At 71.6% G+C, this 54,571-nt stretch carries 56 protein-coding genes and 1 pseudogene (2 of these 57 cut by a window edge); 25 read left to right on the forward strand and 32 right to left on the reverse strand.

What is annotated here, in order from left to right:
- On the forward strand, positions 1 to 328 hold the 3' end of the coding sequence (locus ABTX60_RS31070) for an EamA family transporter (RefSeq protein ID WP_352100335.1). The gene continues 530 nt to the left of window position 1, outside the view; the window shows 328 of its 858 coding nt (coding positions 531-858); the start codon falls outside the window, past its left edge; it ends in the stop codon at positions 326 to 328.
- 10 nt (positions 329 to 338) lie between these two features.
- On the opposite strand, the gene ABTX60_RS31075 is transcribed toward ABTX60_RS31070, so the two are convergent.
- Entirely contained in the window at positions 339 to 1,136 is a 798-nt protein-coding gene (locus ABTX60_RS31075) for an acyltransferase (protein ID WP_352100336.1), read from the reverse strand.
- A 112-nt stretch (positions 1,137 to 1,248) separates the two neighbouring features.
- Between ABTX60_RS31075 and ABTX60_RS31080 the strand changes: the two genes are divergently transcribed.
- Positions 1,249 to 1,776, forward strand: a complete 528-nt coding sequence (locus ABTX60_RS31080) for a gamma carbonic anhydrase family protein (protein WP_352100399.1) — start codon at positions 1,249 to 1,251, stop codon at positions 1,774 to 1,776.
- An 89-nt stretch (positions 1,777 to 1,865) separates the two neighbouring features.
- Here the strand turns inward: ABTX60_RS31080 and ABTX60_RS31085 are convergent, their stop codons facing one another.
- From ABTX60_RS31085 to ABTX60_RS31095, 3 genes are all read right to left on the reverse strand, one after another.
- Positions 1,866 to 2,489: a DedA family protein gene (locus ABTX60_RS31085; RefSeq protein WP_352100337.1), complete on the reverse strand. Its 624-nt coding sequence runs from the start codon at positions 2,487 to 2,489 to the stop codon at positions 1,866 to 1,868.
- A gap of 72 nt (positions 2,490 to 2,561) precedes the next feature.
- A complete protein-coding gene (locus ABTX60_RS31090) occupies positions 2,562 to 4,946 on the reverse strand; it encodes a phosphoketolase family protein (protein WP_352100338.1) in 2,385 nt (794 codons plus the stop codon).
- Between the two features lie 468 nt (positions 4,947 to 5,414).
- On the reverse strand, positions 5,415 to 7,280 hold the full coding sequence (locus ABTX60_RS31095) for an RICIN domain-containing protein (RefSeq protein WP_352100339.1): 1,866 nt from the start codon (positions 7,278 to 7,280) through the stop codon (positions 5,415 to 5,417).
- A gap of 456 nt (positions 7,281 to 7,736) precedes the next feature.
- Here ABTX60_RS31095 and ABTX60_RS31100 point away from each other — a divergent pair.
- Positions 7,737 to 8,453 (forward strand): annotated as a pseudogene (locus tag ABTX60_RS31100) (UTP--glucose-1-phosphate uridylyltransferase).
- A gap of 46 nt (positions 8,454 to 8,499) precedes the next feature.
- On the opposite strand, the gene ABTX60_RS31105 reads toward ABTX60_RS31100, so the two are convergent.
- Positions 8,500 to 8,952, reverse strand: coding sequence for a DUF4442 domain-containing protein (locus ABTX60_RS31105; RefSeq protein ID WP_352100340.1), 453 nt, complete (start codon positions 8,950 to 8,952; stop codon positions 8,500 to 8,502).
- Positions 8,953 to 9,112: 160 nt separating this feature from the next.
- Here ABTX60_RS31105 and ABTX60_RS31110 point away from each other — a divergent pair, with 160 nt between their 5' ends.
- Entirely contained in the window at positions 9,113 to 10,135 is a 1,023-nt protein-coding gene (locus tag ABTX60_RS31110; protein ID WP_352100341.1) for a DUF8017 domain-containing protein, read from the forward strand.
- Positions 10,136 to 10,204: 69 nt separating this feature from the next.
- On the opposite strand, the gene ABTX60_RS31115 is transcribed toward ABTX60_RS31110, so the two are convergent.
- Complete coding sequence (locus tag ABTX60_RS31115; RefSeq protein WP_352100342.1) at positions 10,205 to 10,537, reverse strand: hypothetical protein; 333 nt, start codon at positions 10,535 to 10,537, stop codon at positions 10,205 to 10,207.
- Between the two features lie 107 nt (positions 10,538 to 10,644).
- On the opposite strand from ABTX60_RS31115, the gene ABTX60_RS31120 reads away from it, so the two are divergent.
- Complete coding sequence (locus ABTX60_RS31120) at positions 10,645 to 11,949, forward strand: MFS transporter (protein ID WP_352100343.1); 1,305 nt, start codon at positions 10,645 to 10,647, stop codon at positions 11,947 to 11,949.
- Here the strand turns inward: ABTX60_RS31120 and ABTX60_RS31125 are convergent.
- Together ABTX60_RS31125 and tuf are read right to left on the reverse strand one after the other, a co-directional pair.
- Positions 11,911 to 12,756, reverse strand: a complete 846-nt coding sequence (locus ABTX60_RS31125) for a spermidine synthase (RefSeq protein ID WP_352100344.1) — start codon at positions 12,754 to 12,756, stop codon at positions 11,911 to 11,913. The genes ABTX60_RS31120 and ABTX60_RS31125 overlap by 39 nt on opposite strands.
- Before the next feature lie 89 nt (positions 12,757 to 12,845).
- Positions 12,846 to 14,015, reverse strand: a complete 1,170-nt coding sequence (gene tuf / locus ABTX60_RS31130) for an elongation factor Tu (RefSeq protein WP_352100345.1) — start codon at positions 14,013 to 14,015, stop codon at positions 12,846 to 12,848.
- A 340-nt stretch (positions 14,016 to 14,355) separates the two neighbouring features.
- Between tuf and ABTX60_RS31135 the strand changes: the two genes are divergently transcribed.
- Positions 14,356 to 15,147 carry a TVP38/TMEM64 family protein gene (locus ABTX60_RS31135; RefSeq protein ID WP_352100346.1) on the forward strand — a complete coding sequence of 264 codons (792 nt, stop codon included), beginning with the start codon at positions 14,356 to 14,358 and terminating at the stop codon, positions 15,145 to 15,147.
- A gap of 18 nt (positions 15,148 to 15,165) precedes the next feature.
- On the opposite strand, the gene ABTX60_RS31140 is transcribed toward ABTX60_RS31135, so the two are convergent.
- A complete protein-coding gene (locus ABTX60_RS31140) occupies positions 15,166 to 16,335 on the reverse strand; it encodes a thiolase family protein (RefSeq protein WP_352100347.1) in 1,170 nt (389 codons plus the stop codon).
- 93 nt (positions 16,336 to 16,428) lie between these two features.
- On the opposite strand from ABTX60_RS31140, the gene ABTX60_RS31145 reads away from it, so the two are divergent.
- The 3 genes from ABTX60_RS31145 to ABTX60_RS31155 all read left to right on the forward strand — a co-directional run bounded on the left by ABTX60_RS31145 (position 16,429) and on the right by ABTX60_RS31155 (position 18,209).
- On the forward strand, positions 16,429 to 16,899 hold the full coding sequence (locus tag ABTX60_RS31145) for a winged helix-turn-helix transcriptional regulator (RefSeq protein WP_352100348.1): 471 nt from the start codon (positions 16,429 to 16,431) through the stop codon (positions 16,897 to 16,899).
- A 158-nt stretch (positions 16,900 to 17,057) separates the two neighbouring features.
- Positions 17,058 to 17,933, forward strand: coding sequence for an undecaprenyl-diphosphate phosphatase (locus ABTX60_RS31150; RefSeq protein ID WP_352100349.1), 876 nt, complete (start codon positions 17,058 to 17,060; stop codon positions 17,931 to 17,933).
- Positions 17,934 to 18,029: 96 nt separating this feature from the next.
- Positions 18,030 to 18,209 (forward strand): hypothetical protein, encoded by a 180-nt coding sequence (locus ABTX60_RS31155; protein ID WP_104781900.1) that lies wholly within the window; start codon positions 18,030 to 18,032, stop codon positions 18,207 to 18,209.
- 40 nt (positions 18,210 to 18,249) lie between these two features.
- On the opposite strand, the gene ABTX60_RS31160 is transcribed toward ABTX60_RS31155, so the two are convergent.
- Entirely contained in the window at positions 18,250 to 18,852 is a 603-nt protein-coding gene (locus ABTX60_RS31160; RefSeq protein WP_352100350.1) for a DUF4291 domain-containing protein, read from the reverse strand.
- Between the two features lie 96 nt (positions 18,853 to 18,948).
- On the opposite strand from ABTX60_RS31160, the gene ABTX60_RS31165 reads away from it, so the two are divergent.
- Both ABTX60_RS31165 and lnt read left to right on the forward strand, forming a co-directional pair.
- A complete protein-coding gene (locus ABTX60_RS31165; protein WP_352100351.1) occupies positions 18,949 to 19,419 on the forward strand; it encodes a nuclear transport factor 2 family protein in 471 nt (156 codons plus the stop codon).
- Between the two features lie 67 nt (positions 19,420 to 19,486).
- Positions 19,487 to 21,052, forward strand: a complete 1,566-nt coding sequence (gene lnt / locus ABTX60_RS31170) for an apolipoprotein N-acyltransferase (RefSeq protein ID WP_352100352.1) — start codon at positions 19,487 to 19,489, stop codon at positions 21,050 to 21,052.
- Here lnt and ABTX60_RS31175 read toward each other — a convergent pair.
- Together ABTX60_RS31175 and ABTX60_RS31180 are read right to left on the reverse strand one after the other, a co-directional pair.
- Positions 20,976 to 21,881 (reverse strand): Gfo/Idh/MocA family protein, encoded by a 906-nt coding sequence (locus ABTX60_RS31175; protein WP_352100353.1) that lies wholly within the window; start codon positions 21,879 to 21,881, stop codon positions 20,976 to 20,978. The two genes, lnt and ABTX60_RS31175, sit on opposite strands and share 77 nt — an antisense overlap.
- A gap of 13 nt (positions 21,882 to 21,894) precedes the next feature.
- Entirely contained in the window at positions 21,895 to 23,082 is a 1,188-nt protein-coding gene (locus ABTX60_RS31180; protein WP_352100354.1) for an FAD-dependent monooxygenase, read from the reverse strand.
- Positions 23,083 to 23,161: 79 nt separating this feature from the next.
- Between ABTX60_RS31180 and ABTX60_RS31185 the strand changes: the two genes are divergently transcribed.
- From ABTX60_RS31185 to ABTX60_RS31195, 3 genes are all read left to right on the forward strand, one after another.
- Positions 23,162 to 23,752 carry a TetR/AcrR family transcriptional regulator gene (locus ABTX60_RS31185; RefSeq protein WP_352100355.1) on the forward strand — a complete coding sequence of 197 codons (591 nt, stop codon included), beginning with the start codon at positions 23,162 to 23,164 and terminating at the stop codon, positions 23,750 to 23,752.
- 44 nt (positions 23,753 to 23,796) lie between these two features.
- Entirely contained in the window at positions 23,797 to 24,309 is a 513-nt protein-coding gene (locus ABTX60_RS31190) for a DinB family protein (RefSeq protein WP_352100356.1), read from the forward strand.
- A 139-nt stretch (positions 24,310 to 24,448) separates the two neighbouring features.
- The gene (locus tag ABTX60_RS31195) at positions 24,449 to 24,970 is read left to right on the forward strand and encodes a hypothetical protein (protein ID WP_352100357.1); all 522 of its coding nucleotides are present in this window, start codon (positions 24,449 to 24,451) and stop codon (positions 24,968 to 24,970) included.
- Positions 24,971 to 24,979: 9 nt separating this feature from the next.
- On the opposite strand, the gene ABTX60_RS31200 is transcribed toward ABTX60_RS31195, so the two are convergent.
- From ABTX60_RS31200 to fabG, 5 genes are all read right to left on the reverse strand, one after another.
- On the reverse strand, positions 24,980 to 25,480 hold the full coding sequence (locus ABTX60_RS31200; RefSeq protein WP_352100358.1) for a hypothetical protein: 501 nt from the start codon (positions 25,478 to 25,480) through the stop codon (positions 24,980 to 24,982).
- A gap of 121 nt (positions 25,481 to 25,601) precedes the next feature.
- Positions 25,602 to 26,285, reverse strand: a complete 684-nt coding sequence (locus ABTX60_RS31205) for a uracil-DNA glycosylase (RefSeq protein ID WP_352100359.1) — start codon at positions 26,283 to 26,285, stop codon at positions 25,602 to 25,604.
- 93 nt (positions 26,286 to 26,378) lie between these two features.
- A complete protein-coding gene (locus ABTX60_RS31210) occupies positions 26,379 to 27,965 on the reverse strand; it encodes an ABC transporter substrate-binding protein (RefSeq protein ID WP_352100360.1) in 1,587 nt (528 codons plus the stop codon).
- 199 nt (positions 27,966 to 28,164) lie between these two features.
- Entirely contained in the window at positions 28,165 to 28,923 is a 759-nt protein-coding gene (locus ABTX60_RS31215) for an SDR family oxidoreductase (RefSeq protein WP_352100361.1), read from the reverse strand.
- Between the two features lie 12 nt (positions 28,924 to 28,935).
- The gene (fabG, locus tag ABTX60_RS31220; RefSeq protein WP_020270157.1) at positions 28,936 to 29,697 is read right to left on the reverse strand and encodes a 3-oxoacyl-ACP reductase FabG; all 762 of its coding nucleotides are present in this window, start codon (positions 29,695 to 29,697) and stop codon (positions 28,936 to 28,938) included.
- A 231-nt stretch (positions 29,698 to 29,928) separates the two neighbouring features.
- Between fabG and ABTX60_RS31225 the strand changes: the two genes are divergently transcribed.
- Positions 29,929 to 30,396, forward strand: coding sequence for an excalibur calcium-binding protein (locus tag ABTX60_RS31225; RefSeq protein ID WP_352100362.1), 468 nt, complete (start codon positions 29,929 to 29,931; stop codon positions 30,394 to 30,396).
- 14 nt (positions 30,397 to 30,410) lie between these two features.
- On the opposite strand, the gene ABTX60_RS31230 is transcribed toward ABTX60_RS31225, so the two are convergent.
- On the reverse strand, positions 30,411 to 30,824 hold the full coding sequence (locus ABTX60_RS31230; RefSeq protein ID WP_352100363.1) for a DUF3037 domain-containing protein: 414 nt from the start codon (positions 30,822 to 30,824) through the stop codon (positions 30,411 to 30,413).
- Positions 30,821 to 31,576: a HipA family kinase gene (locus ABTX60_RS31235; RefSeq protein ID WP_352100364.1), complete on the reverse strand. Its 756-nt coding sequence runs from the start codon at positions 31,574 to 31,576 to the stop codon at positions 30,821 to 30,823. Before ABTX60_RS31235 ends, ABTX60_RS31230 begins: the two co-directional genes overlap by 4 nt.
- A 198-nt stretch (positions 31,577 to 31,774) precedes the next feature.
- Here ABTX60_RS31235 and ABTX60_RS31240 point away from each other — a divergent pair, with 198 nt between their 5' ends.
- The gene (locus tag ABTX60_RS31240) at positions 31,775 to 32,263 is read left to right on the forward strand and encodes a Rieske (2Fe-2S) protein (RefSeq protein ID WP_352100365.1); all 489 of its coding nucleotides are present in this window, start codon (positions 31,775 to 31,777) and stop codon (positions 32,261 to 32,263) included.
- On the opposite strand, the gene ABTX60_RS31245 is transcribed toward ABTX60_RS31240, so the two are convergent.
- Positions 32,250 to 32,900, reverse strand: coding sequence for a cysteine hydrolase family protein (locus tag ABTX60_RS31245; protein ID WP_352100366.1), 651 nt, complete (start codon positions 32,898 to 32,900; stop codon positions 32,250 to 32,252). The two genes, ABTX60_RS31240 and ABTX60_RS31245, sit on opposite strands and share 14 nt — an antisense overlap.
- 134 nt (positions 32,901 to 33,034) lie before the next feature.
- Between ABTX60_RS31245 and ABTX60_RS31250 the strand changes: the two genes are divergently transcribed.
- Positions 33,035 to 33,505 carry a pyridoxamine 5'-phosphate oxidase family protein gene (locus ABTX60_RS31250; protein WP_352100367.1) on the forward strand — a complete coding sequence of 157 codons (471 nt, stop codon included), beginning with the start codon at positions 33,035 to 33,037 and terminating at the stop codon, positions 33,503 to 33,505.
- Positions 33,506 to 33,521: 16 nt separating this feature from the next.
- Here the strand turns inward: ABTX60_RS31250 and ABTX60_RS31255 are convergent, their stop codons facing one another.
- Entirely contained in the window at positions 33,522 to 34,424 is a 903-nt protein-coding gene (locus ABTX60_RS31255) for a LysR family transcriptional regulator (protein ID WP_352100368.1), read from the reverse strand.
- A gap of 75 nt (positions 34,425 to 34,499) precedes the next feature.
- Between ABTX60_RS31255 and ABTX60_RS31260 the strand changes: the two genes are divergently transcribed.
- Complete coding sequence (locus ABTX60_RS31260) at positions 34,500 to 35,453, forward strand: DMT family transporter (RefSeq protein WP_352100369.1); 954 nt, start codon at positions 34,500 to 34,502, stop codon at positions 35,451 to 35,453.
- Positions 35,454 to 35,703: 250 nt separating this feature from the next.
- Here ABTX60_RS31260 and ABTX60_RS31265 read toward each other — a convergent pair whose 3' ends face one another.
- A complete protein-coding gene (locus ABTX60_RS31265) occupies positions 35,704 to 37,035 on the reverse strand; it encodes an aminotransferase class I/II-fold pyridoxal phosphate-dependent enzyme (RefSeq protein ID WP_352100370.1) in 1,332 nt (443 codons plus the stop codon).
- A gap of 35 nt (positions 37,036 to 37,070) precedes the next feature.
- Between ABTX60_RS31265 and ABTX60_RS31270 the strand changes: the two genes are divergently transcribed.
- Positions 37,071 to 37,757: a pyridoxamine 5'-phosphate oxidase family protein gene (locus ABTX60_RS31270; protein WP_352100371.1), complete on the forward strand. Its 687-nt coding sequence runs from the start codon at positions 37,071 to 37,073 to the stop codon at positions 37,755 to 37,757.
- A complete protein-coding gene (locus ABTX60_RS31275; RefSeq protein WP_352100372.1) occupies positions 37,757 to 38,389 on the forward strand; it encodes an FMN-binding negative transcriptional regulator in 633 nt (210 codons plus the stop codon). The genes ABTX60_RS31270 and ABTX60_RS31275 overlap by 1 nt, the downstream gene beginning before the upstream one ends.
- Positions 38,390 to 38,404: 15 nt before the next feature.
- Here ABTX60_RS31275 and ABTX60_RS31280 read toward each other — a convergent pair whose 3' ends face one another.
- The 3 genes from ABTX60_RS31280 to ABTX60_RS31290 form a co-directional block, all read right to left on the reverse strand.
- Entirely contained in the window at positions 38,405 to 39,355 is a 951-nt protein-coding gene (locus ABTX60_RS31280; protein ID WP_352100373.1) for a DMT family transporter, read from the reverse strand.
- A 231-nt stretch (positions 39,356 to 39,586) separates the two neighbouring features.
- Positions 39,587 to 40,591 carry an EamA family transporter gene (locus ABTX60_RS31285; RefSeq protein WP_352100374.1) on the reverse strand — a complete coding sequence of 335 codons (1,005 nt, stop codon included), beginning with the start codon at positions 40,589 to 40,591 and terminating at the stop codon, positions 39,587 to 39,589.
- An 87-nt stretch (positions 40,592 to 40,678) separates the two neighbouring features.
- Positions 40,679 to 41,227 (reverse strand): Clp protease N-terminal domain-containing protein, encoded by a 549-nt coding sequence (locus ABTX60_RS31290; RefSeq protein WP_502992434.1) that lies wholly within the window; start codon positions 41,225 to 41,227, stop codon positions 40,679 to 40,681.
- Between the two features lie 224 nt (positions 41,228 to 41,451).
- Between ABTX60_RS31290 and ABTX60_RS31295 the strand changes: the two genes are divergently transcribed.
- The gene (locus ABTX60_RS31295) at positions 41,452 to 41,880 is read left to right on the forward strand and encodes a type II toxin-antitoxin system Rv0910 family toxin (protein ID WP_352100375.1); all 429 of its coding nucleotides are present in this window, start codon (positions 41,452 to 41,454) and stop codon (positions 41,878 to 41,880) included.
- A gap of 78 nt (positions 41,881 to 41,958) precedes the next feature.
- Here the strand turns inward: ABTX60_RS31295 and ABTX60_RS31300 are convergent, their stop codons facing one another.
- Positions 41,959 to 42,597, reverse strand: coding sequence for a PadR family transcriptional regulator (locus ABTX60_RS31300; RefSeq protein WP_352100376.1), 639 nt, complete (start codon positions 42,595 to 42,597; stop codon positions 41,959 to 41,961).
- Positions 42,598 to 42,763: 166 nt separating this feature from the next.
- Here ABTX60_RS31300 and ABTX60_RS31305 point away from each other — a divergent pair, with 166 nt between their 5' ends.
- Positions 42,764 to 43,582, forward strand: a complete 819-nt coding sequence (locus ABTX60_RS31305) for a PhzF family phenazine biosynthesis protein (protein ID WP_352100377.1) — start codon at positions 42,764 to 42,766, stop codon at positions 43,580 to 43,582.
- A 50-nt stretch (positions 43,583 to 43,632) separates the two neighbouring features.
- Here ABTX60_RS31305 and ABTX60_RS31310 read toward each other — a convergent pair whose 3' ends face one another.
- Positions 43,633 to 44,433, reverse strand: a complete 801-nt coding sequence (locus ABTX60_RS31310) for a CPBP family intramembrane glutamic endopeptidase (protein WP_352100378.1) — start codon at positions 44,431 to 44,433, stop codon at positions 43,633 to 43,635.
- Between the two features lie 290 nt (positions 44,434 to 44,723).
- Positions 44,724 to 46,241: a glutamate-cysteine ligase family protein gene (locus tag ABTX60_RS31315; protein ID WP_352100379.1), complete on the reverse strand. Its 1,518-nt coding sequence runs from the start codon at positions 46,239 to 46,241 to the stop codon at positions 44,724 to 44,726.
- Positions 46,242 to 46,786: 545 nt separating this feature from the next.
- Here ABTX60_RS31315 and ABTX60_RS31320 point away from each other — a divergent pair.
- Both ABTX60_RS31320 and ABTX60_RS31325 read left to right on the forward strand, forming a co-directional pair.
- A complete protein-coding gene (locus ABTX60_RS31320; protein WP_352100380.1) occupies positions 46,787 to 47,371 on the forward strand; it encodes a hypothetical protein in 585 nt (194 codons plus the stop codon).
- 433 nt (positions 47,372 to 47,804) lie between these two features.
- Complete coding sequence (locus ABTX60_RS31325; RefSeq protein WP_033307435.1) at positions 47,805 to 48,008, forward strand: DUF5999 family protein; 204 nt, start codon at positions 47,805 to 47,807, stop codon at positions 48,006 to 48,008.
- Between the two features lie 244 nt (positions 48,009 to 48,252).
- Here the strand turns inward: ABTX60_RS31325 and ABTX60_RS31330 are convergent, their stop codons facing one another.
- The 4 genes from ABTX60_RS31330 to ABTX60_RS31345 form a co-directional block, all read right to left on the reverse strand.
- A complete protein-coding gene (locus ABTX60_RS31330) occupies positions 48,253 to 49,302 on the reverse strand; it encodes an endo-1,4-beta-xylanase (protein ID WP_352100381.1) in 1,050 nt (349 codons plus the stop codon).
- Positions 49,303 to 49,356: 54 nt separating this feature from the next.
- Positions 49,357 to 50,121: a carbohydrate ABC transporter permease gene (locus ABTX60_RS31335; protein ID WP_352100401.1), complete on the reverse strand. Its 765-nt coding sequence runs from the start codon at positions 50,119 to 50,121 to the stop codon at positions 49,357 to 49,359.
- A 74-nt stretch (positions 50,122 to 50,195) separates the two neighbouring features.
- On the reverse strand, positions 50,196 to 51,194 hold the full coding sequence (locus ABTX60_RS31340; RefSeq protein WP_352100382.1) for a carbohydrate ABC transporter permease: 999 nt from the start codon (positions 51,192 to 51,194) through the stop codon (positions 50,196 to 50,198).
- Between the two features lie 6 nt (positions 51,195 to 51,200).
- The gene (locus tag ABTX60_RS31345; RefSeq protein ID WP_352100383.1) at positions 51,201 to 52,493 is read right to left on the reverse strand and encodes an extracellular solute-binding protein; all 1,293 of its coding nucleotides are present in this window, start codon (positions 52,491 to 52,493) and stop codon (positions 51,201 to 51,203) included.
- Between the two features lie 433 nt (positions 52,494 to 52,926).
- On the opposite strand from ABTX60_RS31345, the gene ABTX60_RS31350 reads away from it, so the two are divergent.
- A protein-coding gene (locus tag ABTX60_RS31350; RefSeq protein WP_352100402.1) for an APC family permease crosses the window boundary here: on the forward strand, positions 52,927 to 54,571 show its 5' portion. Its footprint extends 335 nt past the window's final position; only the first 1,645 of its 1,980 coding nucleotides appear in the window; it begins with the start codon at positions 52,927 to 52,929; its stop codon lies beyond the right edge, outside the window.

The following is a 54,571-nucleotide window of genomic DNA, read 5'->3' on the forward strand; positions in this document are numbered from 1 at the left end:
CGTCCAGCGGGTGACGAACGTCGCCGCCGGCGGACTGGCCCTCTACGTCTCGGTGCGGCGCGGATCGCCCGCGCTCCCGGCGGACGGCTTCCCCTGGCGCTCCCTGCCCGCCCTCGCCTTCGTCGGCCTCGCGGACGTCGCCGCGAACGGCACGTACTCGATCGCCGCGCAGCACGGCCCGGTGACGGTGGCCGCCGTGCTGGCGTCTCTGTACCCGGTGGTGACGGCCGTGGCAGCGCGAGGCGTCCTCCGCGAACGACTGCGGGCTATACAGGCCGCGGGAGCCGGGCTCGCCCTGGTCGGGACGGTACTGCTGGCGTCGGGCTGAGCCCTTCGGTTCAGGAATCCGGCTCCAGCTTCGCGAGGTCGGGCGCCGTCTCCTCGTCCAGTTCGGCCAGCCGGGCCGCCGTCTCCTCGTCCAGGTCCGACAGCGCGCGGAGCTGCTCGGGGGTGACGCCCTCGGGTATCGGCACCGGCGCGGGGGTGCGCAGCGGTGGCTGCCAGCCGTCCGCGGGGGTCCAGCGGCGTACCACCCGGGCGGGCGCGCCGGCCACCACGGCGTGGTCGGGCACCGTGCCCCGCACGACCGCGCCCGCGGCCACCACCACGTTCCGTCCGATCCGGGCGCCCGGCAGGATCACCGCACCCGTGCCGATCCAGCAGCCCGGCCCGATCTCCACCGGTTCCATCCGCGGCCACTGCTTGCCGATCGGTTCGTGCGGGTCGTCGTAGGAGTGGTTCGTGGACGTGACGTAGACGTACGGACCGAAGTAGCAGTCGCTGCCGATCGTGACCGTCGTGTCCGCGATGACGTGGCTGCCGCGGCCCAGGACGACCCCGTCGCCGATGCGCAGGATCGGGTCCGGACCGAGGTCGAGGTCGGGCATCAGGCCCGCGGTGAGGGTGACTTGCTCGGCGATGATGCAGTGGGAACCGAGGTGGATCCAGGGTTCGCCGAAGACGGTGCCGAGCGGGAAGGCCAGTCTGGTACTCGTTCCCATCGCGCCGAAGCGGTAGCGGCCGGGGTGCTCGGCGGTGACGGAGCCCGTGCGCTGCATCCAGGCCCAGCCCGCGTGGACGGCGCGCTGTGTCAGGCCCCGCCGCCAGGATGAGAACGTGTTCTTGCGCTTCGGCACGACCTCACCGTACTCAGCGGTAGCTCCGCCCGCGGCGTCGGAGGCCTGTGATCTTCGCCCCACCGGGTGGCGTACGGTTTGCGCGTTGTCTACGACGTTCCTGGAGGCGGACATGGCGCAGCGGGCGATGATCACGGGGATAGGCGGCAGGGAGCCGGAGATCCATGAGACGGCGTTCGTGGCACCCACGGCGTCGGTGATCGGGAGCGTGACGCTGGGGGCGGGGGCGAGCGTCTGGTACGGGGCCGTGGTGCGCGGCGACGTCGAGGCGATCTCCGTCGGGGCGAGCAGCAACGTCCAGGACAACTGCACCCTGCACGCCGACCCGGGTTTTCCCGTGAGCGTCGGTGAGCGGGTGAGCATCGGGCACAACGCGGTGGTGCACGGGGCGACGGTCGAGGACGACTGTCTGATCGGCATGGGGGCGACGGTCCTGAACGGCGCCGTGATCGGGGCCGGTTCGCTCGTCGCGGCCCAAGCGCTGGTGCCGCAGGGGATGGTGGTGCCGGCCGGCTCGCTCGTCGCCGGGGTGCCGGCCAAGATCAAGCGGCCGTTGACGGAGGAGGAGAAGCAGGGCGTCACCCTCAACGGCACGATGTACGCCGAGTTGGCGAAGGCGCATCGTGAGGTGCATGCGTAGGCGGTTCGGCGGGCGCGGGTGGGTTGTGGCTGGTCGCGCCCACGCGGCGGAGCCGCAGATGGGCACAGTCCCGCGCCCCTTCGGGCGACTTACTCTGCCGCAGCCGCAGGTGCTGCCTTCTTCGCCCTGCGCTTGATCATCAGCATGGACGTGAGGCCCACGAGGACCGCCGCCACCAGGCCCAGCCACGAGAAGCGCTTCAGCCAGGACTCCGCGACGATGCCGACGTAGTAGATGACCGCCGTCGTGCCACCCGCCCAGACGATGCCGCCGAGGACGTTGGCGATGAGGAACTTCCAGTACGGCATGCGGAGCACACCGGCGAGGGGGCCCGCGAAGATGCGGAGCAGGGCGACGAAGCGGCCGAAGAAGACGGCCCACATGCCCCACTTCTCGAAGGAGCGCTCGGCGGTGGCGATGTGTCCTTCGCTGAAGTGCTTGGGGAACTTGCCGCCCAGCCAGGCCAGCAGGGGCCGCCCGCCCTTGCGGCCGATGGCGTAGCCGATCGAGTCGCCGATGATCGCGCCGGCCGTGGCGCTGGCGCCGAGGACGACAGGGTCGATCTCGCCGTTCTGGGACGCGAGCAGCGCCGAGGAGACGAGGATGATCTCGCCCGGCAGCGGGATACCCAGACTCTCCAGGCCGATGACCAGCCCGACCAGCGCGTATACGGCGACCGCGGGTACGGTTTCGAGCCACTCCTGGACGTGCAACGCCGGTTCCTTTCGCTGAGCTTCCCTGCGTGCCCGGGGAAGCCTACCGGCTTCTAGGACGTCCCTCGGGGCTCAGGCGTTCCAGCTCCACTCGGCCACCTCGGGCAGGTCGGTGCCGTGCTCACGGATCCAGGCGTGGTGGCGGCTGCGGGCGTCGGCCATCCGCTGGCGCACGGCCGTGGCGCGGACCGCGAGGCCGGGGACGCGGTCGATGACGTCCATGACCAGGCGGTAGCGGTCGAGGTCGTTGCGGACGACCATGTCGAACGGCGTGGTCGTGGTGCCGGCCTCCTTGTAGCCGCGCACGTGCAGGTGCTGGTGACCGGTGCGGCGGTAGGCGAGCCGGTGGATCAGCCACGGGTAGCCGTGGTAAGCGAAGATCACCGGCTTGTCGGTGGTGAACAGCCCGTCGTACTCGGCGTCGCTCATGCCGTGCGGGTGTTCGCCCTGGGGCAGCAGCCGGGCGAGGTCGACGACGTTGACGACCCGGACGGACAGGTCGGGCAGGTACCGGCGGAGCAGGTGGGCCGCGGCGAGGGTCTCCTGGGTGGGGACGTCACCGGCGCAGGCCAGGACGACATCGGGCTCGGCTCCGTCCTCCGTGCCCGCCCACTCCCAGATGCCGGCCCCCCGCGCGCAGTGGACCCTGGCCTCGTCCATCGACAGCCAGTCGAAGCAGGGCTGCTTGCCGGCCACGACGACATTGACGTAGTCGCGGCTGCGCAGGGCGTGGTCCGCCACCGACAGCAGGGTGTTGGCGTCCGGCGGGAGGTAGACGCGGACGACCTCGGGGCTCTTGTTGAGGACGTGGTCGACGAAGCCGGGGTCCTGGTGGGAGAAGCCGTTGTGGTCCTGCCGCCACACATGGGAGGTCAGCAGGTAGTTGAGGGAGGCGATGGGGGCCCGCCAGGGCAGCCTGCGCGAGGTGCGCAGCCACTTGATGTGCTGGTTGACCATGGAGTCGACGATGTGGACGAACGCCTCGTAGCAGGAGAAGAGCCCGTGCCGGCCGGTGAGCAGGTAGCCCTCCAGCCAGCCCTGGCAGAGGTGTTCGGAGAGCACCTCCATCACCCGTCCGTGCCGGTCGAGGTGCTCGTCCACGGGCAGGGTCCCGGCCTGCCAGGTCTTGCCGCTGGCGTCGTAGACGGCCTGGAGCCGGTTGGAGGCGGTCTCGTCCGGGCCGACCAGGCGGAAGTCACGGCGGTCGGCGGTGTCGCGCATGATCCGGGCGAGGAGGTCGCCGAGGACCCGGGTCGGCTCGTGCATCGTCGTGCCGGGCTTGTCGACGGGCACGGCGAAGTCGTCCAGGGACGGGATGGGCAGGTCGCGGACGAGCAGGCCGCCGTTGGCGTACGGGGTGGCGCCGAGACGCCTGGTGCCCTCGGGGACGCAGGCGAGGACGTCCGCGACCGGGCGGCCCTCGGCGTCGAACAGTTCCTCGGGCCGGTACGAGCGCAGCCAGGACTCCAGCTGCCTCAGGTGCTCCGGGTTGTCGCGGACGCCGGACAACGGCACCTGGTGGGCGCGCCACGTGCCCTCGACCGGTTCGCCGTCGACCTCGGCCGGGCCGGTCCAGCCCTTGGGGGTGCGCAGCACGATCACCGGCCAGCGCGGGCGCTCGGTCGCATCCTGCTCCCGGGCGGCGTGCTGTGCGGCGGCGATGCGGTCGAGCGCGGTGTCCATGGCCTCGGCCATGATGCGGTGGACGGTGGCCGGGTCCTCGCCGCCGACATGGATCGGCTCGTGGCCGTAGCCGCGCAGCAGCGCGTCGAGCTCCTCCTCGGGGAGGCGGGACAGCACGGTCGGGTTGGCGATCTTGTAGCCGTTGAGGTGCAGGATCGGCAGGACGGCACCGTCGTGGACGGGGTCGAGGAACTTGTTGGCGTGCCAGGACCCGGCGAGCGGCCCGGTCTCCGCCTCGCCGTCGCCGATCACGCAGGCCACGAGCAGGTCCGGGTTGTCGAGGGCGGCACCGTAGGCGTGGGCGAGGGAGTAGCCGAGTTCGCCGCCCTCGTGGATCGAGCCGGGCACCTCCGGGGCGACGTGGCTGGGCACGCCGCCGGGGAAGGAGAACTGCCGCATCAGCAGCTCCATGCCCTGCGCGTCCCGGGACGCGTCCGGGTACTTCTCGCTGTAGCTGCCCTCCAGCCAGGAGTTGGCGAGCACCGACGGACCTCCGTGGCCCGGGCCCCAGACGCACAGGGCGTCGAGCCCCCGGTTCTTGATCACCCGGTTGAGGTGGGTGTGGACGAGGTTCAGCCCGGGTGAGGTGCCCCAGTGGCCGAGCAGCCGCGGCTTGATGTGCTCGGGCCGCAGCGGCTCGGTGAGCAGGGGGTTCGCCAGCAGGTAGATCTGACCGGCCGCCAGGTAGTTGGCGGCTCGCCAGTGGGCGTCCAGCGTGCGCAGTTCCTCGTCGGTCGGCGTGGTCCTGCTGTCCTGGCGCGGGGCCTCCGGCATGGGTCACTCCCTGGGTTCTGCGGGCGGACTCAGGAGGAGTACCAGTTTGTTCCGGTTCGATGCCAGGCGCCTGTCGGCCATCCCGCACTCCCCGCGGGTTCCCACTGCCCGTCCTACCGCTCGACCCCGGCCGAGCCGCAGGAACGGCGACGGTGCCGTGAGCCACGTCGGCCGACCCCTGGGGCACCCGAGTGGGCGACTCCGGGCGGGTTTGGGCGGCCCGGGCGACCTCGGATTCCCCGGGTGGGCTCGAACCAAGCGAGCCCGGACGCCCCGAGCAGCCTCGGGAGCCCTCCCGGCGGGCCAACGTCCCGGGCCGGCCCGGACGCCCCGAGCGGCCTCGGACGGCCTCCGGCTCACCCGGGCATCCGAGCGGCCGGATTCCCGGCGCCCGGGGCGGCGCCGGTGCCGGGGCCTCCTGGGCCGAGGTCCCCGCTCGGACACCCCGGGGGGGGATCCCGTAGCGCTCTACGGCAAACGCACTGTGGAGTGCAGCGTCGTCACGGCGTCGGCGACGGTGGCCGGAGCGCGTCCGAGGACGCCGGAGCCTGTCTGCGGCGCGGACCCACCGGACTCGTCAGCCCCCACCCCGCCGGCCCCCGGCTCGGCTTCCCCGCAGCAGCCCACCTGCGCGAACCGCGTCCCGTACCGCTCCTGCGGCAGTTCCCCGGGCTTGGTGCGCGGCGGCGCGGGCCGCCGCCCGGGCGGTGCGTCGTCGTACGGCCGCTGCTCGCGCTCCCGGCGGCTCTCCCCCGGAGCGCCCTCCGCCCGCTTCTCCCGGGACTCCCCCGTCCCTCCGGGGACCGCGGCCGGTTCCAGTGCCCAGCGCTGCGCATCGGATCCGTCACGGCCGGCGACGATCACGTCCCGGCCCTTCCCGGGGGCGAGGGCCAGCCCCTTGCCGCCGCGCGGCAGAAGTTCACCGCGCACGGTCAGGTCGTAACGGACGACTCCCGCGTGAACGAGGCAGCCGGCCAGGGCGACCGAGCCCTCGGCGGTGTCGGAGCCGAGGCACAGCGTGGGGTCGGCGGCGCTGCGCAGGACGCCGTCGTCCTGGTACGACCACTGCTGGGACCCGCCCGCGGAGCAGGCGGTCAGCACGACGCGGGCGCCGGCGCGGGTACGGCCGCCGAGGACGTCGACGCACAGGCCTTCGTCGAGGTTGCGCAGCCGTCCCCGGGCCACTTCGGCGGCGGTGCCCGCGGAGGCGGCCGATGGGGAAGCGGCGGCCGAGGGTGCGGCGGAGTCCGGTCCGACGGACGAGGGCCCCGCGCCGTCCGGGTCGACGGAGTGGCCGCTTACCGCGCCCCAGGTGGCCTGCGGGCCGGCGGTGCCGCCCTCCTCGGTCCAGCCCCGGGCGGCGAGCAGGGTCGCGAGCAGTACGAGGGAGGTCACCCCGACGGCGGCGGCCAGCGCCTTCGCATGCCTCCTCGGCGCCCCGGGCCGGCCCTCCGCCGGCAGGGCACGGGGCCGGAGGCGGTGGCGTCCGCCGACGGCCAGGGCGCTCCGGCCCTCGACGCGACCCGGCCGTGATTCCAGGTAGCGGCGGGCTCCCCAGCCGAGCACCGTCTCGGTGAGCAGGTCTTCCAGACCGCCCTCGAAATGGCTGAGTTGTTCGGCGGCGTGGCGGCAGTAGCGGCATGCCATGAGATGCCGCTGGACATCGGGAAGCAGCGCCCCGCCGCGGCGCATGGGAACGTCCAGAAGGCGGTTGTAGTAGCGGCATTCCTGCGTCGGTGCGAGTTCCCGGTGGGCGCGTACGCATCCCGACCTGAATTGCTCGCGCGCCTGCTCCAGGGCGGCCGACGCGGTACCGGCGTCCACTCCCAGCAGACCGGCCGGTACGTATATGGGTTCGGCCTCGACGTCCGTGTGCCAGAGCAGGCATTGGGAAGCCCCCGGAAGAGTGCGGAAAGCGCGCTCCGCGAGGCGTCGCCTTTCGGGTGTCCCGGGCCGGGCAGCGCGCAGGCCGCGGGCGCCGACGGTTTTGCCGAGTTCCGGCAGCACGTGGGAAATACCGTCGTCGGCTGCCCACTCGCGGACCGTCTCCCGGACGGCGGTGAGCAGCCGCGGACGGAGGGCTCCGCCGCCCGGCCGGGCGAGTTCCCCGCGGAAGGCGGCGGCGGCCGCCATCGACGCGGAATCCTCGGAGGACGCCAGGCAGATCACGGCGTACTCGTAGACTGCGCGCCAGTGCCGGGCCAGCAACAGCGCGACGGCGCGCGGCCCTTCGGCGGGTTGGCCGACCCGGGCGAGGAGATTGCGGTCGGACTCCGCGGGTCCGGCTCCGGGTCGTGGCGCGTAAGGCGGGCGTGGGGGGGTGGGGGATTGCACGGAACCATTTCCTTCCAGCGGCAGAAGGCAGGCTAATTGCGCGTCCGTCGGAAAGCAGGTGTGTGATTGGTGCATACCTATGCCGCGTCAGCTGCGGACTCGACTGTGAGCCGGCTCACTTTCGCACATACGACTGACAGGTAACAAGGAGTTCGGATGACCCAAGTTCAAAACGTGGGGAATTCAGATATGTTACCGGCGGTATCCGCACCGACTTTCGAAAACGCGGGACGCCCGAGGTCGCAAGTTGTGCCCATTCGGAGGCGGTTGGTCACACAATCTCCCGCTCCACAGCGCGCTCCCATGTGGCTCTCGGCGCGCTCTCAGCTCCCCACGCCGGCATGAGCCGCATGATCGCCCCCACCCTTCCACCCCCGAGACCCTTCCGCCCCCGAGGCCCCCGCCCTCACCGTCCGCAAGGCGGTCGTCCCGGCCGCCGGCCTCGGCACCCGCTTCCTGCCCGCCACGAAGGCGACGCCCAAGGAGATGCTGCCGGTCGCCGGCAAGTCGGCCGTCCCGTACGTCGTCGAGGGGGCGGCAGCGGCGGGACTCGACGACGTTCCGATGATCACCGGCCGGCACAAGCGGGCCATCGAGGACCACTTCGACCACGCCCTGGAACCGGAGCAGGCCCGCACGGCCAAGGGCGACACCGTGCGGCTGGACGCGGTGCGCGATCCGGCGCGGCTGGCGAGCATCCACCACATCCGCCAGGGCGACCCGCTCGGCCTCGGCCACGCCGTGCTGTGCGCCCGCCGCCATTGTCGGCGGCCAGCCCTTCGCGGTCCTCCTGGGGGACGATCTGATCGACCCGCGCGAGACGGATGCGATCGAGAAGCCGACGGGGCGTCAGGCGCCTCGCCGCTACGCCGTCATCGGCCGCTACGTCCTCGACCCGGCCGTCTTCCCCGTCCTGGAGCGCACGCCGCCGGGCCCGGGCGGCGATATCCAGCTGACCGGCGCCCTGCGGGATATGGCCTCGGACGGCACGGTGCACGCAGTGGTCTTCAAGGGCCTGCGCCACGACACGGGCGACGAGGCCGACCAGCTGCGCACGGTGGTCAGGACGGCCTGCGAACGGTCCGACCTGGGAACGAGTTCGTGGCGTGGCTCCGGGTGTTCCTCGGGGAGCTGGACGGCGGGCCCCCAAGGCACCGTGACGCGGCGGCCTGACCCGCGCCGGCTCCCGGCCGGGGCCGGCGCGCACGCGACCGCCTGATCAGCTGTTGGGCCGCAGAGTCCACACCACGGTCATCTCGCCGGTCACGGCGCCGTCGGCCCGCTGGATGGCGATGGCCACCGGGAACTCGGGTCGCTCACCGGCGTCCAGCTGCGCGACGACATCGGCGGCCGGGCGGCCCAGGGTGGCCGTGGCCGTGACGGCGCCCATCGCCAGCTTCTTGTAGGAGATCTCGGCGCTGACGGCGAGCGGCACGGCGCGCGAGAGCTGGTCCCCGAACGCGGCCAGCACGATCGCCCCGCTCGCGGACTCGCCGAGCGTGAACATCGCGCCGGCGTGCGGGCCACCCACGTGGTTGTGGTACTCGCCCTGGTCCGGCAGCGACACCACCGCACGGTCCGGCGAGGTCTCCAGGAACTGGAGGTTCAGGGTCCGGGCCATGGGCACCGTGGCGGCGAGCATCTCGCCGATGGACATCTGGTCTGCGCTCATGCCCGAATGTTACTCACGAGTAGAGACGCCTGGCCAGGCCGGTGTGACGACCGCCGCATCCCTGCGCACGACATCCACACCGGGCTGTCTCAGGGTTGCCACGTCTGCGTCCACGGGCGGTGACCGCATCGTGTCCGGGGCGCGGCTAGGGTGGCTGCCCATGTGGCCAGGACAGCAGCCGCCCGGGGGCGAGCAGAACCCGCAAGCGAACAACCCGTACCAGCAGCCGGGGTACCAGCAGCCGAATCCCTATCAGCAGCCGGGATACCAGCAGCAGCCCAGCCCCTATGGGCAGCAGCCGCAGTGGGGCGCCCCCGGGCCGGCCGGCACGCCGCAGCCCCCGCAGCCGCCGCAGGGCGGTGGCGGTGGCGGCCGGACGAAGCTGGTCGCGATCATCGCGGCCACGGCGGTGGTCGTGGCGGCCGGTGTCACCGGCTTCCTGGTACTGGGCGGCGACAAGGACGACACGGCCGACGGCGGCAAGGACGGCAAGGACGGCAAGGTCACGACGAGCCCGTCGGCCGAGAAGCCGAGCGCCCCCGCCTCGGACGACAACCCTCGCGGCGGCGAGGCGGCGCAGCCCACGGTCAAGGGCTGGAAGGTCGTCGTCAACCCCAAGTGGGGCACCGCCTTCGACGTCCCGGCCGACTGGGAAGTGGCGTCCCCGACGTCGTACGTCTACTTCGAGGACGAGAAGTCCGACGACGGCAAGCCGCTGATCCTCATGTCGGCACCGGCGTTCTACAAGTCCGAGTGGTGCACGAGCGACGACAACAAGGACGGCCGTACCGAGACCGAGTCCCTGGCCGGGGTGGGCACCAAAGGCGCCGACGGTGCCAAGAACACGGACGAGGTCGCGGTCAACCAGGCGGCCGCGTGGGTGTACGGCGGCTACACCCAGCCGGACAAGAAGAGCGTCAAGACCGACGACAAGGCCAAGCCCTACACCACCGCCTCGGGCGTGAAGGGCAGCGTCGCCTGGGCGCACTCGGAGGACACCCCCGACAAGGGCAAGTGCGCGAGCGACGGCAAGGCCGTCACGTTCGGCTTCAAGAACTCCGCCGGTGACTTCGTCGCGTGGAGCTTCTTCGGTGCCAAGGGCGTCAAGGGCGAAGTGCCCGAGAAGACCATCATGAAGATCCTCAGCACGGTCCGCCTGCACGGCGAGCCGACCGGCGGCTGACCCGGAGAATCGGAACGGGCCCGCCCCCTGCGACGGGGGCGGGCCCGGCTCACCGGAGCGTCGTGAGGGTCAGCCCCTCAGGTACCCGCGGTAGACCCAGCGCCCGCTGATGGCGTCGTCGTCCACGTGACAGCTGCCGATGCAGACCCAGGGGTTGCCCGAGGAGTTGGTGCAGTCCCAGTAGGCGTGCACCTTGTTGTTCTTGTAGACGTAGTCGACCACCTTGGAGTCGGCCGAGAAGCGGGAGTGCACCGCGGCCTTCTCCTTGACGACCACGTAGCTGTGAGACGTCGGCTGGCACTTGAAAGCACCGGCCGCCGAGGCGGACCCCGCGCCCATGACCGGCAGTGCGGCACCGATGAATGCCGCCGCGGCCAGCAGCGTCGCAGAACGCTTGTACATGCGTTTCCTTCCCCGTTTCACGGTCAAATCAAGATCAACTTAGCGATGCGCGGTCACGCCGCGCAAACCGTTTGGCAGGAGGGGCCCCGGGCGGCGATAGTCGGCCGGTGACGTCCCCCACCGCCTCCTCCCGGAGCCCCCGCAGACCCGCCTGGGCGGGCCGCAACTACTCCCTGCTGACCACGGCCGCGGTCGTCACCGGCCTGGGCAGCCACGGCGCCCTGGTGGCGTCGGCGTTCGCCGTCCTCGAAACGGGCGGCGACGGCGGTGACGTCGGCCTGGTGGCGGCGGCGCGGACCCTGCCGCTGGTGCTGTTCCTGCTGATCGGCGGCGCCGTGTCGGACCGGCTGCCCCGGCACCACGTGATGGTCGCGGCCAACGTCCTGAACTGCCTCTCCCAGGCCGCCTTCGCCTTCCTCGTGCTGACCGGGGAGCCCCGGCTGTGGCACATGATGCTGCTGGCCGCGCTCGGCGGCACCGGCCAGGCCTTCTTCGGCCCGGCCGCCGAGGGCATGCTGATGTCCTCGGTCGACGGCGAGAACGCCGGCCGCGCGTTCGCCGTGTTCAGGATGGCGATGCAGGGCGCGGCCCTCGGCGGTGCCGCGCTCGGGGGCGCCATGGTCGCGGCGATCGGGCCCGGCTGGGTGCTCGCGGTGGACGCGGCCGCCTTCGCAGTCGCCGGAGCGCTGCGGGCCTCCCTCGACGTCGGCCACATCCCGCCCCGCGCTCCGGGCGGCGGCCTGCTCACCGATCTGCGGGACGGCTGGCGCGAGTTCGCCGGCCGTCCCTGGCTGTGGGGCATCGTCGTCCAGTTCTCCATCGCCAACGCGGTCGTCGCCGCCGCGGACGCCGTCTACGGCCCGCTCGTCGCCCGTGACCACCTGGGCGGCGCGGGCCCCTGGGGGCTCGCCCTGGGCGCGTTCGGTGCGGGCACGGTGGCCGGTGCCCTGCTGATGACCCGCTGGAAACCCCGCCGCCTGCTCTTCGCCGGCACCCTCTGCGTGTTCCCGCTGGCCCTGCCCTCCGCCGCCCTCGCCGTCCCGGTGCCGATCGGCGTCCTGTACGGGGTGATGTTCCTCGCCGGCGCGACGGTGGAGGTGTTCGGCGTCTCCTGGATGACGGCACTGCACCAGGAGATCCCCGAGCACAAACTCTCCCGCGTCGCGGCGTACGACTGGTTCGGCTCCGTCGCCCTGGTCCCCCTCGCCACGGCCGCGGCCGGCCCGGCGGAGGACGCCTTCGGCCGCACCGCTGCGCTATGGGGCTGCTCCGGCCTGGTCGTCCTGGTCACGGCGGCCGTGCTGTGCGTACCGGACGTCCGCGATCTGCGCCGCCGGACCGCACCGGTCGCCCAGGGCGGCACCGAGCCCGCGTCAGCCGATGCCGAACGCCCCGTCGGGGGGCTCGGGTGACGGCACGGCGTCCGCGTCCCCGACGGGCCGCGCGCCGCCGATGAACTTGCGCAGGGCCGAGCCGTGTTCGACCCGGGCGGGGAAGGCGTCCGCGGCGGTGAGCCTGACCAGGGCTGCGACGTCGATCGCCCGGTGCCCGGCGACGAGCACGGCGTTCCCGAACCGCCGGCCCCGCAGCACACCCGGCTCGGCGATCAGCACGAGTTCCCCGAAGAAGTCGGCCAGCGTGGCGAGTTGCGACCGCAGGAAGCCGAAGGGCGCGGCGTCGGGGAGGTTGGCGAGGTAGACCCCGCTCCCCCGCAGCACCCGCGCGGCCTCGCGGACGTAGGAGACGGTGGTGAGGTGCGCAGGCACCCGTGACCCGCTGAAGACGTCCGCGAGGAGAACGTCCGCCGAGTCCGCGGGGGCGTTCTCCAGCCAGGCCCTGGCGTCCGCCGGGTGGAGGGCGACGGCCGCGCCCTCCGGCAACGGCAGATGCTCCGTCACCAGTTCCAGCAGCCCCCGGTCGGCCTCGACGACGTCCTGCCGCGAGCCCGGGCGGGTCGCGGCCACGTACCGCGGCAACGTGAGCGCACCGCCCCCGAGATGCACCACGTCCAGCGCCCGCCCCGGCTCGGCCACGACGTCCAGCACGTGCCCGAGCCGCCTGGTGTACTCGAACTCCAGATGCGCGGGTTCGTCGAGATCGACGTAGGACTGCGGCGCCCCGTCCACGGTCAGCAGCCAGGCCCGCTCCCGATCGACGTCGGGCATCAGCTTGGCAAACCCGTGGTCGACGGCCCGGGCGACTGGTACAGGCTCATTCACCCTCTCATTGTGCCTGTGCGACCACGCCACTTCAGGGGCGCGGAGAACCGCGCGACCAGCCACAACGGCCCGCAGTCCCCCGCACGACCTCAACCCACCACGGTCACGGTCCCCGCCCCCACAGTCCTGCCACCCTCACGGATGGCGAACCCGAGCCCCGGCTCCAACGGCATGTCCCTCCCCAGCTCCACCGTCATCGCGACCGTGTCACCGGGCCGGGCCACCGCAACCTCTCCGAGGTCGACGACGCCCACCACATCCGCGGTCCGGATGTAGAACTGCGGCCGGTACCCGGAGGAGACGGGCGTCGTCCGTCCACCCTCCCGAGCCGACAGGACGTACACCTGCGCCGAGAAGCGCCGCCGCGGCTTCACACTTCCCGGCGCGGCGACGACATTCCCCCGCCGGACGGCATCCCGCGGAACCCCCCGCAACAGCAACGCCACGTTGTCCCCGGCCTGCGCCTCCTCCATCGGCTTGCCGAAGGTCTCCAGCCCCGTGACCACCGTCTCGGCGGAGGCCCCGAGCACCTCGACCCGGTCACCGACGCGCACGAGACCTCGCTCGACCGCCCCGGTCACCACCGTCCCCCGGCCGGTGATGGTCAGCACGTTCTCCACCGGCAGCAGGAACGGCGCGTCCAGATACCGCTCCGGCATCGGCACATACGTGTCCACCGCGTCGAGCAGTGCCTCGATCGACGCCGTCCAGCGCGGGTCCCCCTCCAGCGCCTTCAGCCCCGAGACGCGTACGACGGGCACGGAGTCGCCGCCGTAGCCGTGCGCGGTGAGCAGGTCGCGGACCTCGAGCTCGACCAGGTCGGTCAGCTCCTCGTCCCCCGCGTCGGCCTTGTTCAGGGCGACCACGATGTGGTCGACGCCCACCTGCCGGGCGAGCAGGACGTGTTCGGCGGTCTGCGGCATGATCCCGTCGAGCGCGGAGACGACGAGGATCGCCCCGTCGAGCTGGGCGGCGCCGGTGACCATGTTCTTGACGTAGTCGGCGTGGCCCGGCATGTCGACGTGCGCGTAGTGCCGGGTGCCGGTCTCGTACTCCACGTGCGCGATGTTGATGGTGATGCCGCGCGCCGCCTCCTCGGGCGCCCGGTCGATCCGGTCGAACGGCACGAACGCGCCACTGCCGCGGTCGGCGAGGACCTTGGTGATGGCGGCCGTCAACGTGGTCTTGCCGTGGTCGACATGACCCATCGTGCCGATGTTGAGATGCGGTTTCGTGCGGACATAAGCCGTTTTGGACATGGCTGTACCTCGAAGCGTGTGATCAGCGAAGAAGAAGTGGGACCCCGAGGACCTGCCCGACCCTCCCCTTGCGGGGTCCGCCGGACGAACCGGAGAGGGTCAGCTTCGGGCGCCGTCCATGACGGCCGTGAGATCGAGGACGGCAGCCTTCGGGGCATCCGTGACCACGGATGCTGCGAGGGCGAAGGCGTGCCGGAACATGCGTCGATGATTGCCGACGCCTTACCGCACGTCGAATGGTTTTCGTCCGCCCTGCGCACGGGCGCGCGGGCCGGGGACTGTGACGCTCGTGAGACGAACCATACGGCGATCACACACATTTGTCGGTTAGTGTCACCGGATGCTCGATGCCACCACCCGCTCTGGGGGCACCGCCACGGCCTCTCCCCGGGCCACCGCCGCGGAGCTCGCCGTCGCCGTTCCCCCGGCAACGACCGTCTCGCCCGCCGAACCGACCCGTTTCGCCGCCCGCTGCACGAGAGTTCTGCTCTCCCCGTATTCGCGACTGTCCCTGCTCGTCGTGCTGCTCGCCGCCGGCGCGTGCGGGGTGCTCCTGTTCGAGCCGCAGCGCCTGCTGACGGAGGGCTGGCCGCCCCAGCTCTCGGGTGCCGCGGCGGCGGCCGTGTTCACGGTGGCGTACGGCGTGTGCACCGTGGCGTTCGTGCCGAGGCCGCTGCTGAACCTCGCGGCGGGCGCCCTGTTCGGTTCGCAGCTCGGCCTCGGCGTGGCCCTGACGGGGACGGTGCTCGGTGCCGGGATCGCCTTCTGCCTGGGCCGGGCGCTGGGCCAGGACGCCCTGCGGCCGTTGCTGCGGGGGCGCTGGCTGAAGGCGGCGGACGGCCAGCTCAGCCGGCACGGCTTCCGTTCGATGCTGATGGTGCGGCTGTTCCCCGGTGTGCCGTTCTGGGCCGCGAACTACTGCGCCTCCGTCTCGCGCATGGGCCTGCTGCCGTTCCTGCTGGCCACGGGCCTCGGCTCGATCCCGAACACCGCCGCCTACGCCGTCGCGGGCGCCCGCGCCTCCGCTCCGACCTCCCCCGCGTTCCTCATCGCCATGGCGTGCATCGCCCTGCCCGGGCTGGCGGGCATGGTGGTGGCCTGGCGCAAGCGCCACCAGCTGCGCCGGCTCTGACGCGCCGTCTCCCCCGGCTCAGATCCGTTCCAGCACCATGGCGTTGGCGAGTCCGCCCGCCTCGCACATGGTCTGGAGCGCGTACCGGGCGCCTCGTTGCCGCATCGCGTGCACCAGTGTCGTCGTCAGCCGGGTGCCGCTCGCGCCGAGGGGATGCCCGAGCGCGATGGCCCCGCCGTGCACGTTGACCCGGGCGAGGTCGGCGCCGGTCTCCTGCTGCCAGGCCAGTACGACACTGGAGAACGCCTCGTTGACCTCGAACAGGTCGATGTCGTCCAGGCTCAGTGAGGCCCTGCGCAGTACCTTCTCGGTCGCCGGGATCACGCCCGTGAGCATCAGCAGCGGGTCGGATCCGGTGACGGCGAAGCTGTGCAGGCGGGCCAGCGGACGCAGGCCGAGCCGGGCGGCCGTCTCGCTCGAGGTGATGAGCACCGCCGAGGCCCCGTCGTTGACCGGGCTGGCGTTGCCCGCCGTGACGTTCCACTCGATCTGCGGGAAGCGCTCGGCGAAGCCGGGGTCGCGGTAGGCGGGCTTGAGGCCGGAGAGGATCTCCGTCGTGCTGCCGGGGCGTACGCACTCGTCGCGCGTGACCCCCTCCAGGGGCGCGACCTCGGCGTCGAACAGCCCGTTCTCCCACGCCTCGGCGGCCTTGTGGTGCGAGGAGACGGCGAAGGCGTCCATCCGCTCGCGGCCGATCGACCACTTCGCGGCGATCAGTTCGGCACTGATCCCCTGCGGGACGAGCCCCTCCGGGTAGCGCCCGGCGACTCCGGGGCCGAAGGGGTCCTTGCCCTCGGGCACGTTCGACCACATGGGCACCCGGCTCATCGACTCCACCCCGCAGGCCACGACCATGTCGTACGCACCGGAGAGCACACCCTGCGCCGCGAAGTGCACGGCCTGCTGCGAGGAGCCGCACTGGCGGTCCACGGTGGTCGCGGGCACCGACTCCGGGAACCCGGCGGAGAGCACGGCGTAGCGGGTGGTGTTCATGGCCTGCTCGCCGACCTGGTCGACGGTGCCGCCGATGACGTCGTCGATCAGCCCCGGGTCGATCCCCGACCGCTCGACGAGGGTGCGCAGGGTGTGGGCGAGGAGCTCCACGGGGTGGACGTGTGCCAGGGCGCCGTTCGGTTTGCCCTTGCCGATCGGGGTGCGTACGGCTTCGACGATCACTGCGTCACGCATGTGCGGGCCTCCACGGCTACCAGTGAGTAGGAAATCCGGACTCACCGTAGCCCGCAGGGTTGGAAAATCCAACCCTCTCCTAGACTGATCCTCATGGCCGACCGCAAAGACCCGCGCCCCTGCTCCATCGCCGACACGCTCGCGATCGTCGGCGAGAAGTACTCGCTGCTCGTGCTGCGGGAGGTATGCCTGGGCAATGGCCGGTTCGACCGACTGGTGCGCAACATCGGCACCCCGCGCGACATCCTGGCCACCCGGCTGCGCCGGCTCGTCGACGCCGGGATCCTCGCCAAGCACCCCTACAGCGAGCGCCCGCAGCGCTTCGAGTACCGGCCGACACGGGCGGGACTGGAACTGGAGCCGGTGCTGATGACCCTCATGGCGTGGGGCGACCGCCACCTCCGGCCCGACGGCGACCGCCCGATGGTCCTGGAGCACTCCTGCGGGCGGCCCCTCGCCCCGGCCGTCACCTGCCGCGCCTGTGGCGACGAGGTGCGCCACGAGGACCTCACCGCCCGCCCGCAGACCCCGGGCTGGACGGTGACCGGACCCACCGCGGCCTGATCGCCGCTGGTCGGGAGCGCTTCCAAACCCCTGTGTCGAGTGGGCCGTCCGGGGGCGCTACGCTTCCCCCTCGGCACACATGATCCCCCGTTCACCGCAACGGCGGCCCGGTGCGCCCGTCGTCCGTCCCACGATCGGCACTTGGACTCCGCTACCTCATGTCTTGGTTCGAATCACTCATCCTCGGACTCGTCCAGGGGCTGACCGAGTTCCTTCCCGTCTCCTCCAGTGCCCACCTGCGGCTGACGGCGGCCTTCGCGGACTGGAAGGACCCGGGCGCCGCCTTCACGGCGATCACGCAGATCGGCACCGAGGCGGCCGTGCTGATCTACTTCCGCAAGGACATCGGGCGGATCATCTCGGCATGGACGCGCTCGCTCACGAACAAGGCGATGCGCAGCGACCCCGACGCGCGGATGGGCTGGCTGGTGATCGTCGGCTCGATCCCCATCGGCGTGCTCGGCGTGACGCTGAAGGACCAGATCGAGGGACCGTTCCGCGATCTGCGGATCACCGCGACGATGCTGATCGTCATGGGCATCGTCCTGGGCGTCGCCGACCGGCTCGCGGCCCGCGACGAGAGCGGCGGCAAGCACCGCGCACCCAAGCAGCGCAAGGCCCTCGAGGACCTGGGCGTACGGGACGGCCTGATCTACGGCGTCTGCCAGGCCATGGCGCTCGTCCCGGGCGTCTCCCGCTCCGGCGCCACCATCAGCGGCGGTCTGTTCATGGGCTACAAGCGCGAGGCCGCGGCCCGCTACTCCTTCCTGCTCGCCATCCCCGCGGTGCTCGCCTCGGGTCTGTTCGAGCTGAAGGACGCGACGGAGGGCGGCCACGTCTCCTGGGGCCCGACGATCTTCGCGACGATCATCGCCTTCGTCGTCGGGTACGCGGTGATCGCCTGGTTCATGAAGTTCATCTCGACCAAGAGCTTCATGCCGTTCGTCTACTACCGCATCGCGCTCGGCATCGTCATCATCGCCCTGGTCGGCATGGGTGCCCTGAGCCCCCACGCCGCCGAGTCGGCGGGCTGACCCCGGGCCTGTGACCCCGGTCTCGTGACCAACCACATAGCCGTGGGGTAGCCGTCCGGTAGCGGGCTGTCAGTGGCTGCCCCTAGGCTTGTCCGCATGTCCCCCGATTTCGTGACCCCTGGTTCCGTGCGGTCCGCTGCCGAGGTCAACGAGGAGATCCGTGCGCTGTGGCAGCGCACGGGCGGCACCCTGTCGGCCGAGGAGCGCGCGGAGTACGAGCTTCTCGTCGTCGAATGGGCCGCCGCGCTCCGAGGCGGCGTCGTCAAGGCGGCCTGAGCGCTTCCCACCACCCGTCTGTCCGACCCGTACCCCACCTCTAGGCGCGCAGCCGCGCCAGCACCTCGTCGTCGACTGCGAAGGGCCGCTCCTCGGGCAACAGCCCCGCGGCCGACTCCAGTTGCCCCGCCCGTACCAGCCCGTGGATCTCAGCGGCGAGCGGCGTGACGTCCTCGATCCCCCTGATCCACTCGTCCGCGTAGCGCGCGGCCGCCTCCCCCGCGAGCCCCAGCTGAAGTGACCGGTGCGGCAGCGGGTTGTGGTGCAGATCCCGTTCCGGATCCCACTGCACCCGCGCGGGTGCCTGCCTCAACTGCCGCTTCCAGGAGGCCTGGTCACCGTGCAGAGCGGGGACGTGGTGGGACAGGCACGCGTTGCGCAGGGCCCAGAGGAAGCCCTCGCGGTCGACCTCGATCGCCAGGACCGTCTCCTGGCCCTCCTTGGTGCCCCAGCCGCAGCGGTACATCATCCACAGGAACGAGGGCTTGATCCAGGTCATGCGCTCGCGCTTCCAGGAAGCCGGGAAGCGGCCGTGGCGGGCGGCGGGGCCGCCGATCTCCGGGCGGTAGGCCTGGTAGACCGTGATCGTGGACTCGGTGTGGCGGGCCCGCACCCGGTACTTCGGTTCGTGTCGATCGTTCACGAAGGACAGGCTGGGCCCCGGCACCCCTCGGCGGCCACCGAATATCACGCGCGCACGGCTCTTGGCCCGGTCCCCGCCATGCCCAACACTGAGCCGATGACGCAGCGCGTGGAACTCGCCACCGTGAGAGACCGACTGGCCGTCGACGGACTGATCACCGACTACGCGGTGGCGGTCGACGACGGCGACTGGGAAGCGTACCGAGGCTTGTTCGCCCCTCGCGGGCGGGCGGACTACCGCTCGGCCGGCGGCATCGAGGGAGAAGCCGGGGCGGTCGCCGCCTGGCTCGCGGAGAGCCTGGAGCTGTTCCCGATGCGGCAGCATCTGATCGTCAACCGGCGGGTGCGCTTCGGGATCTGGGAGCAGGACACCGGTGACACGGCCGAGGTCCAGGCCGACTACGTCAATCCCATGGCCACCTCCGGACCCGCTCCCGACTTCGTGTGCGGCGGCCGGTACGCCTTCGGGGTACTGCGCACGGCCGACGGCTGGCGGCTGAGCGTGGTGGTCGTGCGGGAGAAGTGGCGGCGCCTTCCCGAGCCGCGGACGGCACCTGTGGTCAACTGACCCGACCCCGGTGTCCTAGATCGTCCGCAGGGCGCACACTGGAGGCACCCGCGGGTAGGAGGCGCCTATGAAGACGCTCGGCCACTGGCTCGCCTCCCCCTGGCGCCGCTCGGCCGCTGCCGCGGTCGCGGGCGCCCTCCCCGTCCTCGCCTTCCCCGGGCCGTCCCTGTGGTGGTGCGCCTACGTCGCCCTGGTGCCCTGGCTCCTACTGCTGCGCACCGCGCCGACCGGGAAGCGGGCCGCGTACGACGGCTGGTGCGGCGGTTTCGGTTTCATGCTGGCCATGCACCACTGGCTGCTGCCGAGCCTGAACGTGTTCACGTTCCTCATCGCCGCCCTGCTCGGCGCCCTGTGGGCCCCCTGGGGCCGGCTGGTGCGCAGGCTGCTGGGCGGCTTCCCCTCCGCAGGCCAGGTCGCGGTGGCACTGCTGGTGCTGCCCTCGGGCTGGCTGGCCATCGAGCTGATCCGCTCCTGGCAGGGCCTCGGCGGCCCCTGGGGCATGCTCGGCAGCAGTCAGTGGCAGGCCCAGCCCGCGCTGCGGCTCGCCTCGGTCGGCGGGGTGTGGCTGCTCAGCTATCTGCTCGTGGCGGTCAATGTCGCGGTCGCCGTTCTCGTCGCGGTTCGCCGGGCCCGGGTGCCCGCCATGGCCGGTCTGGTCGCCACGGCCGCGGCCACCTCCGCCGCCTGGGCGTTCTCGCCCCGCCCCGCCGTCGACGGCCACGTGAGGATCGCGGTCGTGCAGCCGGGTGTCATCGCCGGCCCCGACAGCCGGTTCGACCGCGAGGAGCAGCTCACCCGCCGCCTCGCCGGGCAGGACGTCGACCTGATCGTCTGGGGCGAGAGCAGCGTAGGTTTCGACCTCGGGGACCGGCCGGACCTCGCCCGGCGGCTCGCGTCCCTCTCCCGCGCGACGGGCGCCGACATCCTGGTCAACGTGGACGCCCGGCGCTCCGACAAGCCGGGCATCTACAAGAGTTCGGTCCTGGTCGGGCCCGAGGGCCTGACCGGCGAGCGCTACGACAAAATGCGGCTCGTGCCGTTCGGCGAGTACATCCCGGCCCGCTCGCTGCTCGGCTGGGCGACCTCGGTCGGCAAGGCCGCGGGCGAGGACCGCAGGCGCGGCTCGCAGCCCATCGTGATGAACGTCGGGGACGATCTGCGCGCCGGCCCGCTGGTGTGCTTCGAGACCGCCTTCCCGGACATGACCCGCCATCTCACCCGGGAGGGCGTCGACGTGCTGATCGGCCAGTCGTCGACGTCCACGTTCCAGCACAGCTGGGCGCCCGAGCAGCACGCGTCGCTGGCCGCGCTGCGGGCCGCCGAGACCGGCCGCCCCATGGTGCACGCGACCCTGACGGGCGTCTCCGCCGTCTACGGGCCGGACGGACAGCGCGTCGGAGCATGGCTCGGCACGGACGCCTCCGCCGCGCGGGTCTACGACATCCCCCTCGCCCACGGCACCACGCCCTACATCCGCCACGGCGACTGGACGGTGCACGCGGCGATGCTGATCCTCGCCCTGTGGGCCGCCGGCGAGGGCACACGGGCGCTGCGGATCAGGCGGTCCGCTCCTGAACCGCGCGTACCACCCGCTCGCACAGTTCATGGGTCTCCAGCGCGTCCCGGGCGCTGAGCACCTTGCCCGCCCTGACCGCGTCGAGGAACGCGAGCACCGCCTGCTCGATCCCGCGCTGCCGGGCCACCGGCACCCAGTCACCGCGTCGCCGCACGGTCGGCTGCCCCTTGTGGTCGACGACCTCGGCGAGGTTGACCACCTGCCGTTTGGTGTCCTGCCCGGACACCTCCAGGATCTCCTCGGCGGAACCGCTGAGCCGGTTCATCACTCCGAGCGCGGTGAAGCCGTCCCCGGCGAGCTGGAGCACCAGGTGGTGCAGCAGTCCGTCCCGGACGCGGGCGCGCACGGTCACGTCGTCGATCTCGCCGGGCACGAGGAAGCGCAGGGTGTCGACGACGTGGATGAAGTCGTCGAGGATCATCGCGCGTGGCTCCTCCGGCAGCCCGATGCGGTTCTTCTGCATGAGGATGAGCTCGCGCGGATGGTCCGCGCACTGGCTGTAGCCGGGCGCGTGGCGCCGGTTGAAGCCGACGGCCAGGCTCACGTCCCGCTCCTCGGCGAGCGCCACCAGCCGTGCGGAGTCCTCCAGTTCGTAGGCGAGCGGCTTGTCGACGTAGGTCGGTACGCCCGCCTGGAGAAGCCGCGTCACGATCTCCGGGTGCACGAGCGTGGGCGCGTGCACGAAGGCCGCGTCGAGCTCCGCCGCGAGCAGGGAGTCGAGGGTGGCGTGCCGTCGCTCCCGCGGGATGTGGAGGCTCTCGGCGACCCGGTCGAGCGTGGCGGGCGTACGGGTCTGCAGGTGCAGTTCGACGCCGGGCTGGAGGGCGAGGACCGGGAGGTAGGCCTTCTGCGCGATGTCGCCGAGTCCGATGCAGCCGACCTTCACGGGGTGATCTCCTCTAGCCGTTGCCTGCCGGGTTCTGCTCGGAGCATACGGCGTCGCTCTGCGGGGGCCGCCAGTCGGCGATGCCGTCGAAGCCGCGCAGGAACAAGGCGGGGCCGGCCAGCGACAGCAGGCTCAGGGACGTGTCGCGCAGGGCGAGACCGGTCCGGCTGCTCATCAGGCTGAGGCGGGAGGCCTTCACGGCCTGTCGGGCGATGGCGGTCGTACGGGGGCGCCGGGCGGCGGTGTAGGCGGCGAGGTCGTCGCAGTGGTGGGCGAGGACGACGGCGTCCTCGATGGCCTGGTTGCCGCCCTGGCCGAGACTCGGCGGCATGGCGTGCGCGGCGTCGCCGAGCAGCGCGACCCGGCCGTGGTGATAGGCGGGCAGGGGGTCGGCGATGTGGTGGACGTCGTGGCGCAGCACGTCCTCGGGGCGGACGGCGGCGAGCACGGCGGGGATGGGGTCGTGCCAGTCGCCGAAGAGGCGCAGCAGCTCCGACTTCTCGTCGTCGGGCGCCCGTCCGCCGGCCGGGGTCGTGGCGCCGGCGTAGGCGTAGACGCGGCCGTCCTTCAGCGGGTGGGTGCCCCAGATCCGGCCCCTGCCCCAGGTCTCGTGCGAGGCGAACCGTGCGCCGGGGAGGGGGATCACGACCCGCCAGGTCGTCCAGCCGGAGTAGACGGCGCCCGGGTGGTGCGGGAAGAGCGTCCCGCGCACGGCGGACCGGATCCCGTCCGCACCGACCACCAGGTCGGCCTCGAGTTCGCCGTCCGCCGTCGCGACGCGGGCCGCCCGGTCAGGACCGCCGCTGTGGACGAGGGTCGCGGCGGCGTCCGTCCGGATGGCCCCCGCGGGGAGCAGCGCGGCCAGGCGCTCGATCAGGGTGGCGCGGTGCAGCAGTACGAGCGGCCCGCCGAAGCGCCGGGCGGCAGCCTCGGCGGAGGAACGGGACAGCCACCGCCCTTTCGGACTGCGCAGGCCTCCGTCCCCCGACCAGGCGGCGAGTTCGCGGATCTCGTCGCCGAGTCCGATGACGTCCAGCGCGCGCAGGGAGTTGGGCGCGAGGGAGATCGCCGCGCCGACCGGTTCCAGCGCGCGGGCCCGCTCCAGCACGGTGACCCGCAGGCCGCGCTGGTGCAGGGCGACCGCCGCCGTCAGGCCTCCGATGCCCCCGCCGATCACGACGGCATGCCCGGGCTGTCCCATGGCTCCTCCTGAGTTACTACACCTGTAGTGCCGACTTCGACGTTACTACAGATGTAGTCGAACGGGTAGCGTGAGCCTCATGTCCATACACACCGCCGGCCCCGCCCGATCCGACCTCGTCGCCGACACCGCCCTCGCCCTGCTCGCCGAGCGCGGGATGCGCGGCCTCACGCACCGGGCGGTCGACGAGCTGGCCGGGCTCCCCCAGGGCTCCACGTCGAACCTCGCGCGGACCCGGCAGGCCCTGCTGGAGCTGGCGGTGCGGCGCCTGGCCGACCGTGAGGCCCGGGTGCTGGCCCTGCACGAGATGCCGGGCCCCGAGGCCGGTGCCGGCGCCCTGGCGGACGCGCTGGCCCTGGCGACCCACCGCACTCTGACGCGGCAGCGCGCGCTCACCCTCGCCCGCTACGAACTGGCCCTGGAGGCGACGCGCCGCCCCGAGCTGCGGGCCTTCTTCGACGCCACGGGCGCCCGCTTCCGGGACCAACTCACCCCTCTGGTCGCCGGAATGGGCTCGACGGATCCCGCCCGGCACACCCTCTCGCTGATCGCCTGGGCGGACGGGCTGATGTTCAGCTGCGTGGCGGGATCGTTCGGTGCCGACGTGCCCAGCCTGGAGGAAGTGCGGGCCGGGCTGCGGGAGCTGCTGGAAGGGATGCTCAAGGGCTGAAAATCTTGTTGGTTCGCCGGAGACTGCCCGGAAAGGATGCCTCCATGACGACCGAACGCACCATGCCCGCCCCCACGTCCGACGAACGCACCATGCTCGAGGGCTGGCTGGACTTCCACCGCCGGACCCTCGCCTGGAAGTGCGAGGGCCTGAGCGACGAACAGCTCAGGGCCGCGGCCGTCGAGCCGTCCGATCTGTCCCTGATGGGACTGGTCCGGCACATGGCGGACGTGGAACGCAGCTGGTTCCGCCGGGTGCTGACGGGCGAGGACGTGCAGCCGATCTACTGGAGCGACGAGGACCGGGACGGCGAGTTCCACCTCACCGAGGCGGACACCTGGCAGGAGGCCCATGCCACCTGGCAGGCCGAGATCGAGACGGCCCGGCGCAACGCGGCCCGCTTCGGCCTCGACGACATCACCGAGGGCAAGCACCGGCGCACCGGCGAGCGGTTCAATCTGCGGTGGCTCTACACCCACATGATCGAGGAGTACGCACGGCACAACGGCCACGCCGACCTGCTCCGCGAGCGCATCGACGGCGCGACGGGCGACTGACGTCACCGCCGTCACACCTCACCCCACGTCACCCCCGTCACGCCGGCGCCCTCCGTACGGGGCGCGAGATCACCCGTGCGGGGCAACCCGCGCCTGTTCCGCCACCCCACCGCGGGCCGGACGCACCAGAGTTGCGCGGGTGCATCGAACGACGACCACAGCGACGCTCCTGGTGACCGTGGCGGTCTCGGCCCTCTCCGGCTGTACGACGGTTCCGCATCCCGCCGCGCCGGGACCCTTGGCGACACCGTCCCGGCCGTCGGCGCCGGAGCCGGATGCCGCGGCGGAGACCCCGATCGTGCAGGCACCGGCCCGCGAGGCCCTGGTGCTCATCGAAGAGGCGTCCCGCCGCCCTGAGCCGGCCGCGTCGGCGCCCCGCCCTGCCGCTCCTCCGGCGGCCTCGCGGCAAGGCGGGGCGCCGCAGCCCGGGCACCGCGACGTCCGTCCGCGCCCCGCCCGTCCGGAACGCCCCGAGCCCGCACCGCGGCGCCCCCAGCGATCGCACACCGACATCCCGGACGTGCCGGAGGCGGTACGCCAGAACGTCGAGAAGGGCGTCCCGGGCGGCAACGCCGACGTGTGCGTGCTGGGCAGGCGCTACGGGGGGTGGCGGGCGGACAGCCCGGAGGCGACGATCTGCCGCGACGCGTACGGGCGTTGACCTGCCGCGTCAGGGCCGCTGACGAGGCGGCGTCCACGTCCCCGGGCCGCCCTCCCCCAGCCGGGACTCCAGCCGTCCGATGGCCGCCCGCACGCCCTCGGCGTAGCCGTCGTCGGTGAGGGCGGTGGCGGCTTCCCGGGCCCACCGCAGATGCGTGCGGGCGGCGTCGGTGTGCCCCAGTCCGGCGTAGTCGTCGGCCAGGTTCAGGTGCAGGGAGGGGTAGAGGGCGGTCACCGCTGTCACTGCGAGGGCCTCCCCCCTGGCCTCCTCGGCGGCAGTCAACGCGCGCAGGTCCCAGGCCAGTTCGTCCGCAGGGTCGTCCTGGGTGTCGGCGAGGTAGTGGGCGAGGGTGCAGCGGTGCAGCGGATCGCCGTGCTCGCCGATCTCCGCCCACAGGCCGAGGAACCGGTGCCGGGCCTCCTCCCGGTCCCCCGCGTGGTGCAGCATGACCACCTGCCCGATCCGGGTCAGCACGGCATCCGGCGCCGTCTGCTCCTGCCGCTCCGCCACGACGCCCTCCGCGCACTCGCCGACTGTTGCACCGACGCTAACCGCGGGCGGGGGCGATCCGGCGCAGGCGGCTCCGGACATCATCGGGCCCGTCTCGGCACGGCCCTGCGAGCGGCTGCTCTCAGCCCAGGTTCGGGATGGTCCAGTCGATCGGCGTGTGCCCGTGCGCCGCCACCGCCTCGTTGATCTGCGTGAAGGGTCGCGAGCCGAAGAACTTCTTCGCCGACAGGGGCGAGGGATGCGCGCCCTTGACCACGATGTGCCGGGACTCGTCGATCAGCGGGAGCTTCTTCTGCGCGTAGTTGCCCCACAGCACGAAGACCGCCGGGTCGGGGCGCTCGGCCACGGCCCGGATCACGGCGTCGGTGAACTTCTCCCAGCCCCGGCCCTTGTGCGAGTTGGCCTCGCCGCCACGGACCGTGAGGACCGCGTTGAGCAGCAGCACGCCCTGCTCGGCCCACGGCATCAGATAGCCGTTGTCCGGGATCGGGGTGCCCAGCTCCTGGTGCATCTCCTTGTAGATGTTGCGCAGGGACGGCGGGATCCGCACGCCCGGCCGGACCGAGAAGCACAGACCGTGCCCCTGGCCTTCGCCGTGGTAGGGGTCCTGACCCAAAATCAGGACCTTGACCCCCTCGTACGGCGTGGCGTCCAGTGCCGCGAAGACCTCTTCGCGCGGCGGGTGGACGGGACCCTTCGCCCGCTCCTCCTCGACGAACTCCGTCAGCTCCTTGAACCAGGGCTGCTGCAGCTCGTCGCCCAGAACCCCGCGCCAGGACTCGGGCAGCATGGCGGTGTCGGTCACGTCAACGTCCTCACGATGTGCGGTCACTTCCAGGCCTCAGAACCTACAGGCGACCACTGACAACGCACCCGGGAGAGCCCGGTGCCGGACCGCCTACCAGGCGGTCTTGCGGTGCAGCTCCCACATCATCATGATCGTCGACGGGTCCAGGGCCCGCTCCGCGCCCGAGACGTCCCGGCTGGCCGCCACGTACTGCCGTCCCTGCCACAGCGGCAGCAGCCGCGCGTCGTCCACGAGGATCTGCTGGGCCTCCTCGAACTCCTTCTCCACGTTCGCGCGGTCGCTCTCGCGGCGCGAGCGGGGCAGCAGGTCGCCGGTGATCTCGGGTGCCGGGTAGGGGGTGCCGAGGGCGTTCTGGTCGCCGACGAACGGCGCGATGAAGTTCTCGGCGTCCGGGAAGTCGGGGAACCAGCCGCGCCCGAAGACCGGGTACTCGCCCTTCCGGTAGCCCTCGACGTACGTCTTCCACGGCCGGCTCTTCAGGCGGATCGTGAACAGGCCGGATGCCTCGAGCTGGCGCTTCAGCTCCTCGAACTCCCCGGCGGTCTCGGAGCCGTAGCGGTCGCTGGTGTACCAGAAGGTGAGCGGGACGCGCTGGTTGATGCCGGCCTCGGTGAGGATCTTGCGGGCCTTGGCGACGTCGGGGTCGCCGTAGTCGTCGAAGAAGCCTGTGGTGTGGCCGGTGAGGCCCTTGGGGACCATGGAGTACAGCGGGTCGACGGTGTCCTTGTAGACCTTGTGGGCGATCGCCGCCCGGTCGACGACCTGCGCGATGGCCTGGCGCACGGCCTTCTTGTTCGCCCAGGAGTCCTTCGGGTTGAACACCAGGTAGTTGATGTCGGTGCCGGTGCCCTCGACGAGCTGGATCTCCTCGTCCTTGGAGGACTTGCTCTGCAGCTCGACCACGTCACCGGCCGCCAGGCCGCGGTAGGTCACGTCGATCTCCTTGTCACGCAGCGCCGTCACCATGGCGTCGGAGTCCTGGAAGTAGCGGACGGTCACCGCGTCGTTCCGGCGCTCCGCGTAGCCCTTGTAGGAGTCGTTGCGGACCAGGACGGCCTCTTTGCCGTCGGAGTACGTATCGAGGGTGTAGGGCCCGGACCCGACCACGTCGTCGCCCTTGCGCAGGCTGTCGTCCGGGTAGGCGTCCGGGGACACGATCGACATGGCGGGGGTGGCGAGCACGAACGGGAAGGTCGAGTCGGGCTTGTTGAGGTGGAAGATCACCTCACGCGCGTTCGGCGCCTGGACCCGCTCGAGACTGCCCAGGAGTCCCGCGGGGCCGCCGTTGACGTTGATCTTCCGGATCCGGTCGAACGAGTACTTCACCGCCTGGGCGTCGAGCGCGTCACCGTTGGAGAACGTCAGGCCCTCGCGCAGCTCGCAGCGGTAGACCTGGTTCGAGGAGTCGCTGAAGCCGCAGCTCTCGGCGGCGTCCGGCTGAGGCGTGCTCGCGCCCGTCGGATAGCTCAGGAGCGTCTGGTAGATGTTCCGGAACAGCTCCCAGGAGCTGTCCCACGACGCGGCAGGGTCGAGCGTGCTGGGCGCGCTGGTGGTGCCCACGACGATCGGTCCTTCGTCCTCCGGGGTGTCGGACGACAGCACGCCACATCCGGCGAGCAGGGCCGATATGGACGCGATGGCCGCCACCCGCCGCAGGCATCGGTTCCGCTTGAACACGCGCACGCTCCTCGATCTGCCATACCAAGGGTCGGCAGACCATACCGCAGTGCCGCGCCCCCTGACCCTCCCCGTCCATGACCTCTTGATCGATAAACCTTTGACGACGTTGTCATCGCACTTTGCGGTTTCTTTACGCGGACACGGGCGCCGTCCGTGTGGGACGAGCGCCCGTGCCGAGCCGCGCGCGCGGTCCCGGTCAGCCGGTTCCGGCGTTGAGGAAGATGCCACCGTCGACGACGAGCGTCTGGCCGGTGACCCAGTCGGACTGCCCGGAGGTGAGGAACGCGGCCGCGCCCCCGATGTCGGAGGGCACACCGAGCCGGCCGAGCGGGTAGGCCGCCGCGGCCTCCTCCTCCCGGCCCTCGTACAGGGCCTGGGCGAACTTGGTCTTCACGACGGCCGGGGCGATCGCGTTGACCCGCACCTTGGGCGCGAACTCGTGCGCGAGCTGCACGGTCAGGTTGATCATCGCGGCCTTGCTGATGCCGTAGGCGCCGATGAACGGTGAGGGCGAGAGGCCCGCGACGGAGGCGATGTTGACGATCGCGCCGCCGTTGTCCTTCTGCCAGGCGTGCCAGGTCCGCTGGGCGAAGCCGAGCGCCGAGACGACGTTGGTCTCGAACACCTTGCGGGCGACGTTCAGGTCGAGGTCGGCGATCGGCCCGAACACCGGGTTGGTACCGGCGTTGTTGACCAGGTAGTCGACGCGGCCGAAGGCCTCCATCGTGCGCTCGACGGCGAGGGCCTGGTGGGCCTCGTCGTGCGCCTTGCCCGCCACGTACACGGCGCGGTCGGCGCCGAGCTGCTCGACGGCCTCCTTGAGGGCGTCCTCGTTGCGGCCGGTGATGCACACGCGGTCGCCGCGCGCGACGAGGGCCTCGGCCACGCCGTAGCCGATGCCGCGGCTGGCGCCCGTGACGAGGGCGACCTTGCCGGAGAGTTCCACGGAAGTCATGTTCTTCGTCCTCTAGTCGAGCGGTCCGCCGGCCACGTACAGCACCTGGCCGGACACGAACCCGGCCGCCTCGCCGGTGAAGAAGGCGATGGCGTTGGCGATGTCCTCCGGCTCACCGACCCGGGCCACCGGGATCTGGGTGGCGGCGGCGGCCTTGAAGTCCTCGAAGCCCATGCCGACACGGTCGGCGGTGGCCTTGGTCATCTCGGTGGCGATGAAGCCGGGGGCGACGGAGTTGGCGGTGACGCCGAACTTGCCGAGCTCCTTGGCGAGGGTCTTGGTGAAGCCCTGCAGGCCGGCCTTGGCCGCGGAGTAGTTCACCTGACCGCGGTTGCCGAGCGCGGACGACGAGGACAGGTTGACGATCCGGCCGAAGCCCGCGTCCACCATGTGCTTCTGGCAGGCCTTGGACATCAGGAAGGCGCCGCGCAGGTGCACGTTCATGACGGTGTCCCAGTCGGAGACGCTCATCTTGAACAGCAGGTTGTCGCGCAGCACGCCCGCGTTGTTGACCAGGATCGTCGGGGCGCCGAGCTCCTCGGCGATCCGCGCGACGGCCGCCTCGACCTGCGCCTCGTCGGAGACGTCGCAGCCGACGGCGATGGCCTTGCCACCGGCGGCGGTGATCTTCTCGACGGTGTCCTTGCAGGCCGCCTCGTCGAGGTCGAGCACGGCGACCGCGCGGCCCTCGGCGGCCAGTCGTACGGCGGTGGCGGCACCGATGCCGCGCGCGGCACCGGTCACGACGGCAACCCGCTGCTCAGTGGTGGACATGACTGCTACTCCTCAGGTGAGCGACCGCTTAGTACCTTCAGTGGGTGTGACGCTAGAAGCCCTGGCACGCGGTGTCAACGGCCGAGGGCGGCATGTGATCCATCACCCGGCCCCACCTGGCCCGGTGGCCTCCCCGGCGACACCCGATCGGCCCATGGCGGCGCGCCGCCGCACTCCTCGGCGCCTAGCGTCGGGAGTGCGAGCCACTCATGGCCGGAAGGGAGGCGCTCCATGCGCCGTCGCACCGGTGTCATGGGCGCGCTGTTCGCGATCGTCGCGATCGTGCCCCTGGCCGACCCCGCTCACGCCCGGCAGGACCTGGACTGCCGCGACTTCGCCTTCCAGGAGGACGCCCAAGCCGTCTTCGACGCGGACCAGAGCGATCCCAACAGGCTGGACGAGGACCAGGGCCCCGACGACGGCGTCGCGTGCGAGGCGCTGGCCCGCCGCGGGATCATCAACCCCACGACGTCGCCCACCTCGCCCAGCCCCTCCGCCAGTCCGTCCGTGAGTCCCTCGACCAGTCCCTCCGCTCCCGTCACCACCTCGCCCACCAGCACTCCGAGCCGGGGTGTGCGGGGCGGCCTCGGGGGCGCGGTGGCCTCGGGGCCGAGCGACTGGGACATCGCGATCGGGCTGACGTTCGCGGTGGGTGCCGTTCTCGCCGCCGGTCACGTGGTGAGGCGACGCCGTCGCTGACGGGCCGGGCGTCGTCACCTGACCAGCAGGTCCAGCAACCGCTCGGTCTCCGCCGCCGGGTCCGTGGTCAGGCCGGTGTGCACCGGGCCGGGCTGGACGATCGTGGAGCGGGGGGCGACGAGCCAGCGGAAGCGGCGGCCCGGGTCGTCGGAGGCCGCCTGGCCGGCCGCGCTCCCACCCGCGCACAGGTTCTCCACGGCGCCCAGGGCGTCCCGGACCCCGGCCACGTCGGCCAGGGGGTCGAGGGCCAGCAGGCGGGTCTCGTCGAGGTGGGTGCGGGCACCGACGTAGGCCTCGGCACGGCAGTAGACCAGGACCCCCGCGTTGATGCATTCGCCGCGTTCCACGCGCGGGACGACGCGCAGGACGGCGTACTCGTAGACGTGGCGGTCCCGGGGCCCGCCCTTGATGATGTGCCGGTCGTTCACTTCAGCCCCTGGATGCGGTCGTGGATGACGGCGGCCCGTGCCAGCAGAGGGCGCGCGTAGGCCTGCCGCAGATCGTTTGGCGTGGCGAAGCCGGGTTCGTCCGTCAGCCAGGTGTCCGGGATCTGCGCGGTGACGCCGGCGAGCAGTTCCTCGGTGACCAGGGGCGCCAACTCGGCGGCGGCGGAGGCGACATCGGGCCCGAAGGACGCCAGCGCGTGGTCGGAGGCGTCGTACGGGCGGGCGGCCGAGGCCTCCACGCCCGGCCAGTTGTGATGCCAGATCATCGTCGCGCCGTGGTCGACGAGCCACAGTTCGCCGCGCCACCTCAGCAGGTTGGGGTTGCGCCAGGAGCGGTCGACGTTGTTGATCAGCGCGTCGAACCAGACCACACGGCCGGCCTCCTCGGGGCTCACGGGGAACGCGAGCGGGTCGAAGCCGAGCGCGCCGGAGAGGAAGTCCATGCCGAGGTTGGTGCCGCCGCTGGACCGGAGCAGGCTCTGCACCTGCTCCTCCGGTTCGCCCAGCCCCAGATCCGGGTCGAGCGCGATGGTGACCAGACGCGGCATCCGCAGCCCCAGCCGCCGGGCCAGTTCCCCGCAGACCACTTCGGCGACGAGTGTCTTGCGGCCCTGCCCCGCGCCGGTGAACTTCAGGACGTAGGTGCCGAAGTCGTCCGCCTCGACCAGACCCGGCAGCGAACCGCCCTCGCGCAGGGGCGCGATGAAACGGGTCGCGATCACTTCCTTGAGCATCGCCCCAGGTTACTGACGCGCCCGGCGACGGTGGCGACGGCCCGGCGGTTGCGGGCCGGAACCCGACAGCAAGCCGACAGCTCCGCTTTACCCGTGTCCTTCCCCGGACGGGTCAGGATTTCGGCAGCGTCTGAACAGCCGGTCCCCAGGGGCCGTACCTCTCGGCAGATCACGAATCCCCCCGGAAGGAACGTCAGCATGACCAGCGAATCCGTTCAGCCGATGTCGGGACCGAGCCGCCGCACCGTCGTCGCGGCGGTCGGCGCGGCGGGACTCACCGTGGCGCTGACGGCGTGCGGCTCGGAGGACAAGGCGTCCGACCCGTCCACCGAACAGGGTGCCGCCGGTGGCGGCGCGACGAACGAAGGGGGCGGTTCGTCCGCCGGGGCGGGAGCCGGCGGTGCGGCACTCGCGAAGACCGCCGACATCCCCGAGGGCAGCGGCAAGATCTTCAAGGACGAGAAGGTCGTGGTCTCGCAGCCGGCCGCCGGTGACTACAAGGCCTTCTCGACGATCTGCACCCACCAGAAGTGTCCGATGGTGGACCTCAAGGACGACATCATCTCCTGCGCCTGTCACGGCAGTCAGTTCTCCGTCCTGGACGGCAGCGTGAAGAAGGGACCGGCGGTCGAGCCACTGGAGGCGAAGCAGATCAGCGTGAAGGGCGACTCCATCACGCTGGCCTGACGTCCCGCGCACGCTCCAGGCACGCCAGCACCTCGTCCGTGGTCGCGACCGTGGCGACCAACGCGAGGGTGTGGCGGATCATCGCGGGGGTGTAGTCGGCGGGCACTCCCGCGATGGCGTCCGCCGGGACGACGACGGTGTAGCCGCGGTTCACCGCGTCGAACACGGCATTGGGCACGGCCACGTTGGCCGATACGCCGGTGACGATCAGCGTGCGGCAGCCCAGGTTGCGCAGCAGCGGATCGACGTCGGTGCCCTGCAGGGGCGACAGCCCATGCAGGCGCCGGACGACGAGGTCCTCGTCGGCGACCTCGATCGGAGCGGCCACCCGTACCGCCGGCGTGCCGGTCAGCTGCTGGACCGGCAGCCGTGCGGCGGCGCGGAAGAGGCGGGCGTTGCGGCTGGCGCCGCGGCCGTCGGGGCGGCGTTCGGCGACGGCGTGGACGACCTGGACGCCGCCGTCGTGGGCGGCGTCCACGAGTCGGGCGACGTTGGCGAGGGCTCCGCCGGCGCGTGCCTGTTCGGCGAGTTCGGGCAGGGCGCTGTCCGTCCCGACGACGCCCTCCTGGCACTCGACGGTGAGCAGCACGGTGGTGCGCGGTTCGAGGAGTTCGCTGAGCGCTGCGTACGAGGGCACGGTTTTCCCCCTGTCACCGGCGGCCGGGCGGGCGAGCGTAGCCACCATTGCGCACGGACGGAAGAGCACTCATCCTTTTCTGACGTGATGTCAGAGGATCTCCTCTGGCACGACGTGGGAGAAAGAGGGGGAGCATGACCGTCACCCAGCAGCGCAGGGGCCGGAAGATCATGATGACGCCGGGCGAGCTGGACGAGTTCCTGACCACCCAGCGCACCTGCAGGGTCGCCACGATCTCGGCCGGCGGGGCGCCGCACGTGAGCACGCTGTGGTTCGTCTGGGACGGCACCTCGATGTGGCTGTACTCGGTCGTGCGCAGCAAGCGCTGGACCGACCTGCGGCGCGATCCGCGGGTGGCGATCGTGGTCGACACCGGCGAGGAGTACGACGAGCTGCGCGGCGTCGAGCTGTCGGGCACCGTCGAGTTCGTGGGCGAGATACCCCGCACGGGCGAGCTGCGCGCCGAACTCGACGTCCCCGAGATGCTGTTCGCGAGGAAGAACTTCCGCTTGGAGGAGATGCCGCACGACGGCCGGCACGCCTGGATCCGTCTGACTCCCGAGAAGATCGTCTCCTGGGACTTCCGCAAACTGTCCGGGCAGTAGCCCCTCCCCGGAAACGTCAGCCGACCCTCTCCCCCGCCGCCCTCAGGGCCTTCACCGCCGCACGGATCGACGGGCGGCGGTCCGCGTCCGCACGCCAGACGACGTACACATGCCGTCGGACCCGCTGCCGGAGAGGGACGGTCACGACACCGGCGGGGACGGGGTGGCGGCCCAGCAGCGGGGCGATGCACACCCCGAGGCCCGCGGCGACCAGGGCGAGCTGCGTGTGGGTCTCGGCGGCGCGATGGCCGACGATCGGCTCGACACCCTTGGAGCGGAGGGTGAACATCAGCCACTCGTGGCAGAACTCGCCGTCGCCCCAGGTGATCCACTCGTCGTCGGCGAACTCGCCGAGGTCGACCTCGCCGCGCCCCGCGAGCCGGTGGTCCGCCCGCAGGGCGACCTCGGCCGGGTCGTCCAGGATCGATGCCTTGACCAGGCCCTCGGGCAGTGCCATCGGCTTGTTGTACCAGTCGAGCACGACGGCGAGGTCGAGGTCGCCGCGCACGACACCGGCGATGCCGTGCTCCGGCTCCAGCTCGCAGGAGCGCAGCCGGAGCGCGGGGTGCTGCTCGCGCAGTGCGGCCAGCGCGTGCGGGAACAGCCCCCGCGCGGCCGTCGGGAACGCCGACAGCCGCAGCTCGCCGACGACCTGCCCGCGCTGCGCCTCCAGGTCGGACTGGGCGAGTTCCACCTGGGACAGGATGCGCGCGGCGTGCTCGGCGAGCAGCCGGCCCGCGTCGGTGAGCCGCACTCCCCGGCCGTTCTTGGCGAGGAGCTGTTGACCGACCTCCCGCTCCAGCTTGGACAGCTGCTGCGAGACGGCGGACGTGGTGATGTGCAGGCCCTCGGCCGCACCGCTCACCGAGCCGTGCCGAGCGAGGGCGTCGAGGGTCCGCAGGCGCTCCAGGTTCAACATGTAAGCAATGCTACGCGGTACCGGGTGCGAAATCTCGGTTGTGCTACGAGGTTCCGTTGGCGCATCGTGGCTGCCATGAGCACCGTGACCACTCCGGCCGACCGGACCGCCGCCGCCCCTCCCGCACCGCCCCGCCGCCTCCTCGACTGGCGCCTCCGGTTCGCCGCCCTGTCTCTGATCTGGGGCTTCAGCTTCCTCCTCATCAAGGTGGGCACCCAGACCTACGCGCCGTTCCAGGTGACGCTCGGGCGGCTGGTCTTCGGTACCGCGGTGCTGGCCGCGGCGATGGCCGCTCGACGTGAGCGGCTGCCGCGCGGGGCGCGCGTCTGGGGGCATCTGACGGTCGCCGCCTTCCTGCTCAACGCCCTGCCGTTCTCGCTCTTCGCGTACGCCGAGCTGACCATCCCGTCCGCCCTCGCGGGCATCTGCAACGCCACTTCGCCACTGTGGGGCATGGCTCTGTCGCTGGTCGCCCTGTCGGAGGACCGCCCGACCCGGGTGCGGGTCGCGGGGCTCGGGCTGGGTTTCCTCGGGGTGCTCACGGTCCTGGGCGCCTGGCAGGGCTTCCACGGCCTGGACGCCACCGGCACGGCACTGGCCCTGCTGGGGTCCCTCAGCTACCCGATCGGCTGGATCTACGTGCGCCGCACCCTCGCCGGCACCGGTCACTCGCACCTGTCGATGACCGGCGCGCAACTGCTGCTCGCGACGGCCCAGTTGGCCGTCGTCACCCCGCTGTTCACGACCCTGCCGACCCGCCTGTCCGTCGTGCCGCTGCTGGCGGTCGCGGCCCTGGGCGCGCTGGGCACGGGCCTCGCGGTGCTCCTCCAGTACGGCCTGGTCGCCGAGGTCGGCCCCACGACCGCCCAGATGGTCACGTACTTCATCCCGGTCATCGCCACGGCCGCGGGCGTCGCACTTCTCGGTGAGGGGCTCACCTGGTCGACGCCGGTCGGGGCGGTGATCGTGCTGGCCGGGGCGGCACTCACGCAGATCCGGCCGAAGCCCGGGCCGGGAGCTCGGCAGTAGCCGCGCGGGCCCGGCCGCTCGGGCCCACGCCTCAGCAGGAGCTCCCCACGGGACCCGGCCCCTCAGACCTGCATCGCGGCATGAGCCCCGCACGGGACCCGGCCCCTCAGACCTGCGTCGCGGCATGAGCCCCGCACGGGACCCGGCCCCTCAGACCTGCGTCGCGGCATGAGCCCCGCACGGGACCCGGCCCCTCAGTCCTGCGTCGCGGCAGACGCTCCACGCAGGGCCCGGCCGCCCAGCCGAAGTCTCAGTCGTAGCTCCGCGCGGGGGCGGGGCCCAGGGCCGAGGCGATCGCGTCGGCCAGCCTCTCGATCTCGCCGTCGACGAGGGTCGAGACGGTGACCCGGATGCCGGGCGGCGCACTCAGCCGGAAGCGGGCACCGGGAGCCACGGCCCAGCCGGCGTGCAGCAGCCGGGCGACGGCGCCGGTCTCGTCCGGCACCGGCACCCAGACGTTCATGCCGCTGCGCCCGAAGGCCGCGACCCCGCGCCGTTCGAGCGCCTTGATCAGCGCGTCCCGCCGCCGCCCGTACGACGCCGCCACCTCGGCCGTGTCCACCGCCCCGTCGGCCCACAGCCGCACCAGGGCCCGCTGCATCAGCCGGCTCACCCAGCCCGGTCCGAGCCGGTGCCGCCCGCGGACCCGGTCGACGGTGACGGCGTCCCCGGTGAGCAGGGCGAGCCGAAGATCCGGGCCGTAGGCCTTGGCGGCCGAGCGCACGAACGCCCAGTGCCGGGTGACTCCGGCCAGCGGATGGAGGGGCACGTCGACGATGCCGTGACCGTGGTCGTCCTCGATCAGCAGGGTCTCCGGGTACGCCCGGAGTACGGTTCTCAGTGCACGCGCGCGTGCCGAACTCACCGCCGCGCCGGTCGGGTTCTGCGCCCGGTCCGTGACGATCAGGGCCCGCGCCCCGGCCTCCAGCGCCCGCCGCACGTCCTGCGCACACGGCCCCTCGTCGTCGACGCGGACGGGCACGGTCCGCAGCCCGAGCGCGGGCACGAGGTCGAGGGTGCGGCCCCAGCCGGGGTCCTCGACGGCGACGGTGTCACCGGGCTTGAGATGGGCCGCCAGCACCCGCTCGACGCCGTCGAGGGCCCCGGAGACAACGGCGAGCGGCCCGTCCGGCACGCCGTCGGCGTCGAGTCCGGCCCGTGCGATCCGGGCCAGTTCCGGTTCCACGGGGGTGTCACCGTAGAGCACGGGCGCCCGGTCACCCTCGGCGGCGGCAGCAGCGAACGCGCCCGCGAGCGGCGGCAGCAGCGCCGGGTCCGGATTGCCCTGCGCGACGTCCCGCACCCCCTCGGGAACGTCCACCCGGAAGTGCTCCCGCCCGGTCGTCGCCGGTGCGGGCCGCACCCGGCTGCCGCGCCGCCCCGCCGTCTCGATGACCCCGCGCTCGCGCAGGGTCCGGTAAGCGGCCGCGACCGTGTTGGGATTCACCCCCAACCGCTCGGCCAGCTCCCGCATCGGAGGCAGCAGTTGACCCGGCTGCAACTCACCTGCTCCCACCGCGCGCTCGATGCTCGCGGAAATGTCCGCTGCGCGACGCCCACTGATCCGATACTCTCCTAGCACAAAGCCAATTATGCACTAGTGCAATGGAGAGCGCCATGCAGGGGACCGCGCAGACGCCGTCGCAGCCCGACACCGCCTACACCCCGACCGACCGCACCGTCCCCACCCGCTCCCCGGACCGGGCCTCGTACGACAAGGACCTGGTGCACTCGATACTCGACGAGGCCTACGTCTGCCACCTCGGGTTCGTCCGCGACGGGGCGCCCGTCGTGCTGCCCACCCTGTACGCCCGGGTCGGCGAGCGGCTGTACGTGCACGGCTCGACGGGTTCGCGTCCGCTGCGGGCAGCGGGTCAGGCCGACCCCGGCCTCCCGGTCTGCCTGACGGTCACCCACGTCGACGGTCTGGTTCTGGCCCGTTCGGCCTTCCACCACTCGATCAACTACCGCTCCGTGGTGGTGCACGGCGTCGCCCATGACGTGACGGACCCCGAGGAGAAGCTGCGGGCCCTGGACGCGCTGGTCGACCACGTCGTGCCCGGCCGCTCGGCGGACTCGCGCCCCGCGAACAAGAAGGAACTGGCCGCCACGGCCGTGCTCCGCCTGGACCTGGACGAGGTCTCCGCGAAGCTGCGCACCGGCGGCGTGAACGACGAACCGGAGGACCTCGCCCTGCCGCACTGGGCCGGCGTCGTCCCGGTACGGCGCACCTACGGCACCCCGCTCTCCGACCCGGGCCTGGCCCCCGGCACCGAGCTGCCCGGCTACCTCGCGACTCTGTGATGCTGATCCACCCCTGGGACGCGCCCCGCGGCGACACCGAATGGCAACGGTGGCTGGCCGACCACGACTTCGGCCAGCTCGCCGTCAACGGCCTGCCGGGCGAACCGCCCCACGTCCAGCCCCTGCACTTCGCCTACGACGCGGGGCGCCGCGAGGTCGTCACCCACCTCGCCCGCCCCAACCCGCTCTGGCCCGCGCTGGAGGCCGCCCCTGACGTCCTGCTGAGCGTGGTCGACGACTACGTGTTCGTACCCGGCCCCTGGCAGGCCGCCCCGGACGTCCCGCCCGAGCACGGCACTCCGACGAGCTTCTACGCGGCCGTCCAGCTCCGCTGCCGCGCCCATGTCGTGGACGACCCGGCACAGAAGGCCGCGCTGCTCAACCGGCAGATCGACCACTTCCAGCCGCGGGGCGGATCCGCACGGGCGGCGGCGGGCGAGGCCCCGTACGGCAGGATGCTCGCCGGCATCCGCGGCCTGCGTCTGGAAGTCACGGCCGCACGGGCCAAGTTCAAATACGCCAACCACAAGCCGGCCGAGGTCCGGGAACGGATCGCAGCGGGTCTCGCGGCCCGTGGCGGTCCGGGCGACTCCAGGGCCCGCGACCATCTCCTGCGCCGACAGGAGCCGTAGGCCGCGGGCCCCGCCTCACGCTGCCATCACCGGTTCCTCTCCGCTCCGCCCGCCCCGGGCCTCCCCCACCGCCAGGCCCGCCACCGAGCACAGCATCAGCAGGGTCCCGGCCAGCGTCGCCGCCGTGAGGTGCTCGCCGAGCAGGACGACGGCGAGCACCGCCGCGCTCACCGGTTCGAGCAGCATGATCACCGAGACGGTGGCGGACCGTACGACGGCCGCGCCCGCGAAGTAGAGGCCGTAGGCGAGTGCCGTGGGGACGGCGGCGACGTAGAGCAGCAGGAGCAGGAGCCGGCCGGGTTGCCCGGTGTGCGGCAGGAGTCCCTCGGCGAGGGCGAACGGCAGCAGGCACAGGCTGGTGACGGCGAAGGCCCCGGCGGTCGTCCGGGTGGCGTCACCTTCGCCGTCGCGGCCCCACCGGCGGGTGAGCAGGGTCATCGCGCTGTACCCGGCTGCGGAGAGCAGGGCGAGCAGCACACCCGCCGGGCGCACGGTCGTGCCGTTGCCCCCGAGGACGAGGACCGCGAGGCCGGCGAGGGCGCCCAGGACGGCTGCGGTGCCGCCCCGGCCCAGTCGCTCGGCCAGAGTCAGCCGGGCGCCGAGCGCGATGAGGACGGGCCCCGCGCCCAGCGTGACGACGGTGGCCACGGCGAGGCCGGTGGCGGAGACGGCCGCGAAGTACGCCGTCTGGAAGACGGCGAGCCCGAGCCCGGTGACCCCGGCCCGCACCGCCCGGCGGCCGAGCGGCTGCCGCACGGGGTCCTGGGCGCTCGGCCGCAGCAGGCGCACGATGAGCAGCAGCACGAGGCCGGCGGCGCAGCGCCAGAAGGACAGGGCGACGGGCCCCAGGTCACTGGCCCGGTAGACCAGGGAGGCGGCAGCGCCCGCGGTGCCCCAGGCGACACCGGCGACGATCAGATAGAGGAGGCCTCGCCCGACGGGCAGGCCGGAGGCGGTGTTCGACACGTGTTCTCTCCGCAGACGCGCACGGCATGCCGCGCCCGCGTCGGGCGGCGGCCGGGTGCGCGGAAGTTCGGGAAGGGCCCCGGATCAATCGTGATCAGCGGGGTCCGCGGACCTCGTCTGCGGGCAGCACCGTTCTGCGCGGCGGCGCATCGCCGGGCGCGGTTTCCGGAGGGCCCGCCTCAGGCGGCCGGAGGCGGAAGAACGAGTGCGTTCGAAGGCATGATCGACACCTTAGGCGCTGGTACCGCGCCTGGACAATTCCCTTTCCGGGCCGCCGCTCGCCACCGGTTGCCCGGATCCCTTCGAGGGCGTCGAGGACTGCGCGATGAACGCGCCCACCAGCACGATCGCCCCACCGGCGATCTGCGGCGCCGAGAGGTGCTCGCCGAGCAGGACCCAGGCCAGGACGGTGGCGATGACCGCCTCGAGACAGGCCACGACCCCGGCGACCTGCGGGGAGAGCCGGCGCACGGAGATCACACCGGTGACGTAGGCGACGACCGTGGCGACCAGGACGATCCACGCCAGCAGCACGACGGCGGCGACGGGCCTGCCGTCCATGCTCGCCGTGCCCCCGAGCACCGACCAGTCCATGGTCCAGGGCCGGGCGACGACGGTCAGCACGGCCGCGCCGACCAGCAGTCCGTAGGCGATGACGCCGAGCGGGTCGGGCGCCTCGTCCCCGGCGTCGCTGCCCTGGTCGGACAGGACGAAGTAGCCCACCTGGCAGCAGGCCGCGCCGAGGGCGAGCAGCAGCCCCAGCGCGTCGAACCCGAGGCCCGACCACACCTCTACGACACAGGCGAGCCCGCCGACCGCGAGCACGACACCGACGGCCGCGGCGCGCGTCACGGGCCGCTTCTGCACGAACCGCACCCAGCCCAGCACCAGCGCGGGCGCCAGGTACTCGATGAGCAGCGCCACCCCGACGGGGATCCGGGAGAGCGCCGCGAAGTAGCAGGCCTGGACACCGGCGACGGCCAGCAGCCCGAACCCGGCGAGCAGCCCGGGGCGCCTGCGCAGCAGCGCCCGGTGCCGCACGGCCAGCGGCAGCATGACCAGGGCCGCCCCGGCCACCCGCAGCCACACCACGTGCAGCGGGTCCAGACCCGCCTCGATCAGCGGCTTGGCCGCGACGCCGGATCCGCCGAAGGCCACCGCGGACAGGAGGGCGAGTCCGAGCCCCACACCCCTGCCGCGCCCGCTCACGCTGCTGTCAGTCGTACGCACCGGCACATGATGACAGGCCCCGACAGGAGCGTCATCCCCTATGACACCTGTCTCACAGCCTGGACGGGACGACCCGGCCCCACGCCGTACCGCTCAGTGGGCGGCTTCGCCGCACTCCTCGGTGCTGCCGGACCGGCCGTCCAGCCGGGCCAGCACCTCGTACGGGTCGATTCCTGCCCGTCCGAGCACCTCGACCGCACGCGCCTGCGGGTCGGTGACGATCGCCGCGAGCAGGTCCGTGCCTCGAGCCGGTCCGCCGCGCTCGGCGGCACGCTCGCAGGCGTACTCCATGCACGCGGCGGCGAGCGGCGAGAAACCCGCCGTCCCCGTCGCCGCGGGGACGGCGCCGGAGTCCTCGACTCCGCTCTGCCAGCGCAGGCCGTACCCGATGCTGCGCTGGACGAGATAACCCAGCAGACGCGCTGTCTGCGCCCCCTCGACGAACGCGGCACGCGCCTGCGGATCGGACTCGAGCAGCGAGTGGAGCAGATGAGCGGTGTCGATCTGCCGGTCCCCGTCCCGGACGGCCCGGCGGCGGGCACCACCGACCACCGACGCCAGCTCGTCACTGAGCCCGGCATCGTCGTCCACGCGCTGAATGCCGTGCTCATGGGCCGACCGGCAGGGGATACGGGATTGCACATCCCCTAGCCCACCAGCCTCCCGGGGCCCGCGTCATCCACGGTACGAAGCATCTTCGCGTCCCACGGGAAGTGGACTCCGCCGGCCCGCATCTCCTCCTTGCGGAGGAGATCAGGCGGATTCGGGTGGAGATCCCGATCGACCTGACAGCTCGTCAGTATTGAACATTGCGGCCGCCGCGGCTACGGTCCGCGACACCCGGCCCGATACGAAGAGGTGGTCGCATGACCGAAGTCAGCGCGGAGGCCCGCATCGGGGCACCGGCCGGCACGGTGTGGGCGAAACTCACCGACTGGTCCGCGTACGGCGAATGGAACGCCACCCACACGAGCTTCCCGGCGGGCGGCCCGGAACCCCTCGAAGTGGGCGCGACGTTCCAGGAGAACATGCGGCTGATGAACTTCCCGGCCGAGGTGGCGTGGACCGTGGAGGAACTGAAGCCCGCGCGGGTGCTCGCCATCCGCGGCAAGGGCCCGATGGCGGTGACCGTCGCCACGCGCTACACCCTCACACCCGACGGCGACGCCACGACGGTCCGCATCGACGGTGAGTTCACGGGCGCGACGGTGTCCCTGATGGCGGGCAAGCTCAAGGACTCGGCGACGGCCGCCCTGCACGAGTCGCTGCACAAGCTGGACGGGCTGGTGACCTGACACCCCGGCACGCCGAAGCGCCCCCGGACCACTCCGGGGGCGCTCCTTCTACGACGCGGCTCTCTTCAGCCGGGCGACTCAGTCCTCGTCGGCGAGGATGAGATACAGCTTCTTACGAGCCTCGTTGATGACCCCCAGGGCCTTCTCCCGCTGCTCCTTGCTGCCGGTCTTCCAGACCTGGCCGAAGGCCTCCATCAGACCGAAGCCGGCCTGGCGGATCTCACCGAGAGCCTCCCAGTCGACACCGCGCGAGGCTTCCTCCCAGGGAGCCTCGGGCCCCTCCCCGGCGGCCTCGCCGCCCGCCTTTGTGAGCGAGAACAGCTTCTTGCCGCCCTCGGAGGCACTGGCGATCAGCCCCTCGTCCTCCAGCAGCTGGAGGGTGGGGTAGACCGAGCCGGGGCTGGGCTTCCACGCCCCGCCGCTGCGCTCGGCGATCTCCTGGATCATCTCGTAGCCGTGCATCGGCCGGTCCTTCAGCAGGGCCAGGATCGAGGCGCGTACGTCACCGCGCCGCGCCCTCCCCCTGGGTCCTCCGCGCCCTCGACCGCCCCAGGGGCCCGGCCCGAAGCCCGGTCCACCGGGTCCGCCCCAGCCGGGGCCGCCCGGGCCACCCGGCCCGAAGGGGCCGAAGGCCGCGCGCAGCCCTTCGAAACCGCCCCGCCCGCGATGCGGGCCGCCGTGATGTCCATGTCCACGCTCGAATCCGTGGGTACGCATCGCAACCACTCTCCATTCCATCGTTGATCTGTCGCGATGCTTCAACGATATATCGGTAACGCTCGAACGACAAGGCTCTTTCCGATGCTGTCCGCCCACGGAATCGGGCCAGTGGGTGCGAATTGGCCTTGGCCTGCTGCTTCGTGGGCGCCCTAGCTTTCGGTGTATGCGGATCCGAATCGTCGACGCCTTCACCGATCGCCCCTTCTCCGGCAATCCGGCCGGGGTCCTGCTCCTGCCCGGCGCGGACGCCTTCCCGGACGACACCTGGCTGCAGAACGTCGCCCTGGAGGTCAACCACGCCGAGACGGCCTTCGCCCACCCACTCCCGGAGGGCTCCGAAGCGGACTGGGCGCTGCGCTGGTTCACTCCGGCCACCGAGGTCGCGATGTGCGGCCACGCCACCCTCGCCACCGCCCACGTCCTGCACACCACCGGCGCCCACACGGGGCCGGTGCGGTTCGCCACACACAGCGGCGTCCTCATCGCCACGCCCGCAGCGGACGGCTCCGTCACCCTGGACTTCCCGACGGCCCCGCTCACCCGTATCGACCCGCCCGGCGGCCTCGCCGAGGCGCTGGGCGCGGAGGTGCTCACGGTCCTCGACACCGGCCCGAACGTCGGCGACCTGCTCGTCGAGGTCGCCGACGAGAAGACGGTGCACGCCCTCACCCCGGACCTGGCGGCCCTCGCCGTCCACTCCGAGCGCGGTGTGATCGCGACGGCCCTCGCCGAGGACACGGCCGCCGGGCACGACTTCGTCTCTCGCTGCTTCTTCCCGAACGTGGGCATCGACGAGGACCCGGTGACCGGCAGCGCCCACACGGCACTCGCCCCGTTCTGGTCCGGGCGCCTGGGCCGCTCCCGGCTCACCGGTCTCCAGGCCTCACCCCGCTCCGGCCGGGTCCGTACCGAGCTGCGCGGCGACCGCACCCTGCTGACGGGCACGGCGGTCACCGTCATCGAGGGCGAGTTGCTGGCCTGAGACAAGTAAAGGGGCGTACGACACCGTCGTACGCCCCTTCGCCCACTGATTCACGCCGTCGGCAGCCAGCCCACCTTGCCCGCCAGCAGCGCGTACCCGACGAACGCCCCGATGTCGAGCAGCGAGTGGGCCACCACGAGCGGGCCGACCCGCCCCCAGCGGCGGTAGAGGTAGACGAAGACGACGCCCATGACCATGTTGCCGACGAAGCCGCCGATGCCCTGGTAGAGGTGGTACGAGCCGCGCAGAACGGAGCTGCCGACCAGGGCCGCCGTCGGGGTCCACCCCAGCTGGCCCATGCGGCGCAGCAGGTAGCCGACGACGATCACTTCCTCCAGCACGGCGTTCTGGATCGCCGAGAGGATCAGCACCGGGTACTTCCACCACACCGCCGGCAGCGCCTCGGGCACCACGGTGAGGTTGAAGCCGAGGCCGCGGGCCGCCAGGTAGAAGGCGATGCCGGTGCTGCCGATGACCGCGGCGATCGCGGCGCCGCGGCCGAGGTCCGGCCAGGGGCGGGTGCGGTCGAAACCGATCGTGCGCAGGCTCGCGGCCTCGCGGAGCAGGAAGTGGGCGACGAGTGCGACGGGCACGAGCGCCGTGGTGATCCCGAAGAGCTGCCAGGCGAGGTCGAGCCAGGGCCGGCCGGGCGCGGCCGAGGCGTTCATCGTGGCCGCCTGGTCCTTGAGGCCGCCCGGCTTGGTGACCGACCCGATGAAGCTGATCAGCGCCGACAGTCCGCTCGCGCCCAGCGACAGCGCGAGGACCAGCAGGGTCTCGTTGCGGAGCATCCGCCGTGAGAGCCCCTGCTGGGGAATGGAATCGCCCACCGGGCTCGCCTCCGCCTGCACACCCGCCTCCACTTCACCGACCTGTCGGATCAGTATGGCGGCAGCGCGATGTCACCCCTGAGGCGGCGTCGGTCCGGCGACACGGCCTCACGGCCTCAGCCCGGAGACAGCGCCTCGCGGCGTCAGCCCGGTTCGCGGCGTCAGGATCGCGACGTCACCCCAGCCGCCCCGCCCCGCAGCGATAGGCCCGGCATGTGCCGCCACCCGGCGCCACCGCCTCGCAGCGGCCACCCCGTCTCAGGGGATCACCCCGGCGCCACCGCCTCGCAGCGGCCACCCGCCTCACGGCGTCAGCCCAGCGACACGGGTTCCGGCAGCCCCACCGGCCAGCTGTGCACCGGCTCGCCCTTGTGCATCAGCTCGCGGTAGCGCCGGGTCGTGGCGGCCAGCGCGTCCTCCCGGGACAGGCCCGCGTCCAGCGCCTTGTGGAAGGTGGCGGCCTGCCAGCTCGCCCCGTTCACCCGGCGCCGGCACCGCTCCTCGATCACGCCCAGGTACAGATCGCGGTCGGCCGGCTCGACGCCCCAGGCGTCCAGCCCGGCTTCGGCGAGCGGCAGCAGTTCGTCGCGGATCAGGCTCACCGCGTCCACCTGGGCGGTGCCGCTGTAGCGACCGCGCCGGGGCCAGGTGAAGCGGGCGTCGATGCCGTCCTTGCACGCGGCGTCGAAGTTGGCGGCGGCCGCCTCGAAGGGCATCCGGGACCAGACCGGCCGGGACTCCTCCGCGAGCGCCCGGACGACGCCGTAGAAGAAGGCCGCGTTGGCGACGACGTCGAGGACGGTGGGCCCGGCCGGCAGGACGCGGTTCTCCACGCGCAGATGCGGGACGCCGTCGGCGATGCCGTACACCGGGCGGTTCCAGCGGTAGATCGTGCCGTTGTGCAGGACGAGTTCGGCGAGCGAGGGCGTGCCGCCCTGGTCGAGCACCTCGAGCGGGTCCTCGTCGTCGCAGATCGGCAGAAGGGCCGGGTAGTAGCGCAGGTTCTCCTCGAAGAGGTCGTACGCCGAGGTGATCCAGCGCTCCCCGAACCAGGTGCGCGGCCGGACGCCCTGAGCCTGGAGCTCGGGCGGGCGGGTGTCGGTGGACTGCTGGAACAGCGGGGGCCGCGACTCGCGCCACAGTTCGCGCCCGAAGAGGAAGGGCGAATTGGCACCGACGGCGATCTGCGCGGCGGCGACCGCCTGGGCCGCGTTCCACACGTCGGCGAAGCGGGCCGGGGTGACCTGGAGATGCAGCTGCACAGAGGTGCAGGCGGCCTCCGGCGCGATGGACTTCGAGGTGCAGCTCAGGTGCTCCACGCCGTCGATGTCGAGGGTGAACTCCTCGCCGCGGGCGGCCACGATCTGGTCGTTGAGGAGGGTGTACCGGTCGACGTCGGAGAGGTTCGACGACACCAGGTCGTCACGGTCGAGAGTCGGCAGAATACCGATCATCACGATGCCCGCGTCGACCTCGCCCGCTTTCCGGTCGGCATATGCCAGCGACGTACGGAGTTCCTCCGCGAGGCGGTCGAATACCCGACCCCCGAGACGGTGTGGAGGAATGTTCACTTCCAGATTGAACATGGCGAGTTCTGTTTGGAAATCGCGACTCGCGATGCGTTCGAGGACTTGTCCGTTCAACATTTTCGGCATGCCGTCGGCGCCCGCGAGATTCAATTCGATCTCCAGACCCATGAGGTTCTTGGGCCGATCGAACCGCTTCTCCGCCAGGAGTCGCTCCAAGCCCGTCAGACACTGACGCAGCTTGTCGCGGTAGCGCTGCCGATCGGACAGGTCGAACCGCCCTGCCACGACCTTCTCCCCCATCGAAGCGTCCCTCCTTGGATGATGCGGGCCGGGATCCGGCCGACGGGGCCCCGGTCAGGTGGAGGATGCCCAGCGAAAGCGATCGATAACGTCCCGGGCGGACCCGGCGACCGCTACGCTGGGCGAGTGTGACCGGTGGCACATTCACTCGGCATGACGCACAGGACAGGTTTCGGGCCTCGGGAACTCGTGAAAAACGCCGACGAGAATGGGCCGACCGGTTCGCGGACATTCACCGAGGTCACCGTAGTGCACCCCCGCACGGAATCGGGATAATTCTCGCGTATCGCCGACCGAATGCACCCTTGTTCTACTCACCGGAAACGGCTAGACGAAACACAGTCTGAACCCGTGTCGTATAAACTCCGCGAACAAGGCAGAAGGTTGGCGCCCACGGTCGATGGGTCCTGCCGTCGAGGCGACGCGGACCCCACCCCCCTCTCGTTCTGATGACCCCGGCCCCTGCCGCTCTGACCCCGTGAGCAGACAGCGCCGTCCGCCCCCGCCCTCGTGCCACCGTGCCTTTGAATGAGAGGCGACCCACCATGCCGCTGCATGTCCCTCCGGCTCCCGCGCCCGCACTCCGCTCCGTCCTCACCGCCCTCTCCTCTCCCACCGCGGTCCGCGAAGCCCGAACTCCCTCCCTGCTCGGCACCCAGGGACCCGCCACACCCGAGCTGCCCCTGCCCGTGCACGTCCTCGACCACGTCACGGCCGAGGGCGTCTCCGCCACCCGGCTGGCCGGGTGGCGCTTCCTGATCCGCTGCGGCGACCACGCCGTGGCCGCGGCGGAGACCATGCTGACTGCCGACGGCTGGGCCTTCTCCCACTTCTTCGAGGGCCCGTACATCACCTCCACCGAGCGCGCCCTGCGTCAGGCCGAGGCGATGCCGCAGCCGTACCAGCCCCGTCTGCTGTCGGTGCCCGGCCTGTACATGCTGACGCTCTGGCTGCACGAGGACTGCTCCGCGGACGGTGCCGCAGGCCACCCCGCCGCCACCGACCTGCTCGTCCCGCTGGCGCCGGCGCCCCCCGGCATCGCGGCCCACCGCCCGCACCGCGTCTCCGAACTCCTTCCGGTGCTGACCCATCGAGCGGCTCCCACCAGACTTCTCGGATCACCCGCCTGAAACACCACAGGGTTCCTCGCACCCCGTCGCCGAATTCCGGCGGCGGGGTCGCTCCTTTACCGCCGGTCGGCCACCGGTCGCTCGCACGATCGCCTTATCGCTCACACGATCGCTCGTACGAGCGATGAATGGCTCGTACGAGCCGGAATGGTCGTCGCCCCGGGCGGACTAGCCCTATCCGGCCACTGCGAACCACCCAAAGGGACAGCCCAGTTGGGATGAACCGTCCGCGCGGGTGACGCGTCCTGAACCTGTGAGAAGCGGTGCCGCGAAATCCCTGCGGATTGACGCCCGTGGGGCAACACTGGGTTCCGACGACTTATCGCAACGGGGGGCGGCCATGAACGACACTTCTAGCCGCGGAACAGACACGACAGCCCACTCGGACACGTCAATACCATCGTCCGTCTCGACACAGCGAAAGATCCCACCCATGTGCCAGCACCAGACCCAGTGCCCCTCAGCAGAATCCGCCGACCGGGAATCCGCCCGCCTCGTGGCGCATCACCCGGAGCAGGGATGGAGCCTGCTGTGCAACGGCGTGGTGCTCTTCGAGGACACCGGCGAACTCCTGCCGGACGGCCGGGCGATCGCCCCGCACCGTCCGCTGGCCGGCCAGGTGATGACGGCCGCATGAGGCCGTCGGCGGGGTGATGCCCCGTCGCACGACATGAGGGGCCGGCCGCAGGGCACCCTGCGCACCGGCCCCGACGCATGTCTTTCGGCCGTCACTGAACGTCATCTCTCGCGACGCGGCGTCCCCGGCCCGTACGCCTTCCCACGGATGCGTCCCTCCCGGAAGGCTCCTCGAAGTTCCGCGGTCATCCGTCGACGGAGGTCGGGCTGGTGGGGCCGACGCCGGGGGCGCCGCCCGCCCCCCGCTACCTCCCCCCGAGCGCCTCACGCAGCGCGAAGTACGCGGGCTTCCGCCGCAGTTCCTCGTCCCACGGCAGGGCCGCTCCCTCGCCCGGGAAGAACGCGGGGATCCACGAGTACTTGTCGGTGTAGTCCCACAGGGTGATGCCCACGCAGCGGCGGACCGCCAGGCACGCCTCGGTCAGGTCGGCGTACCACTCCGCCTGCTGCGTCAGCTTCTCGTCGGTGGCGGGCAGTTGCATCCGTATGTCGACCTCGGTCAGCGCGGTGTCGAGGCCGAGCCGGGAGAAGCGGCGGAGGTTGTCCTCCAGGGTGGTCGGATAGCCGTACTGCAGGGCCAGGTGGGCCTGGAGGCCGATGCCGTGCAGGGGGACGCCCGCCGCCTTGAGCTCCTTGGCCAGCCGATAATAGGCGTCGCTCTTCGGGCCGATGCCCTCGATGTTGTAGTCGTTGAGGTACAGCTTCACGCGCGGATCGGCCTGGTGCGCCCAGCGCAGCGCGTCGGCGATGTAGCCGGGCCCGAGCGTCTTGTAGAAGACCGACTCCCGGTACGTACCGTCCTCGTTGAACGCCTCGTTGACGACGTCCCAGGCGAACACCTTGCCCCGGTAGTGCCGTACCTCCGTCTGGATGTGCTTCTTCAGTACGGCCCGCAGCTCAGGGGCCGTCCACTCCTTGGCCGTGAGCCATCCGGGCAGCTGGCTGTGCCAGACCAGGGTGTGGCCGCGCACCTTCTGGCGGTTGGCCCGGGCGAGATCGACGATCTCGTCGCCCTGGGAGAAGTCGAACACGCCCTGCTGGGGCTCGGTCGCGTACCACTTCATGCCGTTGCCGGGCGTGATCTGGTCGAACTCGCTGCCGAGCAGGGCCGTGTAGGGACCGTCCACGAGCTCGGGGTTGTCGGTGGCGCTGCCGAAGTAGCGGCCGTGCCGCTGCGCGAGGTCGGCGAGGGTGGGCTGCTGGTGATCCGCCTGGGCGGGCGTGCCGACGCCGATGCCGGCGGCGACCAGGAGCGCGGCGAAGGCGCCGGCGAGTCTGAGACGGGTGGTGCGCATGGTGCGACTCCTCACGACAGGTGGCTGGGTAGAGCCGTACGTTCGCGGCGCGCGTCAGCCCTTGGTGGCGCCGGCGGTGAGGCCGCCCACGAGCTGGCGCTCGGCGACCGAGTAGAAGGCGAGGGCGGGGACCATGGCCAGCACCAGATAGGCGAAGACCTTGGCGTATTCCGCGGAGTACTGCCCCTGGAACTGCTGGACGCCGATCGGCAGCGTCCACCACTGCGCGTCGGTGAACACCAGGAGCGGCAGGAAGAAGTTGTTCCAGCTGGTGACGACGGCCAGTACGGAGACGGTGCCGAGCGCGGGCCGGGCCATGGGCAGCAGCACCCGCCAGAAGAAGCCGAACGAGCTGCACCCGTCGAGCGTGGCCGCCTCCTCCAGCTCGCCGGGGATCTGCCGGAAGAAGCCCCGCAGGATGATGATCGTCATCGGCAGTGCGAAGGCGGCCTGCGGGAGGATCACGCCGAGCGGATTGTCCAGCAAATCCAGCGAGCGCAGCAGCAGGAACAAGGGCAGGGCCGCCACCGCGAACGGGAACATCAGCCCCATCGTGAAGAGCGTGAACAGCACCTCCCGGCCCCGGAAGGCGAACCGCGCGAAGGAGAAGGCCGACAGGGCCGAGACGGCGACGACCAGGACCGTCGTGCCGATCGCGATCAGCGTGCTGTTGCCGATCAGCCGCCAGAAGTCCCCCGAGCCGAGGATCTGGGTGTAGTTGGAGGTGACCCACGACTCGGGCAGTCCGACCGGGTTGCGGGAGAGCTCGTCGGTGGACTTGAAGCCGGAGAGCGCCGCGTAGAGCAGGGGGACGGCCATGACGGCCCCGACGACGACCAGGACGAGGTGCAGGCTCCAGGTCTTCCCGCGCGCACGGATTTTCTGACTCGCTGTCACTTACCGTCACCCCGCATGGTCGTGGTGGCCCCTTGCAGGTCGCGCCGGAGGACGAACCGCTGGTAGGCGAGGGCGAAGACGAGGCTGATGCCGAACATGACCACGCTGATCGCGCTGGCATAGCCGACCTGGTAGCGCTTGAAGCCGTACTGGAACATGGTCACGGCCATGGTCTCGGAGTGGTGGTCAGGCCCGCCCGCGGTGGTCACCCACACCAGGTCGAAGAGCTGGATCGACCCGATGACCGCGAGGAACACGCTGATGCGCAGGGTGGGCGCGAGCAGCGGCAGTGTGACGTTGCGGAAGCGCTGCCAGGCACTGGCCCCGTCGATGAGCGCCGCCTCGGTCAGTTCCCTCGGGACGGCCTGGAGCCCGGCCAGGTACAGCATCATGTGGAAGCCGAAGTACTTCCAGGTCATGACCAGGAAGACGGTCGCCATGACGGTGGAGGGATCCGCGAACCACTCCCCGCCCAGCCCCTCGAGACCGATCCTGCCGAGGACCTGGTCGGCGAAGCCGTCGTCCGGGGCGAAGATCATGCCGAAGAGGATGCCGGTGATGGCCTCCGACAGGACGTACGGGGCGAAGAACAGCATCCGGTAGACCGCCCGGCCGCGCATCCGCTGGTTGAGCAGGACGGCCATGGCGAGCGCGAACGGCAGCTGGAGGGCGAGCGACAGCACCACCAGGACCAGACAGCGCCACAGGTCGCCGAGGAAGACGTCGTCCTGGAAGAGCCGGGTGAAGTTCTCGCCGCCGATGTAGTCGGAGGGCATGCCGAAGCCGCCCCAGCGGAAGAACGCGGCGTACAGGGCGAACAGCATCGGCAGCAGCACCAGCCCCATGAACAGCACCAGGGCGGGGAGCTGGAAGCCGGCTGCGGTGAGCCAGTGCAGAGCGCGTCGCCGGGTCCGCCCCGTGGGCCGGGCCGCGGCCGGGGGCGGGGAACCGGCGCCGGGGCCGGTCCGTTTGTCCGGCAGGAACGTGGAGGTCATCGCCGGTTACTGCTCTTCCTTCGCGGTCTTCGTGATCGACTGTGCGACCTGCCCGGGCGACTTGGAGCCCGCGATGAGCGCGGCCACGCTGTCGTTGACCTCCTGGCCGACGGCGGGCGCGTAGGCCTGGTCGAGGTAGAGCTGGAAGCCGGTGGCGGCCTTCAACTGGGCTTGGACGGCCTTGATGTTGGGGTCGGCGATGGCGCTCTCGGCCGCCGGGACCACGGGCAGGACACCGGTCTTCTTGACCAGTTCCAGGTCGGTGGCCTCGGACGCGAAGAACTTGAGGAAGTCGACGGCCTCCTGCGGGGCGCCCCTGCGCAGCGCGTGCCCGCCGCCTCCGCCGAACACCTCGGTGATGGCGCCCTCGCCGCCCTCGACCGCGGGGAACGGGAAGAAGCCGAGGTCCTTGCCGAGGCCCTTGCCCGCGTCGGCCTGCACCGTGGGCGCCCACTGGCCCATCAGCTCCATGGCCGCCTTGCCGTTGCCGACGGCGGCGGCCTGTCCGGTGGGCGACGAGTAGGCGGCGCCGAGGAAGCCCTTCTGGAACGGCTGCAGGGCGACGAGTTCCTTCAGGTGCTCGCCCGCCTCGAGGAAGGGGGCACCGGTGAAGTCCTTGTCGTCGTAGGCCTTCTGCAGCGCCTCGGCCCCGGCGGAGCGCATGGCGAGGTAGGCCCAGTAGTACATGCCGGGCCACTTCTCCTTGCCGGCCAGGGCCAGCGGCGTGATCTTGGCGGCCTTCAGCTTGCGTACGGCGTCGAGGAAGCCGTCCCACGTGGTCGGCGGCTCGGCGATGCCGGCCTTCTGGAAGAGCGCCTTGTTGTACCAGAAGCCGATCATGCCGATGTCGAACGGGACGCCGTAGGCCTGGTCGTCGAACAGGTACGGCTCCCGGGCTACCGGCAGGAGGGCGTCGGCCCACGGCTTGGTCCGGTCCGTGAGGTTCTCCACCAGTCCCGCGTCGACCTGCTGCTTCAGCACACCGCCGCCCCAGGTGTGAAAGATGTCGGGCAGCTTCCCGGAGGCGGTCAGGGCCGTCATCTTCGACTTGTAGGCGTCGTTCTCCAGCTGGACGATCTTTATCTTGACCTTGGGGTTCTGTGCCTCGAACTTCCGCGCCAGAGCGGCCCAGACGGTCTTGGACGGCTCGGTGGTGGAGATGTTCCACCACTCGATCGTGGTCGTCCCCGACGACCCCCCGTCCGAGTCCCCGCCGCATGCGGTCAGTGCCGTCATCCCCAGACCGGCCGCGGCGGAGGCCGCCAGGAAGCCGCGGCGGGACAGTGCGGGGTCGCCCATCATGCGCTCCTCGAGAGTCTCGAAAGTTTCGGATCAAACCCAGAAAGCTTCGCTGCTGCCGCACCCTAGAGACAGCGGATAAAGGGTGGCAACCCCTTGTGCGAGGTGAATCTCTCGCGATCCTGGAACCTGACGTGAGTGCGAAACATTCGGATTCTCAGACGAACGTTACGATGCCGACTCCGTCGCGATCACGCAGGGTGTCCGTCCGTGAGCCGGCCAGGGAGCACCGCCCCCGTCGAGGTCAATGCCGCCCGACGGGCGCTCATCTCGTGTTTTCGGAGCCGCGGCCGCCCCGGCCGTCAGTCTTAACGGAAGCTTGACGCGCTCGGCCCCTTCGTTCATGGGCCATGGCGTCACGCTCCGCTTACGCTGACCGAGCCGTCCAGTGATGGCAGGAACCACGCTGATCCACACGATCGGGAGCACGTCGATGGCCACCACCGAGCACCCGGCGCCGAGCCGTCCGGAGCCTTCCCCACCCAGCCGTCTGCGCGGCTGGATGCTGGAGGGCCTGTCGGACATGGGCAAGGGCGGTGGTCACACCGGGCCGCATGCCGAACCGGAGCCTGCGCACCGGGGTCAGCGCTGGTGGCGGGTGATGTGCCTGACCGGCGTCGACTACTTCTCGACCCTCGGATACCAACCGGGCATCGCGGCCCTCGCCGCCGGACTGCTGTCACCGGTCGCGACCATCGTCCTGGTCGTCGTCACGCTGGCCGGCGCCCTGCCCGTCTACCGCCGCGTGGCCGAGGAGAGCCCCCGCGGCGAAGGCTCGATCGCCATGCTGGAGCGGCTGCTCTCCTTCTGGCAGGGCAAGCTGTTCGTCCTGACCCTGCTGGGCTTCGCCGCCACCGACTTCCTCATCACCATCACCCTGTCGGCCGCCGACGCCTCCACCCACCTCGTGGAGAACCCGCATCTGACGGGTGCGTTGCACGACCAACGGATGCTGATCACCCTGGTTCTGGTCGCCCTGCTGGGCGCGGTGTTCCTCAAGGGCTTCCTGGAGGCGGTCGGCGTCGCCGTCGCCCTGGTCGGCGCCTATCTCGCGCTGAACGCGGTCGTGGTGGTCGTCGGCCTTTACCACGTCATCACGGCCGGTCATGTGATCAGCGACTGGTCGAGCGCCCTCACCGCCCAGCACGGCAACGTCTTCGCCATGGTCGGCGTCGCTCTGCTCGTCTTCCCGAAACTGGCCCTCGGCCTCTCCGGGTTCGAGACGGGTGTCGCCGTGATGCCGCACGTCGAGGGCGATGCGGACGACACGGAGGAGCGGCCGGCCGGACGCATCCGCGACACGAAGAAGCTGCTCACCACGGCTGCCCTGATCATGAGCGTCTTCCTGATCACCACCAGCTTCATCACCACCCTCCTCATCCCGGAGAAGGAGTTCGAGGCGGGCGGCCAGGCCAACGGCCGGGCGCTCGCCTACCTGGCCCACCACTACCTCGGCAACACCTTCGGCACCGTCTACGACGTCTCGACCATCGCCATCCTGTGGTTCGCCGGTGCGTCCGCGATGGCCGGTCTGCTCAACCTGATGCCGCGCTACCTGCCCCGCTACGGCATGGCCCCGCACTGGGCCCGCGCGGTACGCCCCATGGTCATCGTGTTCACCCTGATCGCCTTCCTGGTCACCTGGATCTTCGACGCCGACGTCAACGCCCAGGGCGGCGCCTACGCCACCGGTGTGCTGGTCCTCATCAGCTCCGCGGCGATCGCGGTGACCATCGCCGCCCGCAAGGCCCGGCAACGGAACTGGACGATCGCCTTCGCGGTGATCTCCGCGGTGTTCCTCTACACGACCGTGCTCAACGTCATCGAGCGCCCGGACGGCGTGAAGATCGGCGCCTGCTTCATCGCCGGCATCATCCTGGTCTCCCTGCTGTCACGGTTGGCCCGGGCGTTCGAGTTGCGCGTGACCAGCGTGACGCTGGACGACATGGCGGAGCGCTTCGTCCGGGACGTGGCCAGCCGCCGGATGCGGTTCATCGCCAACGAGCCCGACCGGCGCGACATCGCCGAGTACCGCGACAAGATCGAGCAGATCCGGCAGGACAACGACGTGTCCGGCC

This window comes from Streptomyces sp. NPDC126510 (genome assembly GCF_040302345.1).
Lineage (GTDB): Bacteria > Actinomycetota > Actinomycetes > Streptomycetales > Streptomycetaceae > Streptomyces.

Excerpts from the sequence above, each read along its gene's own strand:
- ABTX60_RS31080 (WP_352100399.1), top strand. The coding sequence starts at position 1,249 with ATGGCGCAGCGGGCGATGATCACGGGGATAGGCGGCAGGGAGCCGGAG.
- ABTX60_RS31090 (WP_352100338.1), bottom strand. The coding sequence starts at position 4,946 with ATGCCGGAGGCCCCGCGCCAGGACAGCAGGACCACGCCGACCGACGAG.
- ABTX60_RS31105 (WP_352100340.1), bottom strand. The coding sequence starts at position 8,952 with ATGAGCGCAGACCAGATGTCCATCGGCGAGATGCTCGCCGCCACGGTG.
- ABTX60_RS31110 (WP_352100341.1), top strand. The coding sequence starts at position 9,113 with ATGTGGCCAGGACAGCAGCCGCCCGGGGGCGAGCAGAACCCGCAAGCG.
- ABTX60_RS31115 (WP_352100342.1), bottom strand. The coding sequence starts at position 10,537 with ATGTACAAGCGTTCTGCGACGCTGCTGGCCGCGGCGGCATTCATCGGT.
- tuf (WP_352100345.1), bottom strand. The coding sequence starts at position 14,015 with ATGTCCAAAACGGCTTATGTCCGCACGAAACCGCATCTCAACATCGGC.
- ABTX60_RS31135 (WP_352100346.1), top strand. The coding sequence starts at position 14,356 with ATGCTCGATGCCACCACCCGCTCTGGGGGCACCGCCACGGCCTCTCCC.
- ABTX60_RS31140 (WP_352100347.1), bottom strand. The coding sequence starts at position 16,335 with ATGCGTGACGCAGTGATCGTCGAAGCCGTACGCACCCCGATCGGCAAG.
- ABTX60_RS31145 (WP_352100348.1), top strand. The coding sequence starts at position 16,429 with ATGGCCGACCGCAAAGACCCGCGCCCCTGCTCCATCGCCGACACGCTC.
- ABTX60_RS31150 (WP_352100349.1), top strand. The coding sequence starts at position 17,058 with ATGTCTTGGTTCGAATCACTCATCCTCGGACTCGTCCAGGGGCTGACC.
- ABTX60_RS31155 (WP_104781900.1), top strand. The coding sequence starts at position 18,030 with ATGTCCCCCGATTTCGTGACCCCTGGTTCCGTGCGGTCCGCTGCCGAG.
- ABTX60_RS31165 (WP_352100351.1), top strand. The coding sequence starts at position 18,949 with ATGACGCAGCGCGTGGAACTCGCCACCGTGAGAGACCGACTGGCCGTC.
- lnt (WP_352100352.1), top strand. The coding sequence starts at position 19,487 with ATGAAGACGCTCGGCCACTGGCTCGCCTCCCCCTGGCGCCGCTCGGCC.
- ABTX60_RS31180 (WP_352100354.1), bottom strand. The coding sequence starts at position 23,082 with ATGGGACAGCCCGGGCATGCCGTCGTGATCGGCGGGGGCATCGGAGGC.
- ABTX60_RS31185 (WP_352100355.1), top strand. The coding sequence starts at position 23,162 with ATGTCCATACACACCGCCGGCCCCGCCCGATCCGACCTCGTCGCCGAC.
- ABTX60_RS31190 (WP_352100356.1), top strand. The coding sequence starts at position 23,797 with ATGACGACCGAACGCACCATGCCCGCCCCCACGTCCGACGAACGCACC.
- ABTX60_RS31215 (WP_352100361.1), bottom strand. The coding sequence starts at position 28,923 with ATGACTTCCGTGGAACTCTCCGGCAAGGTCGCCCTCGTCACGGGCGCC.
- fabG (WP_020270157.1), bottom strand. The coding sequence starts at position 29,697 with ATGTCCACCACTGAGCAGCGGGTTGCCGTCGTGACCGGTGCCGCGCGC.
- ABTX60_RS31225 (WP_352100362.1), top strand. The coding sequence starts at position 29,929 with ATGCGCCGTCGCACCGGTGTCATGGGCGCGCTGTTCGCGATCGTCGCG.
- ABTX60_RS31235 (WP_352100364.1), bottom strand. The coding sequence starts at position 31,576 with ATGCTCAAGGAAGTGATCGCGACCCGTTTCATCGCGCCCCTGCGCGAG.
- ABTX60_RS31240 (WP_352100365.1), top strand. The coding sequence starts at position 31,775 with ATGACCAGCGAATCCGTTCAGCCGATGTCGGGACCGAGCCGCCGCACC.
- ABTX60_RS31250 (WP_352100367.1), top strand. The coding sequence starts at position 33,035 with ATGACCGTCACCCAGCAGCGCAGGGGCCGGAAGATCATGATGACGCCG.
- ABTX60_RS31255 (WP_352100368.1), bottom strand. The coding sequence starts at position 34,424 with ATGTTGAACCTGGAGCGCCTGCGGACCCTCGACGCCCTCGCTCGGCAC.
- ABTX60_RS31260 (WP_352100369.1), top strand. The coding sequence starts at position 34,500 with ATGAGCACCGTGACCACTCCGGCCGACCGGACCGCCGCCGCCCCTCCC.
- ABTX60_RS31270 (WP_352100371.1), top strand. The coding sequence starts at position 37,071 with ATGCAGGGGACCGCGCAGACGCCGTCGCAGCCCGACACCGCCTACACC.
- ABTX60_RS31275 (WP_352100372.1), top strand. The coding sequence starts at position 37,757 with ATGCTGATCCACCCCTGGGACGCGCCCCGCGGCGACACCGAATGGCAA.
- ABTX60_RS31295 (WP_352100375.1), top strand. The coding sequence starts at position 41,452 with ATGACCGAAGTCAGCGCGGAGGCCCGCATCGGGGCACCGGCCGGCACG.
- ABTX60_RS31300 (WP_352100376.1), bottom strand. The coding sequence starts at position 42,597 with ATGCGTACCCACGGATTCGAGCGTGGACATGGACATCACGGCGGCCCG.
- ABTX60_RS31305 (WP_352100377.1), top strand. The coding sequence starts at position 42,764 with ATGCGGATCCGAATCGTCGACGCCTTCACCGATCGCCCCTTCTCCGGC.
- ABTX60_RS31315 (WP_352100379.1), bottom strand. The coding sequence starts at position 46,241 with ATGGGGGAGAAGGTCGTGGCAGGGCGGTTCGACCTGTCCGATCGGCAG.
- ABTX60_RS31320 (WP_352100380.1), top strand. The coding sequence starts at position 46,787 with ATGCCGCTGCATGTCCCTCCGGCTCCCGCGCCCGCACTCCGCTCCGTC.
- ABTX60_RS31325 (WP_033307435.1), top strand. The coding sequence starts at position 47,805 with ATGTGCCAGCACCAGACCCAGTGCCCCTCAGCAGAATCCGCCGACCGG.
- ABTX60_RS31330 (WP_352100381.1), bottom strand. The coding sequence starts at position 49,302 with ATGCGCACCACCCGTCTCAGACTCGCCGGCGCCTTCGCCGCGCTCCTG.
- ABTX60_RS31335 (WP_352100401.1), bottom strand. The coding sequence starts at position 50,121 with ATGGCCGTCCCCCTGCTCTACGCGGCGCTCTCCGGCTTCAAGTCCACC.
- ABTX60_RS31340 (WP_352100382.1), bottom strand. The coding sequence starts at position 51,194 with ATGACCTCCACGTTCCTGCCGGACAAACGGACCGGCCCCGGCGCCGGT.
- ABTX60_RS31345 (WP_352100383.1), bottom strand. The coding sequence starts at position 52,493 with ATGGGCGACCCCGCACTGTCCCGCCGCGGCTTCCTGGCGGCCTCCGCC.